The 54061-nt window shown below is 65.2% G+C and carries 58 protein-coding genes and 3 tRNA genes (2 of these 61 cut by a window edge); 26 read left to right on the top strand and 35 right to left on the bottom strand.

Annotated elements, in window-relative coordinates:
- Together E8F12_RS14020 and E8F12_RS14025 are read left to right on the top strand one after the other, a co-directional pair.
- On the top strand, positions 1–186 hold the end of the coding sequence (locus tag E8F12_RS14020; RefSeq protein ID WP_280325925.1) for a TMEM165/GDT1 family protein. 396 nt of this gene lie to the left of the window's left edge; the window shows 186 of its 582 coding nt (coding positions 397–582); its start codon lies beyond the left edge, outside the window; it ends in the stop codon at positions 184–186.
- A gap of 159 nt (positions 187–345) precedes the next feature.
- Positions 346–789, top strand: coding sequence for a ketosteroid isomerase-related protein (locus E8F12_RS14025; protein WP_280325864.1), 444 nt, complete (start codon positions 346–348; stop codon positions 787–789).
- Here E8F12_RS14025 and E8F12_RS14030 read toward each other — a convergent pair whose 3' ends face one another.
- Positions 790–1773 (bottom strand): NAD-dependent epimerase/dehydratase family protein, encoded by a 984-nt coding sequence (locus tag E8F12_RS14030; protein ID WP_280325865.1) that lies wholly within the window; start codon positions 1771–1773, stop codon positions 790–792.
- Positions 1774–1881: 108 nt separating this feature from the next.
- Entirely contained in the window at positions 1882–2700 is an 819-nt protein-coding gene (locus E8F12_RS14035; protein ID WP_280325866.1) for a M48 family metallopeptidase, read from the bottom strand.
- Between the two features lie 172 nt (positions 2701–2872).
- On the opposite strand from E8F12_RS14035, the gene E8F12_RS14040 reads away from it, so the two are divergent.
- Positions 2873–5011 (top strand): methyl-accepting chemotaxis protein, encoded by a 2139-nt coding sequence (locus E8F12_RS14040; protein ID WP_280325867.1) that lies wholly within the window; start codon positions 2873–2875, stop codon positions 5009–5011.
- Positions 5012–5157: 146 nt separating this feature from the next.
- Here the strand turns inward: E8F12_RS14040 and E8F12_RS14045 are convergent, their stop codons facing one another.
- Genes E8F12_RS14045 through E8F12_RS14055 form a run of 3 tightly spaced genes read right to left on the bottom strand, consistent with a single transcriptional unit; the run spans position 5158 to position 6239 of the window.
- Positions 5158–5772 (bottom strand): SOS response-associated peptidase, encoded by a 615-nt coding sequence (locus E8F12_RS14045; protein ID WP_280325868.1) that lies wholly within the window; start codon positions 5770–5772, stop codon positions 5158–5160.
- A gap of 24 nt (positions 5773–5796) precedes the next feature.
- Positions 5797–6057 (bottom strand): DUF2007 domain-containing protein, encoded by a 261-nt coding sequence (locus E8F12_RS14050; protein WP_280288445.1) that lies wholly within the window; start codon positions 6055–6057, stop codon positions 5797–5799.
- Positions 6057–6239: a CPXCG motif-containing cysteine-rich protein gene (locus E8F12_RS14055; protein WP_280325869.1), complete on the bottom strand. Its 183-nt coding sequence runs from the start codon at positions 6237–6239 to the stop codon at positions 6057–6059. The genes E8F12_RS14050 and E8F12_RS14055 overlap by 1 nt, the downstream gene beginning before the upstream one ends.
- A gap of 105 nt (positions 6240–6344) precedes the next feature.
- On the opposite strand from E8F12_RS14055, the gene E8F12_RS14060 reads away from it, so the two are divergent.
- Positions 6345–7508 carry a 1-acyl-sn-glycerol-3-phosphate acyltransferase gene (locus tag E8F12_RS14060; protein ID WP_280325870.1) on the top strand — a complete coding sequence of 388 codons (1164 nt, stop codon included), beginning with the start codon at positions 6345–6347 and terminating at the stop codon, positions 7506–7508.
- Between the two features lie 63 nt (positions 7509–7571).
- Here the strand turns inward: E8F12_RS14060 and E8F12_RS14065 are convergent, their stop codons facing one another.
- Both E8F12_RS14065 and E8F12_RS14070 read right to left on the bottom strand, forming a co-directional pair.
- Positions 7572–7850, bottom strand: coding sequence for a hypothetical protein (locus E8F12_RS14065; protein ID WP_280325871.1), 279 nt, complete (start codon positions 7848–7850; stop codon positions 7572–7574).
- Positions 7851–8082: 232 nt separating this feature from the next.
- Entirely contained in the window at positions 8083–8667 is a 585-nt protein-coding gene (locus E8F12_RS14070; protein ID WP_280286998.1) for a YajG family lipoprotein, read from the bottom strand.
- Between the two features lie 176 nt (positions 8668–8843).
- On the opposite strand from E8F12_RS14070, the gene E8F12_RS14075 reads away from it, so the two are divergent.
- Entirely contained in the window at positions 8844–9077 is a 234-nt protein-coding gene (locus E8F12_RS14075) for a hypothetical protein (RefSeq protein ID WP_280325872.1), read from the top strand.
- A 349-nt stretch (positions 9078–9426) separates the two neighbouring features.
- Positions 9427–10944 (top strand): malate dehydrogenase (quinone), encoded by a 1518-nt coding sequence (mqo, locus tag E8F12_RS14080; RefSeq protein WP_280325873.1) that lies wholly within the window; start codon positions 9427–9429, stop codon positions 10942–10944.
- 152 nt (positions 10945–11096) lie between these two features.
- On the opposite strand, the gene E8F12_RS14085 is transcribed toward mqo, so the two are convergent.
- Both E8F12_RS14085 and E8F12_RS14090 read right to left on the bottom strand, forming a co-directional pair.
- Positions 11097–11384 (bottom strand): PA4642 family protein, encoded by a 288-nt coding sequence (locus tag E8F12_RS14085; protein ID WP_280325874.1) that lies wholly within the window; start codon positions 11382–11384, stop codon positions 11097–11099.
- Between the two features lie 63 nt (positions 11385–11447).
- Positions 11448–11936, bottom strand: a complete 489-nt coding sequence (locus E8F12_RS14090; protein ID WP_280325876.1) for a hypothetical protein — start codon at positions 11934–11936, stop codon at positions 11448–11450.
- Between the two features lie 128 nt (positions 11937–12064).
- Here E8F12_RS14090 and dauA point away from each other — a divergent pair, with 128 nt between their 5' ends.
- Complete coding sequence (dauA, locus tag E8F12_RS14095; protein ID WP_280325877.1) at positions 12065–13819, top strand: C4-dicarboxylic acid transporter DauA; 1755 nt, start codon at positions 12065–12067, stop codon at positions 13817–13819.
- Here the strand turns inward: dauA and E8F12_RS14100 are convergent.
- The gene (locus E8F12_RS14100) at positions 13786–14259 is read right to left on the bottom strand and encodes a WbuC family cupin fold metalloprotein (protein WP_280325878.1); all 474 of its coding nucleotides are present in this window, start codon (positions 14257–14259) and stop codon (positions 13786–13788) included. The genes dauA and E8F12_RS14100 overlap by 34 nt on opposite strands.
- A 3-nt stretch (positions 14260–14262) precedes the next feature.
- The gene (locus tag E8F12_RS14105) at positions 14263–14820 is read right to left on the bottom strand and encodes a hypoxanthine-guanine phosphoribosyltransferase (protein WP_280325879.1); all 558 of its coding nucleotides are present in this window, start codon (positions 14818–14820) and stop codon (positions 14263–14265) included.
- Between the two features lie 275 nt (positions 14821–15095).
- On the opposite strand from E8F12_RS14105, the gene upp reads away from it, so the two are divergent.
- Complete coding sequence (gene upp / locus E8F12_RS14110) at positions 15096–15734, top strand: uracil phosphoribosyltransferase (protein WP_280325880.1); 639 nt, start codon at positions 15096–15098, stop codon at positions 15732–15734.
- 3 nt (positions 15735–15737) lie between these two features.
- Positions 15738–17015 carry a uracil-xanthine permease family protein gene (locus tag E8F12_RS14115; RefSeq protein ID WP_280325881.1) on the top strand — a complete coding sequence of 426 codons (1278 nt, stop codon included), beginning with the start codon at positions 15738–15740 and terminating at the stop codon, positions 17013–17015.
- Between the two features lie 167 nt (positions 17016–17182).
- Here E8F12_RS14115 and E8F12_RS14120 read toward each other — a convergent pair whose 3' ends face one another.
- The 3 genes from E8F12_RS14120 to E8F12_RS14130 form a co-directional block, all read right to left on the bottom strand.
- Complete coding sequence (locus E8F12_RS14120) at positions 17183–18547, bottom strand: MFS transporter (RefSeq protein WP_280325882.1); 1365 nt, start codon at positions 18545–18547, stop codon at positions 17183–17185.
- Positions 18548–18704: 157 nt separating this feature from the next.
- Positions 18705–19733: a ferrochelatase gene (gene hemH / locus E8F12_RS14125; protein ID WP_280325883.1), complete on the bottom strand. Its 1029-nt coding sequence runs from the start codon at positions 19731–19733 to the stop codon at positions 18705–18707.
- Complete coding sequence (locus E8F12_RS14130) at positions 19733–20641, bottom strand: TIGR01777 family oxidoreductase (RefSeq protein ID WP_280325884.1); 909 nt, start codon at positions 20639–20641, stop codon at positions 19733–19735. Before E8F12_RS14130 ends, hemH begins: the two co-directional genes overlap by 1 nt.
- A 197-nt stretch (positions 20642–20838) precedes the next feature.
- On the opposite strand from E8F12_RS14130, the gene E8F12_RS14135 reads away from it, so the two are divergent.
- The 4 genes from E8F12_RS14135 to phrB all read left to right on the top strand — a co-directional run bounded on the left by E8F12_RS14135 (position 20839) and on the right by phrB (position 25094).
- Positions 20839–21822, top strand: coding sequence for an NAD(P)/FAD-dependent oxidoreductase (locus tag E8F12_RS14135; RefSeq protein WP_280325885.1), 984 nt, complete (start codon positions 20839–20841; stop codon positions 21820–21822).
- Positions 21823–22024: 202 nt separating this feature from the next.
- The gene (locus E8F12_RS14140) at positions 22025–22687 is read left to right on the top strand and encodes a DUF1722 domain-containing protein (protein WP_280325886.1); all 663 of its coding nucleotides are present in this window, start codon (positions 22025–22027) and stop codon (positions 22685–22687) included.
- A 2-nt stretch (positions 22688–22689) separates the two neighbouring features.
- Entirely contained in the window at positions 22690–23619 is a 930-nt protein-coding gene (locus E8F12_RS14145; RefSeq protein WP_280325887.1) for a MerR family transcriptional regulator, read from the top strand.
- Between the two features lie 11 nt (positions 23620–23630).
- A complete protein-coding gene (phrB, locus tag E8F12_RS14150) occupies positions 23631–25094 on the top strand; it encodes a deoxyribodipyrimidine photo-lyase (RefSeq protein WP_280325888.1) in 1464 nt (487 codons plus the stop codon).
- Positions 25095–25180: 86 nt separating this feature from the next.
- Here the strand turns inward: phrB and E8F12_RS14155 are convergent, their stop codons facing one another.
- The 6 genes from E8F12_RS14155 to hemA all read right to left on the bottom strand — a co-directional run bounded on the left by E8F12_RS14155 (position 25181) and on the right by hemA (position 30522).
- A complete protein-coding gene (locus tag E8F12_RS14155) occupies positions 25181–25696 on the bottom strand; it encodes an acyloxyacyl hydrolase (protein ID WP_280325889.1) in 516 nt (171 codons plus the stop codon).
- A 103-nt stretch (positions 25697–25799) separates the two neighbouring features.
- The gene (gene murI, locus E8F12_RS14160; RefSeq protein ID WP_280325890.1) at positions 25800–26594 is read right to left on the bottom strand and encodes a glutamate racemase; all 795 of its coding nucleotides are present in this window, start codon (positions 26592–26594) and stop codon (positions 25800–25802) included.
- Entirely contained in the window at positions 26587–27342 is a 756-nt protein-coding gene (locus E8F12_RS14165; protein ID WP_280325891.1) for a molybdopterin-synthase adenylyltransferase MoeB, read from the bottom strand. The genes murI and E8F12_RS14165 overlap by 8 nt, the downstream gene beginning before the upstream one ends.
- The gene (gene prmC / locus E8F12_RS14170; RefSeq protein ID WP_280325892.1) at positions 27336–28166 is read right to left on the bottom strand and encodes a peptide chain release factor N(5)-glutamine methyltransferase; all 831 of its coding nucleotides are present in this window, start codon (positions 28164–28166) and stop codon (positions 27336–27338) included. The genes E8F12_RS14165 and prmC overlap by 7 nt, the downstream gene beginning before the upstream one ends.
- Positions 28167–28168: 2 nt before the next feature.
- Positions 28169–29251, bottom strand: coding sequence for a peptide chain release factor 1 (gene prfA, locus E8F12_RS14175; RefSeq protein WP_280325893.1), 1083 nt, complete (start codon positions 29249–29251; stop codon positions 28169–28171).
- Positions 29248–30522 (bottom strand): glutamyl-tRNA reductase, encoded by a 1275-nt coding sequence (gene hemA / locus E8F12_RS14180; RefSeq protein ID WP_280286977.1) that lies wholly within the window; start codon positions 30520–30522, stop codon positions 29248–29250. The genes prfA and hemA overlap by 4 nt, the downstream gene beginning before the upstream one ends.
- Before the next feature lie 185 nt (positions 30523–30707).
- Here hemA and E8F12_RS14185 point away from each other — a divergent pair, with 185 nt between their 5' ends.
- The 10 genes from E8F12_RS14185 to E8F12_RS14230 all read left to right on the top strand — a co-directional run bounded on the left by E8F12_RS14185 (position 30708) and on the right by E8F12_RS14230 (position 38103).
- Complete coding sequence (locus E8F12_RS14185) at positions 30708–32438, top strand: tetratricopeptide repeat protein (protein WP_280325894.1); 1731 nt, start codon at positions 30708–30710, stop codon at positions 32436–32438.
- 3 nt (positions 32439–32441) lie between these two features.
- Positions 32442–33059, top strand: coding sequence for a lipoprotein insertase outer membrane protein LolB (lolB, locus tag E8F12_RS14190; protein WP_280325895.1), 618 nt, complete (start codon positions 32442–32444; stop codon positions 33057–33059).
- On the top strand, positions 33059–33910 hold the full coding sequence (gene ispE, locus E8F12_RS14195; RefSeq protein ID WP_280325896.1) for a 4-(cytidine 5'-diphospho)-2-C-methyl-D-erythritol kinase: 852 nt from the start codon (positions 33059–33061) through the stop codon (positions 33908–33910). Before lolB ends, ispE begins: the two co-directional genes overlap by 1 nt.
- 32 nt (positions 33911–33942) lie before the next feature.
- Positions 33943–34017: transfer RNA gene (locus E8F12_RS14200), tRNA-Gln, on the top strand.
- A gap of 60 nt (positions 34018–34077) precedes the next feature.
- Positions 34078–34152, top strand: a tRNA-Gln gene (locus tag E8F12_RS14205).
- 86 nt (positions 34153–34238) lie between these two features.
- The gene (locus tag E8F12_RS14210) at positions 34239–35180 is read left to right on the top strand and encodes a ribose-phosphate pyrophosphokinase (RefSeq protein WP_028629917.1); all 942 of its coding nucleotides are present in this window, start codon (positions 34239–34241) and stop codon (positions 35178–35180) included.
- 108 nt (positions 35181–35288) lie between these two features.
- Positions 35289–35897 carry a 50S ribosomal protein L25/general stress protein Ctc gene (locus E8F12_RS14215; protein WP_280325897.1) on the top strand — a complete coding sequence of 203 codons (609 nt, stop codon included), beginning with the start codon at positions 35289–35291 and terminating at the stop codon, positions 35895–35897.
- A 37-nt stretch (positions 35898–35934) separates the two neighbouring features.
- The gene (pth, locus tag E8F12_RS14220; RefSeq protein WP_280286972.1) at positions 35935–36519 is read left to right on the top strand and encodes an aminoacyl-tRNA hydrolase; all 585 of its coding nucleotides are present in this window, start codon (positions 35935–35937) and stop codon (positions 36517–36519) included.
- Positions 36520–36545: 26 nt separating this feature from the next.
- Positions 36546–37646 carry a redox-regulated ATPase YchF gene (gene ychF, locus E8F12_RS14225; protein WP_280325898.1) on the top strand — a complete coding sequence of 367 codons (1101 nt, stop codon included), beginning with the start codon at positions 36546–36548 and terminating at the stop codon, positions 37644–37646.
- A 380-nt stretch (positions 37647–38026) separates the two neighbouring features.
- Positions 38027–38103: transfer RNA gene (locus tag E8F12_RS14230), tRNA-Met, on the top strand.
- A 75-nt stretch (positions 38104–38178) separates the two neighbouring features.
- Here the strand turns inward: E8F12_RS14230 and E8F12_RS14235 are convergent.
- From E8F12_RS14235 to E8F12_RS14250, 4 genes are all read right to left on the bottom strand, one after another.
- On the bottom strand, positions 38179–38565 hold the full coding sequence (locus E8F12_RS14235) for a hypothetical protein (protein ID WP_280325899.1): 387 nt from the start codon (positions 38563–38565) through the stop codon (positions 38179–38181).
- A gap of 23 nt (positions 38566–38588) precedes the next feature.
- A complete protein-coding gene (locus E8F12_RS14240; RefSeq protein ID WP_280325900.1) occupies positions 38589–38894 on the bottom strand; it encodes a HigA family addiction module antitoxin in 306 nt (101 codons plus the stop codon).
- A gap of 12 nt (positions 38895–38906) precedes the next feature.
- Entirely contained in the window at positions 38907–39185 is a 279-nt protein-coding gene (locus E8F12_RS14245) for a type II toxin-antitoxin system RelE/ParE family toxin (RefSeq protein WP_280325901.1), read from the bottom strand.
- Between the two features lie 241 nt (positions 39186–39426).
- A complete protein-coding gene (locus E8F12_RS14250) occupies positions 39427–40038 on the bottom strand; it encodes an amino acid permease (RefSeq protein WP_280325902.1) in 612 nt (203 codons plus the stop codon).
- 110 nt (positions 40039–40148) lie between these two features.
- Here E8F12_RS14250 and E8F12_RS14255 point away from each other — a divergent pair, with 110 nt between their 5' ends.
- Complete coding sequence (locus E8F12_RS14255; RefSeq protein WP_280325903.1) at positions 40149–40382, top strand: hypothetical protein; 234 nt, start codon at positions 40149–40151, stop codon at positions 40380–40382.
- 164 nt (positions 40383–40546) lie between these two features.
- Here the strand turns inward: E8F12_RS14255 and E8F12_RS14260 are convergent, their stop codons facing one another.
- From E8F12_RS14260 to E8F12_RS14310, 11 genes are all read right to left on the bottom strand, one after another.
- Positions 40547–41545: an isocitrate/isopropylmalate family dehydrogenase gene (locus E8F12_RS14260; protein ID WP_280325904.1), complete on the bottom strand. Its 999-nt coding sequence runs from the start codon at positions 41543–41545 to the stop codon at positions 40547–40549.
- A gap of 4 nt (positions 41546–41549) precedes the next feature.
- Positions 41550–42461, bottom strand: coding sequence for a DMT family transporter (locus E8F12_RS14265; protein ID WP_280325905.1), 912 nt, complete (start codon positions 42459–42461; stop codon positions 41550–41552).
- Between the two features lie 3 nt (positions 42462–42464).
- Entirely contained in the window at positions 42465–43109 is a 645-nt protein-coding gene (can, locus tag E8F12_RS14270) for a carbonate dehydratase (protein ID WP_280325906.1), read from the bottom strand.
- A 70-nt stretch (positions 43110–43179) separates the two neighbouring features.
- Positions 43180–43632, bottom strand: coding sequence for a ribosomal protein S18-alanine N-acetyltransferase (gene rimI / locus E8F12_RS14275; RefSeq protein WP_280286963.1), 453 nt, complete (start codon positions 43630–43632; stop codon positions 43180–43182).
- The gene (locus tag E8F12_RS14280) at positions 43629–44420 is read right to left on the bottom strand and encodes an energy transducer TonB (protein ID WP_280325907.1); all 792 of its coding nucleotides are present in this window, start codon (positions 44418–44420) and stop codon (positions 43629–43631) included. The genes rimI and E8F12_RS14280 overlap by 4 nt, the downstream gene beginning before the upstream one ends.
- On the bottom strand, positions 44417–45967 hold the full coding sequence (locus E8F12_RS14285) for a 2-isopropylmalate synthase (RefSeq protein WP_280325908.1): 1551 nt from the start codon (positions 45965–45967) through the stop codon (positions 44417–44419). Before E8F12_RS14285 ends, E8F12_RS14280 begins: the two co-directional genes overlap by 4 nt.
- A gap of 282 nt (positions 45968–46249) precedes the next feature.
- The gene (locus tag E8F12_RS14290; RefSeq protein WP_280325909.1) at positions 46250–48574 is read right to left on the bottom strand and encodes a DUF6160 family protein; all 2325 of its coding nucleotides are present in this window, start codon (positions 48572–48574) and stop codon (positions 46250–46252) included.
- A gap of 10 nt (positions 48575–48584) precedes the next feature.
- Positions 48585–49193 (bottom strand): DUF6160 family protein, encoded by a 609-nt coding sequence (locus E8F12_RS14295; protein WP_280325910.1) that lies wholly within the window; start codon positions 49191–49193, stop codon positions 48585–48587.
- A complete protein-coding gene (locus E8F12_RS14300) occupies positions 49183–50214 on the bottom strand; it encodes a hypothetical protein (protein ID WP_280325911.1) in 1032 nt (343 codons plus the stop codon). The genes E8F12_RS14295 and E8F12_RS14300 overlap by 11 nt, the downstream gene beginning before the upstream one ends.
- Before the next feature lie 2 nt (positions 50215–50216).
- Entirely contained in the window at positions 50217–51260 is a 1044-nt protein-coding gene (locus tag E8F12_RS14305) for a DUF6160 family protein (protein ID WP_280325912.1), read from the bottom strand.
- Positions 51261–51434: 174 nt separating this feature from the next.
- The gene (locus E8F12_RS14310) at positions 51435–52043 is read right to left on the bottom strand and encodes a hypothetical protein (protein WP_280325913.1); all 609 of its coding nucleotides are present in this window, start codon (positions 52041–52043) and stop codon (positions 51435–51437) included.
- 235 nt (positions 52044–52278) lie between these two features.
- On the opposite strand from E8F12_RS14310, the gene mksB reads away from it, so the two are divergent.
- Both mksB and mksE read left to right on the top strand, forming a co-directional pair.
- The gene (gene mksB / locus E8F12_RS14315) at positions 52279–53538 is read left to right on the top strand and encodes an Mks condensin complex protein MksB (protein ID WP_280325914.1); all 1260 of its coding nucleotides are present in this window, start codon (positions 52279–52281) and stop codon (positions 53536–53538) included.
- Positions 53538–54061, top strand: partial view of an Mks condensin complex protein MksE gene (gene mksE / locus E8F12_RS14320; RefSeq protein WP_280325915.1) — the 5' portion only. The gene runs 178 nt beyond the window's last position; the window shows 524 of its 702 coding nt (coding positions 1–524); its start codon is at positions 53538–53540; its stop codon lies beyond the right edge, outside the window. Before mksB ends, mksE begins: the two co-directional genes overlap by 1 nt.

The raw sequence follows: 54061 nt of genomic DNA on the forward strand, positions 1-54061 counted from the left end.
TTCGTGCTGGTGGTGATGGGCACCACCCTCGGCATGCTGATCGCCAACGTGCCCGTGGTGCTGGCCGGCAACTTCGCCGCCGACCGCCTGCCGCTGACGCTCATCCGTCGCCTGGCCGCTGCAGCCTTCGCCGCCCTGGCCGCCTATGCCGTGTACCAGGCGCTGCAACTCAGCAGCCTGCTCTGAACCGTAGGATGGGGCGGGCGGCGTTCCGCTGGAGCGCCGCACGCCTCATCCACACGCTCGGCCTGGCAGCAATTCCCCGGCCAACGGCGCTTCGGCCAATGGCTGGAACGTTCGTACTGCTAAAGTGGCACGCCAGATCAAGGCGCACGGGAGCGCATCATGTCACTGGACGATATGAAACGGCTGGTTCGCCAGCACATAGACCTGTCGTGGAACAAGGGCCGGCTGGCCCTGGCGGAACAACTGCAGAGCAAGGATTTCCTCTACAAGAGTTCGTTCATCAGCCGCCCCTTCAACAGCGCGACCTACTGCCAGATGGTGCAGAACATCCGCGAAGCCATGCCCGACCTGGAAGTGGTGGTGGAGGAATGCATCGCCGAAGGCAACAAGGTGGTGACCTGGTGCACCCTGATCGGCAGCATCCAGAAGCCCGCCCTGGGCTATCCGCCCAGCGACAAGATCCTCAGCATCTCGGCCATGGCCTTCTGGACCTTCAACAGCCTGGGCGAAGTGCAGGAGATCTGCACCATGTTCGACATGGAGACCTTCCGCGCCCAGCTGGGCCTTTCGACCCAGCACCTGGCCGAGAAGGCGCTGCCCTGATCAGAGATACCCGTTGGCCCTGAACCAGCCGATGGTGCGCGCCAAGGTGACCTCCAGCGGCGTCTCCACAACGAAACCCAGTTCGCGGCGCGCCTTGCTGCCGTCGAGGAACTGACCACCGGCCATCACCGCGATGGCCGTATCGTCCAGCTTCGGCATCTCGCCAGACAGGCGGTAACGCAGCCGCCCCAGGGCCGCCATGCCCTTGGCCATTGCCAACGGAATGGGCTGCGGCGGCGGCATGCCGAGCAGCCCGGCGATACGCTCGGTCAGCTCGGCCATCTCGATGTTATGCCCGGTCAGCAGGTAGCGCTCCCCCACCCGCCCCTTCTCCAGCGCCAGCAACAGCCCGCGCCCGGCATCGGCCGCGTCCAGCAGGTTGCGCTGCCCGGGTACGTAGTGGGTCATCCAGCCGCCGGCGATGGCGGTGACCAGGCGCCCGGTGCTGGGCACGGCATCGAATTCGCCCAGGCACATGCCGGGAATCCCGATGACCACCGGCAGACCACTTCGGGCCTGCTCGCGGGCTTGCTCATCCAGTGCCCACTTGCTCAGCAGGTAGGCATTCTTCCAGCGCGGCATGCCTTCGTAGAACAGCCCCTCGTGGCCGGGCAGGCCTTCGGGATGGCGCGGCAGGGCGATGGCGGCACCGACGTAGAGGATGCGCGGCACATGGGCGGCCAGGCAGGCGGCATAGAAATGGTTGGTCTGGTCGAGGGCGCTGGACACTTCCTCCTGCCAGCGGCGCGGCCGCTTCGGGTAGCCGGCGGCGCAGAAGATCACGCCATCCAGGCCGTCGAGGGCGCGGGTGAGACCAGCATGGTCGAGCAGTTCGACGGGCCGGCTCTCGGCCTCCAGGTAAGCCAGTCGTTCGATCCGTGACGACGGCCGGTGGATCAGCACCAGCTGGTGCCCCGCGGCCTTCACCGCTCGAGCCGTGTGATGGCCGAGCAGGCCGGTTGCTCCTAGTACGGCGATTTTCACTGCAACTCCTCATCCGTTGGAGAAACGCCACCCCGGAAAGCGCGGGGCGGCGGCGAGCAGTCTAGAACGCGGGTTGCCGGGATGCCAGGAATGACAACCACAGAGGGCCTATCGCTGCCCTTTGGCCTGCTCGTACAGCGGCATCACCTTCGGAATGGCCGCCTTCAGCGCCGACATGCGCGTGCTGGACGAGGGGTGAGTGCTCATGAACTCCGGCGGTGCGCCGCCGCCGGCCTGGGCCATCTTCTGCCAGAGCGTGATGGCGGCGTTCGGGTCGTAGCCGGCGCGGGCCGCCAGCTCCAGGCCGATCAGATCGGCTTCGTTCTCGTTGGAACGGCTGTTGGGCAGGGTCATCAGGTACTCGACACCGGTATTGGCCACGCCCAGGCCCAACTGGCCGACGCCGAGAGCCGAGCCGATCTGGCTGGCCATCTGCACCCCATAGGCCTTGGACATGGCTTCACGGCTGTGCTCGCGCAGGGCGTGGGCGATCTCGTGACCCATGACCGCCGCCAGTTCGTCGTCGGTGAGCTTGAGCTTATCGATCAGGCCGCTGTAAACGATGATCTTGCCGCCCGGGCCGCAGTTGGCGTTGAGCTCGTCGCTGTCGATCACGTTGGCTTCCCAGGCCCACTGCGCGGCATCCGGACGGAATGCCGAAGTCTGGGCGATCAGGCGTCGGGCGATGGCGTCGACGCGACGCGCATCGGCGCTGCTCTTGTCCAGCACGCCCTTCTGCGACGCCTCGCTCAGCGTCTGCTGGTAGGACTGGGCGTACATCTGGTTGAGTTCGGAGGTCGACAGCATGCTGAACATGTACTGTTTGCGCTCGACGCCCACTGCCCCGCCGCTGGTGGTATCGACGGCCTGGCATCCTGCCAGGAGCAGGGCCGCAGTCAGCCCGGACAGGTAAAACAGCTTGGCCATGTTGGCTCTCCATCTTTGCAAGGTCGGTAATGCTACGGCTGGCCCGAAACCCGGGCAACCACGTCGCATGTAGACCAGTGCGCGACGCTTTTATCTGCACTCTCGACTCAGGAAATTTCACTTCGCTGCCGATACAGGAGCCAGGCGTAATCCTCTTTTTTCCGGAGCCCACATGAAGTTCAGGTCCATCCAATTCTCCATCGCAGCGTTGGCAGGCGCCAGCGTACTGGCGGTGGTCGCAGCCCTGGTGCTCTATGCACTGTTCTCCGGTGCGCGCACCCAGGAACTGGTGCAGCAACGCACCCAGGCGCTGCTCGAACAGGTGATCAATCAGCGCCTGGTGGCCCTGGCAGGTTCCCAGGTCAGCCAGATCCAGCGCGAGCTGGAGCTGCCGCTGGGCATCGCCAGGAACATGGCCAACCTCAACGGGCTGCTGGGCGAAACGGATGAGAGCGGCAGCCCCAGGCTGACCATCAGCCGCGAGCAGCTGAACAACCTGGTGCGCCAGACCACCGAGCGCAACCCCAAGCTCAACGGCAGCTACATCGGCTGGGAGCCCAACGCCATCGACGGCCTGGATGCCAGCCATGCCGGTCAGAAGGGCAATGGCTACGACGGCAGCGGACGCTTCCTGCCCTGGTGGTTCCACAACGCCGACGGCAGCCTGGGCCAGGACGCTATCGGCTTCATGGAAAGCGAGAAGATGCTCAACACCGGCGTTCGCGAAGGCGAGTACTACCTCTGCCCGAAGGAACGCAAGAAACCCTGCGCCATCGACCCCGCGCCTTATGACGTGGGCGGCAAGATCATGATCCTCTCCTCCTTCACCGCGCCCATCCTGGTCAAGGGCGAGTTCCGCGGCATCAGCGGCGCCGACTTCTCCCTGAACTTCATCCAGGACCTGCTCACCAAGGCTGACCAGCAGCTCTATGAAGGCGCCGGCGACCTGGCCCTGATCGCCACCAACAATCGCCTGGTGGCCTATTCCCGGGACAGCTCCAAGCTCGGCGAAGAAGCTGCCAAGGTGTTCGACACCAGCACCCTCGAGCGTCTGCGCGATCTGCGCGGCGACCAGCCGAGCTACCGCATCGACCGGGCCAGCCAGCGCATCGAGCTGATGGTGCCCTTCGGCATCGGCGACACGGACGCCCGCTGGACGCTGCTGATCCAGCTGCCGATGCAGGCGGTGATGAAGGAGTTGACCCAGCTGCAAAGCGACCTGCACGCCCAGCGCGACGCCGACATCTTCGGCATGTCCCTGGTGGGCCTGCTGATCGCCGGCCTCGGCCTGCTGGTGATCTGGTTCGTCGGCTACGGCATCGCCCGTCCGCTGCGCCAGATGGTCGGCATGCTCGACGACATCGCCAAGGGTGACGGCGACCTGACCCAGCGCCTGCACAACAACCGCGCCGACGAGATGGGCGCCATCGCCGGCGGCTTCAATACCTTCCTCGGCAAGCTGCAATCGATGATCAGCCAGGTGGTGGCCTCGGTGCAGAAGGTCAGCGATTCTTCCGAGCACACCGCCGATATCGCGATCCGCACCAACCAGGGCGTGCAGAAGCAGCTGGCGGAGATCGAACTGGTGGCCACCGCGGTACACGAGATGACCGCCACCGCCCAGGACGTGGCGCGCAACGCCACCCACGCGGCGGAAGCCGCCAGCCACGCCGACCAGGCGGCCAATCACGGCAAACGCATCGTCCACAGCACGGCCGAGGCCATCAGCGCCCTGGCCAGCGAAATCGGTCGCGCCGTGGGCGTGGTGCAGGCCTTGGCCAAGGATAGCGAGAACATCAACGCGATCCTGGTCGCCATCCGCGGCATCGCCGAGCAGACCAATCTGCTGGCGCTGAACGCCGCCATCGAGGCCGCGCGGGCCGGCGAACAGGGCCGCGGATTCGCCGTGGTGGCGGACGAGGTGCGCAACCTGGCGCAGAAGACCCAGAAGGCCACCGAAGAAATTCAGACCATGATCCAGCAGCTGCAGCACGGCACCCGTGAAGTGGTCAAGGTGATGCAGGACAGCCAGGAGAAGACCGACACCAGCGTGCAGCACGCCAACGAGGCCGCCCACGCGCTGGAATCCATCACCCAGGCGGTGTCGGTGATCAACGACATGAACACCCAGATCGCCAGCGCCGCCGAGGAGCAAAGCGCGGTGGCCGAGGACATCAACCGCAACGTGATCAACATCGGCCAGGTGGCCAGCGAAGTCGCCGGCGGCGCCGACGAAGCCTCCCAGGCCAGCGCCGAGCTGACCAAACTGGCCGAGCAACAGCGGCGGCTGATCAATCAGTTCAAGGTGTAAAGCAAAAGCCCCTCCCTGGAGGGGCTTCTTGTTTGTAGGGGCGATTTCAATCGCCAAGGACAGCGCAGCTGTCCCCACGAGACTTGCAAGGCAGCCCTTCGGCCGGCTTGGCGAATGAATTCGCCCCTACAGGCGGAGAGCGGCCCTCACGCCGGCGTCAGGCACTCCGGCCCATCCAGCTTCGGGTCGTTCACCAGGGTCGCCAGGGCGCGCTCGCGCAGCTGCGGGCTTGGCCCGGCCAGCAGCTCCAGCAGTTGCAGCGGAGTCGATTCGGCATCCAGCCAGATGCGCTGACCTTCCTCATCCAGCACCAGGGGCCGGCGCATGTCGGCGGCGGCCTGGGTAATCATGGCCAGGCTGAGGTATTCCACATCGCCGGCCGGGTAGGACTCCCAGAGCGCGGCGAAATGCATGATCCCGCCCTCGGCGCTGATCCAGTAGGGCCGCTTGCGCACTCCGCGCCACTCGTAGAAGCCGTTGGCCAGCATCAGGCAGCGGCGGGCGCGGAAGGCCTCGCGGAACATCGGCTGGTCGGCCAGGGTTTCGACCCGGGCGTGGGCCGGAGTCTTGGACAGGTCGGTGAGCCAGGCCGGGGTCAGGCCCCAGCGGGCCATGTCGGCGCGGCGCTGGCCGCCGAGCTCGCGCAGCATCAACACGCGCCCGCCAGGGGCCAGGTTCCAGTGCGGTTGCAGGTCGGCAGGAAAACCGGGAAGAGCCGCCAGCGTGGGCGACCAGCGGAACAGGGCGAAACGTCCAGACATGGGGCGGCCAGTTCGAGGCGGGGCTCAGCAGAGCAGGATGCCGGGGTAGCTAACGGGCTCATCGCCCGGCAAGGGTTGCGCGGTATTGTACGCGGCGATCAGTCGGCTTGCCCGTTCGGCGTCCTCGTCCTCCACCAGCAGGCCGAGCAACCCGCACGCCGGCAGTTCGCCGATGGCGCCGAGCAGATGGCCGCCGGCCAGGTGGGCCTCCACGCCTTCGCTGGCCAGCATGCCCACCAGCAGTTCCGCCTCGATCAGGTCCTGGGGCTCGTAGATGCGCTGCATCATTCGTCCTCCCGGCGAACCTCCAGGCGGAAGTCTTGCCCGTCCGTCCAGAGCAGGAACAGGATGGGCCGGCAACAGACCGGGCAGTCCTCGATGTACTGCTGATCACCGCCCGAGAGATCGAGCACGGCCGAGACCGGTTCGCCGCAGTAGGGGCATTGATAGTCCTCTGTCTCCAGCATCACCGTTTCCCCTGTGACTTGCCTGTATAATCGCCGGTCTACTTCAGGCCCCGTATTGCAGGGCCTCCAATTACTACCCAGCCGATTCCAGAACAAGAGTGACCAATGGGCGAATTCGAAGCCATCCGACCCTATGACGATGCCGAAGTGCCGGCAGTGCTGGCGCGCCTGTTCGCCGACGACGCCTTCCTCGGCACCCTCACCCGCTATCGATTCCCGAAGCTGGCGGGGCCACTGGGCTGGCTCCTCAAGCCTGTTATAGCTCATCGGCTGCGCGGCGAGTTCGCCAGCATCGCCTCGGTGGCCGCGCTGCAGGACAAGATCGAGCCCTACGTCGACAACACCATCGAGCGCGCCACCGACGGCGTGACCTATTCGGGAGTGGAGCGCCTCAAGCCGGGCACCGCCTACCTGTTCCTGGCCAACCACCGCGACATCGTGATGGACCCGGCCTTCGTCAACTACGCCGTCTATCACGCCGGCCTGCCAACGCCGCGCATCGCCATTGGCGACAACCTGCTGCAGAAGCCCTTCGTCAGCGACCTGATGCGCCTGAACAAGAGCTTCATCGTGCACCGCAACCTGGCCGGCCGCCGCGAGAAGTTGGCGGCCTTCCAGCTGCTGTCGGCCTACATCAACCATTCGATCCAGGTGGACGGCCAGTCGATCTGGATCGCCCAGGCCGAGGGCCGCGCCAAGGACGGTGACGACCGCACCGATTCGGCGATCCTCAAGATGTTCCACATGAGCCGCAAGGACGAGCCCTTCGCCGATGTGATTCGCGATCTGCACCTGATCCCGGTGTCCATCAGCTACGAATACGACCCCTGCGACCAGGCCAAGGCCCGCGAGCTGCAGATTCGCGCCAGCACCGGCAGCTACGCCAAGGCACCGGGGGAGGACGATGCCAGCATCGCCTTGGGCATCACCGGCTACAAGGGCCGGGTGCACATCAATTTCGGCAGTGAGATCGGTAGCGCCAGCGAAGACGCCAAGCAGCTGGCCCAGGAGATCGACAAGCAGATACTCGGCGGCTACCGCCTGTTCCCGGTGCACTACCTGGCCTACGCCCTGTGGAGCGAGCGCGACCCCGAGCTGACGGTACCGACCGCGGCTGAAATCTTCGGCGCCGACGAACTGGCCCGCGCCAAGGCGGAGTGGCAGAAGCGCCTCGACGCCTGCGCGGCAGAACAACGCCCCTACCTGATCCAGCAGTACGCGACCCCAGTGCGCAATCAGTACCGGATCAAGGCCGGCCTGCCGCTCTGATCGGCCCCTGGAATGCAAAACGGCGACCCTGAGGTCGCCGTTTTTCATGTTGGACTGTTCGGATCAGAGCCGGGTACTGGCCCAGGACACGCCAAAGGCCACGGTCAGGCTGAAGTAGCCGAAGGCGTAGAAGAAGCGATTCAGGCGCTGGGCCGATTCGTCCTGCACCGAGGCGGGTTCGTCCAGCTCGCTCTCGGCCGCCAGGCGGGCGACGGAACGCTGCTCGCGCAGCCGGGTGGCCAGCAGCACCCAGGCGCCAGCAAAAGCAAAGAAAAGGGCCAGGCCATTCACGACCTGTGCGGGGTGGGCGAGAAAAAGGCCCCAAAGCGCCTGCAGCGACATCTCAAACTCCGCTTCAGGCGGCGCGACCGTGCACTCAACCTGCAAGACAAGGATCTATCCGCCCGGGTCTGGACGGTGGTTCGAAGGTGCAGAGTCTACCGAAAGGGGGTGTGACCGGGCGGTCGTTCCGACGAATGCCGCTGCACGATCGTCCCCAGTTGGCGAATGAATTCACTCTCGCAGGAATGAAAAAGCCCAGCACGAGGCCGGGCTTCTGCACACATCAGAGGACTCACTGGGCCAGCAGCTGGCCGATGGTCGGGTCCTTGAAGGCGCGGGTCAGGGCGTCGCTCAGTACATCGGTCACCAGCTTGGTGTTGGTCTGCTGGTTGGGCGCCGTACCGAAACGCTGGTTCAGCGACGCGCCGTACTTGCCACTGTAGCGGCGGGTGCTGTTCTGCACGTCGACACGGAAGCTGGCGCTAATAGTGGCCTCGGTCACATAGACGCCTTCCTTCGGCGACTGGTACTTGAGGTCGGCCAGGGTCAGGGTCAGCTGAGGCGCGTTGTAGGCGTTGGGCGACGGGGTGAAGCCCAGCAGGCGCACAGCCGCTTCGGCCTCGGCCTGCAGGCGCGGCAGGAGGTCCTGGCTCTGCACGCTGATGGCGCTGGTTTCCGCGTAGATGCCACCGCGGGTGCCGAGTACGGGCGAAGGACGGCCGTCGGCGACACGCACAACAACGGGCTGGCCCTGGCCGACCGGAGTCAGCGGGCCGGTGAGTTTGGGTTGCGGGCTGAGTTGTTGCGGGCTGAGGGCACAGCCGACGAGGGTCAGGCTGAGGGCGGCCAGCAGGCCGAGCAACGGGCGTTTCAGCATGCTTGATCTCTCCAGGAATGAAGGAAAAACGGCCGGCAGTATAACCATCCGGCATGGGTACTGACAGAGCGCCAGTACCCATGCAAAGTCAGACATCCGCGCAAGAACGCGGTTCCTGTCATGCCCCTGTCACGCCCCTGTGGGATAAAGGCGCTGCACTTAACGGAGCAATCCCGATGATCTACCTCTGGTCGCTGTTCGCCCGCCGCCCGCAACGCCGCTGCTTCGCCCTGCTGGATGCCGCCGGCATCTGCCGTGGCCTGCACCAAGCAGCCGAATGCCCGGCCAGCGGCCACTGGGTGGAAGTGCATGAAACCCGCCTGGCCTGGATCGACCAACCCCTCCCCGCCAGCGCCCGGGTCATGCCGGTCGTCGGACAGCCTGCGCGCCGCCGCGCGTTGGCAGCCTGACCGGCGGAAGAAGAAAAGTCACACCAACCGCCCTATTCCCCCCATTTCATCGTTATAATCGCCCCCCGATTATAAGGTCGTCTCCTGATCGGGCCTCGCAACACCGCTCCTCGCACCCGCTTGGGCATCCGCACAGCCCCACAGAGAGCCGTCCACTTTTCGCGCTGCCACTCGTTGGCTCGCCGCATCCTTTCGCCCGAATTGCAAACGCTTTTGCAGGGACGCATGCGTAAACGCGCGCGCAGACGGAAGCGGCCTGCCCGGGGGTAGGCGATCCTTTTGAGGTTCACGTCTCCAAAAGAGCGTGAGAAGACGGTTTTTCACTACTTCACGAGAGAGTGGCGAGCAAATGGCGCAAGACGATTACCAAGCAGTGGACGTGTTGCTGGTCGGGGCCGGCATCATGAGCGCTACGCTGGCGGTACTGCTTAAAGAGCTCGATCCAGGCATCAAGCTGGAGATCGCGGAACTTCGCGAATCCGGGGCCATCGAGAGCTCCAACCCCTGGAACAACGCGGGTACCGGCCACGCAGGCCTCTGCGAGCTGAACTACACGCCCCAGGCGGCTGATGGCTCCATCGACATCAAGAAGGCCGTGAACATCAATGCCCAGTTCGAGGTCTCCAAGCAGTTCTGGGCCTACATGAGCGGCAAGAGCGCCTTCGGCTCGCCCAGGAGCTTCATCAATCCGGTCCCGCACCTCTCCTTCGTGCGCGGCGAGAAGGACATCGCCTTCCTCAAGAAGCGCCATGAGCTGCTCCGCCAGCACCATGCCTTCAGCGGGATGGAATACACCGAAGACCGCGCCACCATGGCCAAATGGACGCCGCTGATGATGAAGGGCCGCGATCCGGCCGAGAAAATCGCCGCGACCCGCGCCATGAACGGCACCGACGTCAATTTCGGCGCGGTCACCAACCAGCTGCTGCAGTACCTCGCCAGCCTCTCGGATACCCGCGTCAGCTACTTCCAGAAGGTCACCGACCTCAGCCGCAGCGACAAGGGCTGGAAGGTCAGCATCAAGAACACCGAGACCGGCGCCAACCGCGAGGTCTCCGCGCGCTTCGTGTTCCTCGGCGCGGGCGGGGGCGCGCTGCCGCTGCTGCAACTCTCCGGCATCGAGGAAAGCAAGGGCTTCGGCGGCTTCCCGGTGAGCGGCCAGTGGCTGCGCTGCGACAATCCCGAAGTGGTCAAGCAGCACCAGGCCAAGGTCTACAGCCAGGCCGAAGTCGGCGCCCCGCCGATGTCCGTGCCGCACCTGGATACCCGCGTGGTCGACGGCAAGAAGTCCCTGCTGTTCGGGCCCTACGCCGGTTTCACCACCAAGTTCCTCAAGCACGGCTCCTTCATGGACTTGCCGCTCTCGGTGCGCCCGAGCAACCTGCTGCCGATGCTTTCCGTGGCCCGCGACAACATGGACCTGACCCGCTACCTGATCAAGGAAGTGATGCAGTCCCAGGACCAGCGCCTGGATGCCCTGCGCAAGTTCTACCCGGACCTGAACCCGGCCGACTGGCGCCTGGAAGTGGCCGGTCAGCGCGTGCAGATCATCAAGAAGGACAACAAGAAGGGCGGCATCCTGCAGTTCGGCACCGAGCTGGTCTCCTCCGCCGACGGCAGCATCGCCGCCCTGCTGGGCGCCTCCCCGGGTGCTTCGGTGACTGTTTCCATCATGCTCAACCTGATCGAGCGCTGCTTCGCCGAGCAGGCCCGCTCCGAGCAGTGGACGGCCAAGCTGAAGGAAATCTTCCCGGCGCGCGAAAAGGCCCTGGAAAGCGATGCGGCGCTGTATCGCGAAGTCAGCTCCCGCTCCGACGAGCGCCTGGGCCTGGCCAGCGCCGACACCGCGACCCAGAGCATCGCCTGAGCCGCCGTCGTGAGTTGAACGAGAAACCGCCCTTCGGGGCGGTTTTTTTATGCCTGCCTGGCCTGCAATCGATCACGAACCCCGAGGGTGCACTTTCTACACCCCACAAAAAAGCCCGCACTGTGGCGGGCTCTTTCTCATCAGCGACGGGATCAGCCGCGGGCGGCCTTGATCACTTCGATATAGGGCTCGGCCTGGCGCTGGTCCTGGATCAGGGCGATGAAGTCGTTGCCCTGCTCGTCCTTGGCATCGAGGTCGTAACCGGCCTCGACGAAGAAGCCGACGAAGCGTTCGAAGTCGTCGATGCGAAGGCCGCGGTAGGCCTTGATCAGCTTGTGCAGCGACGGCGGCGTGGAATCGGCCGGCTCTACCGCGAGGAACAGCTTGATCGAGTCATCGGTGATCTCTTCGCCAATCACCTGCTTCTTGTCTTTACGCATCGCTCACATCTCTCAGGCCGGGTATCACGGGGCTGGCAGTTTACCCCCGGCCGGCCTTCGGGCTCAACGCAGGCGCACCGCGCCGCTGTGCAGGTCGGCCCAGACATGTCCGTTGGGATAACTGAGGAACCGGCAATAGACCGGCCCGTTGCGCAGCAAGTCGAGCACCGCGGCGTACTGCGCCAGCGGGTAGTTCAGCTGAAGGATGCGTTTTTCGGTGTCGTAGCTCGGCTTCTTCAGGCTCTTGCCCTCGGCGTCGAACTGGATCACCACCTGGCGCACGTCAGCGCCCTTGCTCAGCGGCTTGCCCTTCAGGCGCAGCACGGTGGACGAGGTGATGGGGATCGGCTGCTGGTTGGACTGGCGCTGGCTGCCGAGCACCACCGAGTACTCGCTGATCTGGATCAGTTGCTGCTGTTCGGGCGTTTCCTGGCGCAGGGAGAGGTCGTCCGGCGGCAGGAACTGGGCGTGCATCGGCGCCAGCTCGGCAGCCCCCAGGGGCAGGCTCAACGACAGGGCCAGGCAGGCCCCGAGACGCAGGAAAACGGGCATCGGCAACTCCGGAGTCAGACAGGCGCACCACTCTAGCACGGGCTTTTCGGACAGGGGCATTCGACTCAGGTCGGCATCTCGCCGCGCCGCCAGCCCCTATACTCGGGGCTTCTGCCAATGGAGTGACCATGTCCGGATACCTGCCTCCCCTCTTCGCGGCCATGCGCCATACCTGGCGCGAGGGCTACACCTTGGCCGCGCTGCGTGGCGACCTGGCGGCCGGGCTGACGATCGGCATCATCGCCATCCCCCTGGCGATGGCGCTGGCCATTGCGGTAGGCGTGGCGCCGCAGCACGGCCTGTACACGGTGCTGGTGGCGGCGCCGCTGATCGCCCTCACCGGCGGCTCACGCTTCAACGTCTCAGGTCCCACGGCTGCCTTCGTGGTGATACTGCTGCCCATCACCCAGCAGTTCGGCCTGGGCGGATTGCTGCTCTGCACCCTGATGGCCGGGCTGATCCTGATCGTCATGGGCCTGGCGCGCCTCGGCCGGCTGATCCAGTTCATCCCCTATCCGGTCACCCTGGGCTTCACCGCCGGCATCGGCATCGTCATCGCCACCCTGCAGGTCAAGGATCTGCTCGGCCTGCAACTGGCCGCAGCGCCGCAGAACTATGTGGAGCAACTGCGCCTGCTGGCCGGGGCGTTGCCCACGGTGCACCTGGGTGATGCCCTGGTCGCCGCCACCTGCCTGGCGGCGCTGCTGGTCTGGCCGCGCCTGGCGCCCAAGGTGCCGGGGCATCTGGTGGCCCTCGCCCTGGGCGCCCTGCTCGGCCTGCTGCTGGAAGCGCTGCAGATTCCCGTGGCCACCCTGGGCGAGCGCTTCAGCTATGTGGTGGACGGCGTCAGCCACCCCGGCATCCCGCCCTTCCTGCCGAGCTTCGCCTGGCCCTGGCAACTGCCCGGCCCGGATGGCCAGCCCCTGGGGCTGACCTTCGAGCTGGTCCGCCAGCTGCTGGCGCCGGCCTTCGCCATCGCCATGCTCGGCGCCATCGAGTCGCTGCTGTGCGCCGTGGTGGCCGACGGCATGGCCGGTACCCGCCATGATCCCAATGCCGAGCTGCTCGGACAGGGCCTGGGTAACCTGCTGGCGCCGCTGTTCGGCGGCATCACCGCGACCGCCGCCATCGCCCGCAGTGCCGCCAACGTGCGCGCAGGCGCGCGCTCCCCGGTCGCCGCCATGGTCCATGCCGGCGTCGTGCTGCTGGCCATGCTGCTCCTGGCGCCGTTGTTCAGCTACTTGCCGATGGCCGCCCTGGCGGCCCTGTTGCTGATGGTGGCCTGGAATATGAGCGAAGCGCGGCATGTGGCACACACCCTGCGCATTGCGCCGCGCAACGATGTCGTGGTGCTGCTGGTGTGCCTGGTGCTGACCGTGCTCTTCGACATGGTGCTGGCGGTGGGCGTCGGCCTGCTGCTGGCCGCCGGTCTCTTCATCAAGCGCATGAGCGACCTCACCGACACCGAACCGCTGCCCCGGCACTTCCACGAAGCCCTGCACGAGCTGCCCGAGCAAGTGCTGGTCTACGCCATTCGCGGCCCGCTGTTCTTCGGCGCGGCGGAAAAGGCCCTCAGCGTGCTGCGCCGCTTCAACCCGGAAGTGAAGGTGGTGATTGTGGAGATGAGCGCCGTCCCGCTGCTGGACATGACGGCGCTGGCGGCCCTGGAGAATCTGCTGCACGACTACAGCCGCCAGGGCATCGGCCTAGTGCTGGTGGGCACTTCACCACGCGTGCGACTGAAACTGCGCCGCGCCGGCGTGCACCGAGAAACGGGCCGGCTGGCTTACGTGAAGACCCTGGATCAGGCGCGCGCCAAGGCCTTGCGCTGGCTGGAGCCGGATGCGCCTCAGTTGAACAGCGACGTCATCCAGGCCAGGTAAGCGGCAACGCCCTCTTCCCCTTCGCGGGGCGCCCAGGCGGGATGCTCGCCCTCGCCCAGCGGACGATAGGGACCGGCCTTGCATTCGAACAGGATGCTGTCCGGCTCCAGCACCACCAGGGCGTGGAACACGCCCGGCGGCAGGTCTACACCGACGCAATCGCCGCCGGCGACCAGCTCGCGCTTGTCGGTGACCTCGCCATTCTCGTCAAAGATCAACAGGCCCAGGCGGCCCTTGAGCACCAGCAGCCCCTCCGCCTTGTCGGCGGACAGGTGACGATGCGGCGGGATGTAGGTCTCGGGCTGCAGCCCCACCGCCAGGCGGTGGCAGGGCTCTTCCATCTCATGGAAATTGTGGTGCTGGCGCTTGCGCGGGCTCGCCGCGGCCTGGCCGGCCAGTTCAGCGAACAGGGCCTGATCGAGGAAACGCGGCGTGCGCATGGTTCAGAGCCCCTTGACCGCGAAGATGCCGGCGGCGTTGCGCCAGTAGCCCTTGTAGTCCATGCCGTAGCCGAAGATGTAGCGGTCTTCGCAGTCCAGGCCCACATAGTTGGCCTTCAGATCAGGACGCGCCTTGCGGTCGTGGGTCTTGTCGATCAGCACGGCGGTGTGCACGTGGGCGGCGCCGGCGTGCTTGCAGAAGTCGATGATGGCCGCCAGGGTGTGCCCCTCGTCGAGGATGTCGTCGATGATCAGCACGTCGCGGTCGATGAAGGAAATCTCCGGCTTGGCCTTCCAGAACAGCTCGCCACCGCTGGTTTCGTTGCGGTAACGGGTGGCGTGCAGGTAGGACAGCTCCAACGGGAAGCCCAGCTTGGGCAGCAGCTTGCCGGCGAAGATCAGGCCGCCGTTCATCACGCAGAAGACCACCGGGTTGCGCTCGGCCAGTTCGCCGTTGATGGCGTCGGCGACCTGGGCGATGGCCGTCTCGACCTGGGCTTCGGTGTACAGGCAGTCGGCTTCGGCCATCACCTGGCGGATGTGTGCGAGATCGGCGGACATGGCAATTCCTCTGGGTTCGACGGGAGCCGCACAGGGCTCCCGCAGGGAAACTTGAACGGGGCGTCAAGATAAAAGTCGGCAAAGGTACTCATCCGACTGCCTCGGAGCAAGTCCCGACGGATGAGCGTCGACCATACTGCAGAGGCGCCGCTGTCGGACAGTTCCTTTCCTCCCCGCGACATCTCGCGGGAGACCGGCCAGTCAGTGCAGCGCAGCCTGTAGCCAATGGATTAAGCTAACGCAATTTTTTTGCCAGCCCGCCGGAGAACCCTCCCATGCCCATCCGTGAGATCCGCCATCCGCTGATCCGCCACAAGCTCGGCCTGATGCGCCGCGCCGACATCAGCACCAAGAACTTTCGCGAACTGGCACAGGAAGTCGGCGCCCTGCTGACTTACGAAGCGACCAACGACCTGCCCCTGGAAAGCTACGAGATCCAGGGCTGGGCCGGCACCGTGCAGGTTGAGAAGATCGCCGGCAAGAAGATCACCGTGGTGCCGATCCTGCGCGCCGGCATCGGCATGCTCGATGGCGTGCTCAGCCTGATTCCGGGCGCCAAGGTCAGCGCCGTGGGTGTTGCACGCAACGAGGAAACCCTCGAAGCCCACACCTACCTGGAGAAGCTGGCTCCGGAGATCGACGAACGCCTGGCGCTGATCATCGATCCGATGCTGGCCACCGGCGGCTCCATGGTCGCCACCATCGACCTGCTCAAGCGCGCCGGCTGCAAGGAAATCCGCGCCATGGTGCTGGTGGCCGCGCCCGAGGGCATCAAGGTGGTCAACGACACCCATCCAGACGTGATGATCTTCACCGCGTCCATCGACCAGAAGCTCAACGAACACGGCTACATCATTCCGGGCCTTGGCGATGCCGGCGACAAGATCTTCGGCACCAAGCAGAAGGAAAACTGATCGATGAGCGACGAATTCAGGGACCCGCTCTGGCGCCAGGTGATATCCGGCGCCCAGATGCTCTTCGTGGCCTTCGGCGCCCTGGTGCTGATGCCGTTGATCACCGGGTTGGACCCCAACGTGGCGCTCTTCACCGCAGGCATGGGCACCCTCCTCTTCCAACTGGTCACCGGCCGCCAGGTGCCGGTGTTCCTGGCCTCCAGCTTCGCCTTCATCACCCCGATCATCCTCGCCAAGGGCCAGTTCGGCCTGGCCGCGACCATGGGCGGCGTGGTGGCGGCCGGTTTCGTCTACACCTTCCTGGGCCTGGCTGTGAAGATCAAGGGCACCGGCTTCATCGACCGCCTGCTGCCGCCGGTGGTGATCGGCCCGGTGATCATCTCCATCGGCCTGGCCATGGCCCCCATCGCCGCCAACATGGCCATGGGCAAGGCCGGTGACGGCACCGAGCTGATCCCTTACGCCACCGCCATGTGGATCTCCATGCCGGCGCTGCTGACCACCCTGATAGTCGCGGTATTCGGCAAGGGCATCTTCCGCCTGGTGCCAATCATCTCCGGCGTGCTGGTGGGCTTCGCCCTGTCCTTCTGGTTCGGCGTGGTGGACACCGCGAAGATCGCCGCCGCCCCCTGGCTCGAGCTGCCCAACTTCGTCGCCCCCGAATTCAACTGGCAGGCCATCCTGTTCATCGTGCCCGTGGCGCTGGCGCCGGCCATCGAGCACATCGGCGGGGTGATCGCGGTTGGCAGCGTGACCGGTCGTGACTACCTGAAAAAGCCCGGTCTGCACCGCACCCTGCTGGGCGACGGCCTGGCCACCTCGGCTGCCGGCCTGTTCGGCGGCCCGCCGAACACTACCTACGCCGAAGTGACCGGCGCAGTGATGCTGACCAAGAACTACAACCCGAAGATCATGACCTGGGCGGCGGTCTTCGCCATCGGCCTGGCCTTCATCGGCAAGTTCGGCGCCATCCTGCAGAGCATCCCGGTGCCGGTCATGGGCGGCATCCTCTGCCTGCTGTTCGGCTCGATCGCCGCGGTGGGCATGAACACCATGATCCGCCACAAGATCGACCTGGCCGAAGCACGCAACCTGGTGATCGTCTCGGTGACCCTGGTATTCGGCATCGGTGGGATGCTGGTGGGCAGCGGCACCGGCCAGGACGACTTCGGCCTGAAGGGCATCGCCCTCTGCGCCATAGTCGCCATCGCCCTCAACCTGCTGCTGCCGGGCCATGAAACCTGGAAGCACAGCCGCCAGGACGACGCGCCGCATATCTGAACCGGCTCCAATGAAAAGCCCCGCATCCGCGGGGCTTTTTCATGGCTAATGGTCGATGGGTATCGCTTCGCTCAACCCTACGAAGCTTCCGTAGGTTGGGCTGAGTTCGACGAAGCCCAACAGCGGAGTTCCTGGAATCGTTGGGCTTCGCTTTGCTCAGCCACAACCTACGAAGGCTGTGCATCGCGGAGCGTGGCGTCGTCCTGTACCTCCACGCTCCACTGCTGCAGTCGCTTCAGGCTTTCCCGATAGGGCTTGAGCCCCATCCACAGCAGCACCACCGAACTGGTCACCGCGAGGGAGGTGACGATCAGCAGGGAGTAGCGCAGCGCGGCGTCGTCGCCGAATACGTAGTCCGTGAACAGCGCGACCGCCGTCGGCCCGAGGCCCAGGCCGATCAGGGTGATGACGAAGAGGTAGATGGCCGAGGCCTGGCCGCGCATGGAGTTGGGCATGATCTCCTGGATGGCCGCCGGCGCGACGCCGAAGGGCATGCTCAGGCAGAACACCGTGGGCGCCATCAGCACCGTGACCCAGAAGGCATCATCCAGCAGCGGGAAGAGCACCACCAGCGGCAGCGCGCCGAGGGCGGCGAAGAGGCCGACGCGCATGTTGGCATCGCTGCGTCCGTGCTTGGCCATCCAGTCCGCCAGGCGTCCGCCGAAGACGATGCCCAGGCAGCCGAATACTGCCACCACGCTGCCGTAGACCACGCCCACCTGGCCGGCGTCCCAGCCATAGGTGCGGATGTAGAAAGTGGGAATCCAGGCGGCGCTGCCATAACCGGCGAAGGCCAGGCCGGCAAAGCCGAAGTTGTGGCAGATCACCGTGCGCCTGTTGCTGCGCAGGTAGCGCCCGACTTCGGCCAGGGGCACCACGACCCCGGCACCGACACCGCGCCGCTGCGGTTCGCGCACCGCCAACATGAGCAGGGTGAAGAGCACCCCGGCCGCGCCCAGGGCGAGGAAGATCAGTTGCCAGGGCCGCACCTCGCCCAGCAGCGGCAGGGTAACTTCGCCCTGGGCCGAAGCGAACTTGATCACCAGGCCGCCGAGGAGGAAGGCCAGCCCGGAGCCGAGGTAGACGCCCATGGAATAGACGCTGATGGCGGTGGCGCGGCGCTCCTTGGGAAAGCTGTCGGCGATCAGCGAGAAGGCCGCCGGCGACAGCGCCGCCTCGCCCACGCCGACACCGATGCGGCAGAGCAGGAACTGCCAGTACAGCCTGGCCAGGCCACAGGCCGCGGTGGCAGCGCTCCAGAACAGCACACCGACTGCGATCAGGCCGCGCCGGCTACGACTGTCGGCCAGGCGCCCGAGGGGAATGCCGCAGACGGTGTAGAAGAGCGCGAAGGACAGGCCCATCAACAGGCTCATCTGCGTATCGTTGATGGCAAGGTCGCGGCGGATGGGCTCCACCAGCAGGTTGAGGATTTGCCTGTCGATGAAGGACAACACATAGGCCACCATCAGGATGGCGACTGTGGTCCAGGCATACAGACTCGAGGGGTAGCCGTTGTTCTTGTTCTGCACTGGGCTCTCCTCGGCGCCGCGGTGCGGCGCACGACGGTGGTAGGAGATTCCAGCTTAGGTGGCCATGGACAGCCTGAATACCGGAGAGCGCGCCATATAGGCGACATGAATGCGCGGCGTGTCCTGCAACTGATGGTCCGACTAGAGGTGATCGACATCAGAGCGGGCGCACCGCCGTCTCGCACAACCGCGCGAGGCTCGCGACCCATTGCGGGTGGCTGTTCAGGCAGGGCACCAGCACCAGCTCCTGGCCACCGGCCCCCTGGAACTGCTCGCTGCCACGCTGGCCGATTTCCTCGAGCGTCTCGATGCAGTCGGCGACGAAGGCCGGGCACATCACCAGCAGCTTCTTCACACCCTGGCGGGCCAGTTCCTCGAGACGGGTTTCGGTATAGGGTTCGATCCATTTGTCCCGGCCCAGGCGCGACTGGAAGGACACCGACCATTGCCCGGGCTGCAGCCCGGCGCGCTCGGCGAAGGCCTCGGCGGTGCGCTGGCACTGGCTGCGGTAACAGACCGCCAACACCTCGTCGCTGACACCGCTGCTGTCCCTGGCGCGCAGGTCATGCTGCGGGTCGATTCCCTTGACCAACTTGCGAATATGCCGCTCGGGCAGGCCGTGGAAGCTCAGCAGCAGGTGGTCGAAGTCCTGCTCCAGATAGGGCTTCGCGCTGGCCACCAGGGCGTCCAGGTAATCGGGTTCGGCGAAGAACGGCTCGAGCACCGAAACCTGCAGTTGCAGGCCCAGCTCGCGGACCACCCGGCGGGCTTCTTCGATGGCGGTGGTAGTGGTGCTCTCGGCGAACTGTGGATAAAGCGGGGCAAGGGTCACGCGCTTGACACCCTGTCCGGCGAGCTTGCGCAGGGCGCCCTCGATCGAGGGCTCGCCGTATCGCATCGCCAGTTCCACCGGCCCGTGGGGCCAGTGCGGAGCCATGGCCTCCTGGAGCTGGCGGCTGAGGACGATCAGCGGCGAGCCGTCCGGCCACCAGATGGACGAATAGGCATGGGCCGACTGCGCCGGCCGCTTGATCAGGATCAGCGAAACCAGCAGGCGCCGCAGCGGCCAGGGCAGGTCGACCACGTAAGGGTCCATGAGGAACTGGTCGAGGTAGCTCCGCACATCCTCCACGTTGGTGGAAGCCGGGGATCCCAGGTTGACCAGCAGCAGCGCGTGATCAGTCATCAAACATCCTTAGGCTTCAGCAAGTCGCCGAGCGCCGTGTCCAGATCGGTGAATGCAAAGGTGAATCCCGCCGCCCGCAGGCGCGCCGGCATCGCTCGCTGGCCACCCAGCAGCAGGCCGGCCAGCTCGCCCAACATAAGGCGCAGGACGAAGGCTGGCGCCGGCATGAAGGCCGGCCGCCCCAGGGCGCGCCCGAGGCTACCGGCGAAATCGCGATTGCGCACCGGCTGCGGCGAGCACGCATTATAGGGACCGCGCGCATCTTCTCGCCGCAAGAGAAAATCCATCAGGGAGATTTGATCGTCCAGGTGCACCCAGGACATCCATTGCCGGCCATTGCCGAGCGCCCCGCCGAGCCCTAGCTTGAATGGCGGGACCAGGCGCTTGAGGAAACCGCCGTCCCGCGCCAGCACCAATCCGGTGCGTACCAGCACCACACGGATGCCGAATTTCTCCGCACGCTGCGCGGTTTCCTCCCAGGCCACGCAGAGCTGGCTGGCGAAGTCGTCGGTCACCGGCGGCGAGTCCTCGGTCAGCTCGCGTTCGCCGCCATCGCCGTACCAGCCCACGGCCGAGCCGTTGAGCAGCACCCGCGGCTTCTGTTCGCGCTTCTCCAGCCACTCCAGCAGTTGCTCGGTAAGGGTGATGCGGCTGCCCCAAAGCTGCGCCTTGCGCTTGTTGCTCCAAGGCCGATCGGCGATGGGCTCGCCGGCCAGGTTGACGATGGCGTCCAGGGGCTCGTCGCCATAGTCGGAAAAACCGCCGATTCCACGCACCGTGCGACCGCACAGGCTGGCGACACTCTGCGGCCGGCGGCTGAGCACGGTGAGCTGGTGACCGTCGTCCAACCAGCGCTGGCAGAGCGCGCGACCTATCAGACCAGTACCGCCGGTCAGCAATATGTGCATGGCATCCTCCTCGCATGGCGCTAAGTACGGATATCGCCCTAGTCTGGATTATGACGTTCAGACGTGCCCTGGATTGAGCCACGCACCGTCAGAATTGCAGAAGACCGCGATTGGAACCGATCAACCTGTACAGAGTTTGAATGTTGTACAGGTCTTGTCTAAAGCGTAGCCTGTAGCCATAGGTAACGAGGTAGACCATGAGTGCACCTATCGCCATCATCGGAACCGGCATAGCCGGCCTTTCCGCCGCCCAGGCGCTACATGCGGCTGGGCAGAACGTGGAGCTCTTCGACAAGAGCCGCGGCAGTGGCGGGCGCATGGCCAGCAAGCGCAGCGATGCCGGCTCGCTGGACCTTGGCGCGCAATACTTCACCGCCCGCGATCGCCGCTTCGCCGAAGTGGTGCAGCAATGGCGCGACCGGGGCTGGGTCGCGGAGTGGTCGCCCAGCCTCTACAACTTCAGCGACGGCCGACTGCACCCCTCGCCGGATGAGCAGATCCGCTGGGTCGGCACGCCGCGCATGAGTGCGATTACCCGCGCCATGCTTGGCGCCCTGCCGGTGAATTTCGCCTGCCGAATCACCGAAGTCTTCCGCGGCGAACGCCACTGGGGCCTGCAGGATGCCGAGGGTCTCAGCCACGGCCCATTCAGTCATGTCATAGTCGCGACCCCTGCCCCACAGGCCACGGCTTTGCTCGCCTCGGCACCCAAGCTCGCCGGTGCTGCCGCCAGCGTCGCCATGGAGCCCACCTGGGCGGTGGCGCTGGGCTTCGCCACGCCGCTGGATACGCGTGTCGAGGGCTGCTTCGTGCAGGGCAATCCGCTGGACTGGGTAGCGCGCAACCGCTCCAAGCCCGGTCGCGAGGCCGGCCTGGACACTTGGGTCCTGCATGCCAGCAGCGCCTGGAGCAGGCAGCACCTGGACATGCCCAAGGAAGCGGTGATCGAGCATCTCCACGGCGCCTTCGCGGAAATGATCGGCTGCGCCGTACCGGCACCGAACTTCAGCCTCGCCCACCGCTGGCTCTACGCCCGGCCGAGCCAGGCGCACCAGTGGGGTACCCTGGCCGATGCCGATCTGGGCCTCTACGCCTGTGGCGACTGGTGCCTGTCCGGCCGAGTGGAGGGTGCCTGGCTAAGCGGCCAGGAAGCTGCCCGCCGCCTGCTCGAGCACCTGTGACCGCACCGCCGCCCGTGCGACAAGTTGCTGCTATCAAGATGGACGGCCGGGCGGCCGTCCAACGCTGAACCCACCTACCTCAGCCGCTCGCCTCCCGTCCAATCCTGTACAAGTCGTTTGACCCGTACAACTTTTTGCCTATGATTACAAAAAAACTGTACATGCAAATTACCCTGTACAACTCATGTCCAGGTAGCGCCCCATGCCCACGCCCTTCGATCTGCCACAGCGCCCCAAACTAGGTATCAGCGCCTGCCTGCTCGGCGAACCCGTGCGCTACAACGCAGGGCACAAAGAGTCACGCTTGGGCAGCCATAGTCTGTCGCACTACTTCCCCGACCTGCCGGTAGAAGAAGCGGGCCGCCTCAACGACCCGGCGCTACGGGAAAACTTCCTCACCCGCGTCTACGCCTATGCGCAATGGCAGGAGCTCTGCCGCCAGGGCCTCAGCCCCAGGGCGATCATCGACTTCCATTCCCGCTACAAGTACCAGCTGATGGCCAACGACCCACGGCAGTACAAGGCCTTGGGCCGCCTGCTCGGCAGCATCGGCCAGCATCCGCTGCAAGACATCGCCCCGCGCTACTTCTCGATGCTGATGGCGGCGCTGAAGAGGTGCGCCACCCGCCGCACCCACAGCAACGTGCTGCAGCACCTCTGCGGTTACCTCAAACGCCATCTGGACCGCGACGAGAAGGCCGAGATCCAGCGCCTGATTGTGCAGTACCGCTCCGGCATAGTCCCGCTGGTAGTCCCTCTCACCTTGCTCAAGCACCACTTCAACGACCACCCGGATAGCTACATCGCCCAGCAGGTCTACCTGCAGCCGCATCCGGAAGAACTCGGCCTGCGCAACGCCCTCTAGCCATGGACAACACTTCCGATAGCCCACGGGAGAGCGACTACCAGGCCGCCCTGGCCAAGGGTCTGCTGCCGATTCGCGAAGTTGCGCGGCAGACTGGCGTCAACCCGGTGACGCTGCGCGCCTGGGAACGCCGCTACGGCCTGATTGTGCCGCTGCGTACTGGCTCGGGGCACCGCCTCTACAGCACAGAGGATGTGGCGCGCATCCGCCTGATCCTCACCTGGATGGAACGCGGCATTGCGGTAGGCCAGGTCAAGGGCTTGCTCAACACCCCGCAGGCACCAACTGCAGCGGACACCTCGCCGGCTTCACTCTGGGAAGAGCAGCGCCGCTACCTGATGCAGGCCATCGCCAACCTGGCCGAGCGCCAGTTGGACGAGCGCTTCAATGCCGCCATGGCGCTCTACCCGCCCCTGGCCGTCTACCGCCAGCTACTGCAGCCCCTGCTGGATGAGCTGGAGCAACGCTGGCGCGGCCAGTTCGGCGGTCAGGTCGAGCGCGTATTTCTCCACTCCTGGCTGCGCACCAAGCTGGGCGCGCGCATCTACCACAACAACCGCCAATGCGGCGGAGCCCCGCTGCTGCTGGTAAACGGCTCCGACCTGCCAATGGAGCCGGGCCTCTGGCTCACCGCCTGGCTCGTCAGCAGCGCCGATTGCTCCGTGGAAGTGCTCGACTGGCCGGTGCCCGCGGTCGAGCTGAGCCTGGCGGTGGCGCGCATCCAGCCTCGCGCCCTGCTGCTCTACTCCAGCCAGCCGCTGCGCCCGGACCAATTGCTCAGGCTGCTCAACGGCCACCCATGCCCCTGCCTGCTGGGTGGCCCTGCAGCGGCCATCCACCAGACCGGAGTCGAGCCCGGCACCACGCTGGTCGAATCCCCGCTGGACGCACTCCAGGCCCTGCTCGACCTCGGCCTGCTGCATGACCGATAAAGGAAAGACTCATGCGCCAACTCATGTGGTTCCGCACCGACCTGCGGGTGCTGGACAACAGCGCCCTGCTCGCTGCTCTTCAGGCCGGCCCCACGCTCGCCATGTACATCATCAGCCCCAGCCAGTGGCGAGCCCACGAAGACGCCCCGGCCAAGGTGGACTTCTGGCTGCGCAACCTCGCCGAGCTGGCCAAGTCCCTGCGCCAGCTGAATGTGCCGCTGCTGGTCCGCCACACCGACACCTGGGCAGAGGCACCGCAGCTGGTCCGGGAACTGTGCCACGAGCTCGACCTGGGCACGGTGCGGGTCAACGAGGAATACGGCGTCAACGAAAGTCGACGCGACCAACAGGTGGCCGCCACACTGGCCGCGGACGGCATCCACCTGGAAAGCCACCTTGACCAGCTGTTCTTCCGCCCCGGCAGCCTGCTTACCCGGTCGGGCGGCTATTTCCAGGTCTACAGCCAGTTCCGCAAGCTTTGCTACCAGCGCCTGCACAGCGCCCTGCCGAGTTGCCTTCCCGCCCCGCGTCCCCAGGCCGACCTGGGGATCGTCAGCGACGTCCCGCCCACCAGGGTGGAGGGGTTTCCTACCCCGCCGGACAGCCTGCGCCAGCTCTGGCCGGCGGGCGAGGATGTGGCCCGCGACCGGCTGGACACCTTCGCCCTGGAAGAGCTCTGGTGCTATGAAGAGCGCCGCGACTTCCCCGCCCAGCCCGGCACCAGCCAGCTCTCCCCCTACCTCGCGGCCGGCGTGCTCTCACCCCGCCAGTGCCTGCACGCGGCCCTGCAGGGAAATCAGGGTGAATTCGACAGCGGCAACCCCGGTGCCGTCTGCTGGATCAACGAACTGCTCTGGCGCGAGTTCTACAAGCACATCCTGGTGGGCTACCCGCGGGTCTCCCGCCACCGCGCTTTCCGCCAGGAAACCGAGAACCTGGCCTGGCGCCACGCCCCGGACGAACTGGCGGCGTGGCAGCAGGGCCGCACTGGCATCCCGATAATCGACGCCGCCATGCGCCAATTGCTGGCCACCGGCTGGATGCACAACCGCCTGCGCATGGTGGTAGCCATGTTCCTCACCAAGAACCTGCTGATCGACTGGCGCGAGGGCGAACGCTGGTTCATGCGCCACCTGATCGACGGCGACTTGGCGGCGAACAATGGCGGCTGGCAGTGGAGCGCCTCCACCGGTACCGACGCCGTGCCCTATTTCCGCATCTTCAACCCTATCAGCCAGTCCCGACGCTTCGATCCGGACGGCCGCTTCCTGCGCCGCTGGCTGCCGGAGCTGGAGCACCTGGACGAGCGAGATATCCACAACCCCGCAGGCCTCGGCGGGCTCTTCGGTGTGGATGGCTATCCCGCGCCGCTGGTGGACCTTTCCCTCAGCCGCGAACGAGCCCTGGCGGCCTTCAGGAACCTGGCGGAGCGCTCTGAGCAGGTTGCTGCTGCTCCGCCTGTTGGGCTTCGCTGAACTCAGCCCAACCTACGACCGGCGCCCAGTCGGCTGCCAATAAAAAACCGGGCGTCAGGCCCGGTTTATGGTCTTGCAGCTATACCTCAGAAGGACAGGCGATAGTGCAGGTTGTAGGTCTCGATGCCATCGTTCGGCTGCTTGATGCCGGCGTTGGAGTAGTGCATGGCGCGAATGCCGACTTCCTGATTGGCGAAGCGCAGGCCCAGGCCCAGGCGATCTTCGAACTGGAAGGAGGAACTCAGGTCGTTGTCTTCCAGCTCGGTGCTGTCGAACACGGCGACGCCGATACCGGCTTCGACATAGGGCTTTACGGTCTCGCCAGCGAATTCGTAGACGAATACGGGGGAGAAGGACAGGCTGTGGTTACTGGCGGTCTCGTCGCCATCCCAGTAGGTGTAGGCAGCATCCCAGTAACCGGTCAGGCGTCCTACGTCGCTTTGGAACCAGCTGCTGGAGAAGTCGAACTGAGTGCCCAGCCGGTAGGTCATGGTGGATTCACCGGTCTGGCCGATGTCCAGGGAGACGCCTGCTGCCTGGGCGGAGACGGCCTGACCGAGAGAAATGGCTGCAACTGCGGCCCAGCAGAAAAACTTCTTCATTCAAAACAGTCCTTTTTCTGAAGCGCTGACAGAAAGTGTTAATACCTGTCAGCGATTATAGATAGCTTTTTAATCGGGGAAAGCAATCTAGGCCACTTTCGCCTCAGTCTGGGAACTTGTCCACTCGGGCAGAGTCGCCCCAGAGAATCGGCAGTACTTCCTGCATCGCCGCCGGGGCGCCGCTGGACCAGAAGCGGCAGCGCTCGGCCTGTCCCGCCGCCAGCAGACCACGCGCATCCAGCAGGCGCTGCAGTTGTCGGGCCACCGCGGCACCGGTGTCGATCAGGCTGACCGAGTCCGGCACCAGCTGGTGCAGCAGCGGGCGCAGGAAGGGGTAATGGGTGCAGCCGAGGATCAGCGTGTCGCAGCCTTCGGCCAGCAGGGGCTTGACGTAGCCGGCCAGCAACTGGCGGGTATCCGGCCCCATCAGGTCACCGGCCTCGATGCGTTCCACCAGTCCCGGGCAGGGCTGGGTGATCACCCGCACATCACCGGCGAAACGGTCCAGCAGCGCGGCAAACTTGGCGCTCTTCAAGGTGCCGGTGGTCGCCAGTACGCCCACCACACCGCTGCGGGTGGCGGCGGCTGCGGGTTTTACCGCCGGTTCCATGCCCACGATCGGCAGCTGTGGATAACGCTCGCGCAGGTCGGCCACAGCCGCGACCGTGGCGGTGTTGCAGGCCAGCACCAGCGCCTTGGCGCCCTGGCCGAGAAGGAACTCGGCGATCCGATGGCTGCGTTCGCGGATGAAGTCGGCGCTCTTCTCGCCATAGGGCACATGGCCGCTGTCAGCGACATAGAGCAATGATTCACGGGGTAGCAGTGCGCGGATTTCCCGCAATACCGAAAGGCCGCCAACGCCCGAGTCGAAGACCCCGACCGTGGCCACCTCAGGCATGCCGAACCCCGCAGACTTCGCAGGCCGGATCGCGCTTGACCCGCAGTTCGCGGAAACGGCTGCCGAGGGCATCCACCAGCAGCAGGCGCCCCACCATGGGTTCGCCGAAGCCGGCCAGCAGCTTGAGCGCTTCCAGCGCCTGCAGGCAGCCCACCAGCCCCACCAGCGGGCCGACTACGCCGGCTTCGCTGCAGGTCAGCTCGGCTTCGCTGCCATGGCCGTAGAGGCAGTGGTAGCAGGGGCTTTCCGGGCGGCGTGGATCGAACACCGAAAGCTGGCCTTCGAGGCGGATGGCGGCGCCGGACACCAGCGGCTTGCCGGCAGCCACGCAGGCGGCATTGACCGCTTCGCGGGTGCCGAAATTGTCGGTGCAGTCCAGCACCAGGTCCACGGCGGCCACGGCGGCGGCCAGGGAATCCTCATCCAGTGCACGGGAATGGGGTACCAGGCGCACTTCCGGGTTCAGCGCGGCGAGACGGGCCATGGCCGAGTCGACCTTGCTGCGCCCGACGCTCTGGCTGTCGTGGACGATCTGCCGCTGCAGGTTGGTCATGTCGACCGTGTCGAAATCCGCCAGGTGCAGCTCGCCGACGCCGGCAGCGGCCAGGTAGAGGGAAACCGGAGAACCCAAGCCGCCGAGCCCGACGATCAGAGCGCGGGCCTGTTTCAGCCGCAGCTGGCCGTCGATGTCGATCTGCGGCAAGAGGATCTGCCGGCTGTAGCGGAGGAGTTCCTGGTCGCTCAGCATGGCCATTGTCCAAGGGAGATGCGTTCATGGCCGCCGAGGTCGCAGCGGCTTTCGACCCGCTTGAAGCCCTGGCGGGTCAACAGTTCGCGCACTGCGGCGGCCTGGTCGAAACCGTGTTCCAGCAGCAGCCAGCCACCGGGCAGCAGGTGCCGGGGCGCGTCCTGGATGATCTGGCGGATGTCGTCCAGGCCGTCGGCACCGGCCACCAGGGCACTGACGGGCTCGAAGCGCACATCGCCTTCGGCCAGGTGCGGGTCCTGGGCGGCGATATAGGGCGGGTTGCTGACGATCAGGGCGAAACGCTGCTCGCCCAGGGCAGAGAACCAGTGGCTCTCGACGAAGCGGGCATTGTCCAGCTTGATCCGGGCGCGGTTGCGTTCGGCGAGCTGCACGGCAGCGGATACCCGGTCCACGCCCGTGACCTTCCAGCCGAGGCGTTCGCAGGCCAGTGCCAGGGCGATGGCGCCGGTACCGGTGCCGAGGTCGAGCACCTCGGCAGAGCTCGCCGGCAGCAGGGCCAGGGCGGTTTCCACCAGCAATTCGGTGTCGGGGCGCGGGATCAGGGTATCCGGCGCCACTTCCAGGTCCAGGCTCCAGAAGCCCTGGTGACCGAGGATGTAAGCCACCGGCTCACCGCTGCGGCGGCGCTCCAGGAATGCGGAGTAACGGTCGGCCACTTCAGTGGAAACCACCCGCTCCGGCCAGGTGTGCAGGAAGCTGCGCGGCTTGCCCAGGGCAGCGGCGAGCAGCAGTTCGGCGTCGAGGCGCGGAGTGGGCGAATCCGGTAGGTTGGCCTGGCTGAGGAGGCTGGCGATGATGGTCACGCTCAGTCTCCCAGGGCCGCCAGCTGGTCGGCCTGGTATTCGGCGAGCAGCGGCTCGATCACCGCGTCCACGCCGCCGGCCATGATGTCGTCCAGCGCGTAGAGCGTGAGGTTGATGCGGTGGTCGGTGACCCGGCCCTGCGGGAAGTTGTAGGTGCGGATGCGCTCGGAGCGGTCGCCGGAGCCCACCAGCAGGCGGCGGGTATCGGACATTTCCTTGTGCGCGGCGGCTTCCTGCTGGTCGTTCAGCTTGGCCGCGAGCCAGGCCATGGCCTTGGCGCGGTTCTTGTGCTGGGAACGCTCTTCCTGGCACTCGACCACGATGCCCGAGGGAATGTGGGTGATGCGCACGGCCGAGTCGGTCTTGTTCACGTGCTGGCCACCGGCGCCGGAAGCGCGGTAGGTGTCCACCCGCAGGTCGGCGGGGTTGATCTCGATGGCGGCCTGCTCGTCCGGCTCCGGCAGCACCGCCACGGTGCAGGCGGAGGTATGGATACGGCCCTGGGATTCGGTTTCCGGCACCCGCTGCACGCGGTGCGCGCCAGACTCGAACTTGAGCTTGGAATAGACGTTGTCACCCTCGACCCGGGCGATCACTTCTTTATATCCGCCGTGCTCGCCCTCGTTCTCGGAGAGGATCTCGACACGCCAGCCCTGGCGCTCGGCGTAGCGCGAGTACATGCGGAACAGGTCGCCGGAGAAGATCGCCGCCTCGTCGCCGCCGGTGCCGGCACGAACTTCGAGGAAGACGTTGCGCCCGTCATTCGGGTCCTTGGGCAGCAGCATGCGCTGCAGGCGGTCTTCCAGCTCCACCAGCCGCTCGCGGGCATCGGCCACTTCCTCCTCGGCCATCTCGCGCAGGTCCGGGTCGCTGTCCTTGAGCAGGGCCTGGGCACCTTCGAGGTCGCCCTGCACCTTGCGGAACTCACGGAAGGCCAGGATCACCGGTTCGACCTCGGCGAACTCCTTGGAATAGGCGCGGAACTTGCCTTGGTCACTGATGACTTCGGCATCGCCGAGCAGGGCGGTGAGTTCCTCGTAGCGATCCTGGAGGAGGTCAAGCTTGTTCAGCAGGGAAGCTTTCATTGCGAACGTTTATCCGAGCCCTCGTCGAGGGCGAAGAGTTCCTGGGCCACGGCCAGCGCATCGAAGCGCCCGTCGGCGGAGAGTTTCTTCAGTTGCACGCTGGGAGCATGCAGCAGCTTGTTGGTGAGGCCACGGGCGAGCTGGGCCAGCGCTTCCTCGGCGGACGTGCCGTTCTGTAACAGGCGCAGGGCCCGGGCCAGCTCGTCGTCGCGCTGGCGCTCGGCCTGCTGGCGGTAGGCGCGCAGCACGTCCACCGCGGCCAGCTCGCGCAGGCGCTGCATGAAGTCCTCGACCCCGGCGCCGACCAGCTCCTCCGCGGCCTGGGCGGCACCCTGGCGACTCTTGAGGTTTTCCGCGACCACCTCATGCAGGTCATCCACGGTATAGAGGTAGACATCATCCAACTCGCCCACTTCGGGTTCGATGTCGCGCGGCACGGCGATGTCGACCATGAAGATCGGCTTGTGCCGGCGCTGCTTCAGCGCGCGCTCCACGGCGCCCTTGCCGAGGATCGGCAGCTGGCTGGCGGTGGAGCTGATGACGATGTCGCTGTTGACCAGTTCCTGGGGCATGTCGGCCAGCAGCACGGCGTGGGCGCCGAACTCCTCGGCCAGGATGCTGGCGCGCTCCAGGGTGCGGTTGGCGACCACGATGCGCTTCACGCCCTGCTCGTGCAGGTGACGGGCGACCAGGGTGATGGTCTCGCCGGCGCCGATCAGCAGCGCCTGGCTGCGGTGCAGGTCGGAGAATATCTGCTTGGCCAGGCTGACGGCGGCGAACGCCACGGAAACCGGGTTCTCGCCGATGGCGGTATCGGTGCGCACCGTCTTGGCGGTGCTGAAGGTAGCCTGGAACAGGCGGCCGAGCAGCGGGCCGACGGTGCCGGCCTCGCGCGCCACGGCGTAGGCGGACTTCATCTGGCCGAGGATCTGCGGCTCGCCAAGGACCATGGAGTCCAGCCCGGAGGCGACGCGCATCATGTGGCGGACCGCGTCGTCGTCGGTGTGCACATAGGCACAGGCGCGCAGTTCTTCCAGGCTAAGGTTGTGGTAGCCGGCCAGCCAGGCGAGCACTTCATCGGCGCTGGGGTGGTCCTGCTCCAGGTAGAGCTCGCTGCGGTTGCAGGTGGAGAGGATGGCCGCCTCGCGGCTGGGCGTGATGCGACACAGCTGCTGCAGGGCCTCCACCAACTGCTCGGGGGTGAAGGCCACGCGTTCGCGGACATCTACCGAGGCGGTCTTGTGGTTGATACCTAGAGCAATGAAGGCCATGCAGGGTCGCTAACTGAATCAGGAGGGCGCGCAATTGTCCTACTTCACCCGTACGACGACAACCACCGCCGATAATTGTCTCACCGAACAGGTTTTTGCCCGCTGCCGGTCGGGCCGAGCCCCATGTGCTTGCCGGAAGGCTTGTGTCATGATGAGCCACCGCTGGTTAGTCGCCCTCCGTCTCTATGAATAGATCCCTCGCGTTGCTGACCGCCCTGCTGTTCCTCGGCGGCTGTCAGAGCTTGACCCACAAGTCCCCGGACGGCGCCCCGTCGGTCGAGGAAGGCAGCAAGGCCTCCGCGCCCGCCAAGCCCGAGGTCTATGGCTCGTTCAGCCGCGAAACCCTCTATGCCCTGCTCGCCGCCGAACTGGCCGGGCAACGCAATCGCTTCGATATCGCCCTGGGCAACTACGTACAGCAGGCCAATGCAACCCAGGACCCGGCAGTCGCCGAGCGCGCCTTCCGCATAGCCGAGTACCTCGGCGCCGACCAGGCTGCACTGGATACCGCCCTGATCTGGGCCAAGAACGCACCCGACAACCTCGACGCCCAGCGCGCCGCCGCCGTGCAGCTGGCCCGCGCCGGCCGCTACGACGAAGCCATGGCCTATATGGAGAAAGTGCTCCAGGGCCAGGGCGACACCCATTTCGATTTCCTCGCCCTCTCCGCCGTGGAAACCGACGCCGATACCCGTGCCGGCCTGCTGCAGAGCTTCGACCGCCTGCTGGCCAAGCACCCGCATAACAGCCAACTGGTGTTCGGCAAGGCCGTGCTGCTGCAACAGGACGGCCGCACCGAAGAAGCCCTGACCCTGCTCGAAGGCGTGCCGTCCGACGACAAGGAAATCGCCCCTATTCTGCTCCGCGCCCGCCTGCTGCAGAGCCTGGAGCGTGGCGACGAGGCCCTGCCGCTGCTGCAGAAGGCCATCAAGCAGCACCCGAATGACAAACGCCTGCGCCTCACCTACGCCCGTATGCTGGTGGAGCAGGACCGCCTGGACGAGGCCAAGTCCGAGTTCGCCGGACTGGTCCAGCAGTTCCCCGATGACGACGACCTGCGCTACTCCCTGGCCCTGGTGTGCCTGGAAGGCGAGGCCTGGGACGAAGCCCAGGTCTACCTGGAAGAGCTGGTGGACCGCGGCAGCCACGTCGACTCGGCCCACTACAACCTCGGCCAGGTCTATGAAAAGCGCGGCGACAAGGACAGCGCGCTGATCGAGTACGCCCTGGTCGGGCCCGGCAACGACTACCTGCCGGCGCAGATCCGCCAGGCGGAAATCCTCCTGGATAGTGGCCGAGCCGATGAAGCCGAGGCGCGCCTGGCCAAGGCCCGGGACACCCAGCCCGACTATGCCATCCAGCTTTACCTGATCGAGGCCGAGAGCCTGGCCAAGCGCCAGCAGCCGCAGCGCGCCTGGAAGGTCATCCACCAAGGCCTGCAGCAGTTCCCCGACGACCTGAACCTGCTCTACACCCGCGCCATGCTGGCCGAGAAGCGCAACGACCTGGCCCAGCTGGAGAAAGACCTGCGCTTCATCATCGAGCGCGAGCCGGAAAACGCCATGGCGCTGAACGCCCTGGGCTACACCCTGGCCGACCGCACCACGCGCTACGACGAAGCCAAGAAGCTGGTGGAACAAGCCCACAAGCTCAACCCTGAGGACCCGGCCATCCTCGACAGCCTCGGCTGGGTGAACTACCGCATGGGCAACCTGGACGAGGCCGAACGGTTCCTGCGCCAGGCCCTCCAGGAGTTCCCCGACCATGAAGTGGCCGCCCATCTGGGCGAAGTGCTCTGGGCCCGCGGCAAGCAGGCCGAAGCCCGCAAGGTCTGGGCCGAAGCCCTGCAGAAGCAGCCCGATAGCGCCATTCTCCGTGACACCATGCAACGCCTGACCGGCGCCGGAACCCTCTGATCCATGCGTTTACCTAAGCTCCTGGCCGCCGCTGCGCTGGTCCTGCTCAGCGGCTGTGCCGCCCTCGCTCCCCACGAAACCCTGGAAGGCCAGGGTGACCAGGCCACCTGGAAAGCCCACAAGGCCCAGATCAGTGCCCTCGATGGCTGGCAGATCAGTGGCAAGGTGGGCATTCGCGCGCCCAAGGACTCCGGCAGCGGCACCCTGTTCTGGCTGCAGCGCCAGGACTACTACGACATCCGCCTCTCGGGCCCGCTGGGCCGCGGCGCCGCGCGCCTGACCGGGCGCCCCGGCGAAATCGTCCTGGAAGTGGCCAACCAGGGCCGCTACCAGGCCGAATCCCCCGAGGCCCTGCTGGAAGAACAACTCGGCTGGCGCCTGCCGGTTTCCCACCTGCTCTGGTGGGTGCGCGGCCTGCCCGCCCCGGAAACCCGCAGCCACCTGACGCTCGACGGCGCCAGCCACCTGTCCCGCCTGGAGCAGGACGGCTGGCAGGTGCAGTACCTCAGCTACGTCCAGCAGAACGGCTACTCCCTGCCCGAACGCATCAAGCTGCAGGGCGAGGACCTCGACATCACCCTGGTGATCAAGGACTGGCAGCCGCGCCAGCTCGGCCAGTGATGCAGGACGCGCAACTCATCCTGCCGGCCCCGGCCAAGCTCAACCTGATGCTGCACATCCTCGGCCGCCGCGCCGACGGCTATCACGAGCTGCAGACCCTCTTCCAGTTCCTCGACCATGGCGACGAACTGGGCTTCTCCCTGCGCCAGGATGGTGAAATCCACCTGCGCACCGAGGTGCCCGGCGTTCCCCACGACAGCAACCTGATCGTCCGCGCCGCGCGCAAGCTGCAGGCCGAATCCGGCTGCCGGCTCGGCGCTGACATCTGGCTGGACAAGCGCCTGCCCATGGGCGGCGGCATCGGCGGCGGCAGCTCCGACGCCGCCACCACCCTGCTCGGCCTGGACCACCTGTGGAACCTGGGCTGGAGCGAGGACCGCCTGGCCGAACTGGGCCTTTCCCTGGGCGCCGACGTGCCGGTTTTCGTGCGCGGCCGCGCGGCCTTTGCCGAGGGAGTCGGCGAGCAGCTGACGCCGGTGGAGCTGCCGGAACCCTGGTTTCTCGTCGCCGTACCGCAAGTCTTTGTCAGCACAGCAGAAGTTTTCTCCGATCCCGAGTTGACACGAAATACGCCGCCCATTAAAGTTCGCAGCCTTCTTGAGGGGGGCGGTCGAAACGACTGCCAGCCGGTGGTCGAAAAGCGTTACCCGGATGTACGTAACGCGCTGATCTTGTTGAGTAAATTTACTTCAGCTAGATTGACCGGCACTGGAGCTTGTGTGTTTGGGAGCTTCCCAAACAAGGGCGATGCTGATAAAGTTCGCCGCCAACTTCCGGCCACTCTGCCGAGCTTTGTCGCTCAGGGGCGTAACATCTCGATGTTGCACCGCAAGCTGCAAAGGCTGGCTTGAGAAGGAATGCAAGGCATTCGGTTGTACGATACAGGGGCGTCGCCAAGCGGTAAGGCAGCAGGTTTTGATCCTGCCATGCGTTGGTTCGAATCCAGCCGCCCCTGCCATTAACCCACCAGGTTATGCGCACAACGAAACGAAAGTCCTGCAGAGCAAGTTATACACATAGGGGCGTCGCCAAGCGGTAAGGCAGCAGGTTTTGATCCTGCCATGCGTTGGTTCGAATCCAGCCGCCCCTGCCATACACTTGAAAAGCTGTTCAAAAGCCCACGGCCTTTGAACGGCTTTTTGATTCATCAGGTCTACCCTCAGCCGGCAGGTACTGCGCGTGTCCAAGATGATGGTCTTCACGGGGAATGCCAACCCCGATCTGGCGCGTCGCGTCGTTCGTCAACTGCATATCCCCCTCGGCGATGCCTCCGTAGGCAAGTTCTCCGACGGCGAAATCAGTGCTGAAATCAACGAGAACGTCCGCGGCAAGGACGTCTTCCTGATCCAGCCGACTTGCGCACCGACCAACGATAACCTGATGGAACTGGTGGTGATGGCCGACGCCTTCCGCCGTTCCTCGGCGTCCCGCATCACTGCAGTCATCCCCTACTTCGGCTATGCCCGCCAGGACCGCCGTCCGCGCTCCGCCCGCGTGGCAATCAGCGCCAAGGTAGTGGCCGACATGCTGACCGTGGTCGGTATCGACCGCGTGCTCACCGTCGACCTGCACGCCGACCAGATCCAGGGCTTCTTCGATATCCCCGTGGACAACATCTACGGCTCCCCGGTCCTGGTCGATGACATCGAAGACCAGCGCTTCGAAAACCTGATGATCGTCTCTCCGGACATCGGCGGCGTGGTTCGCGCCCGTGCCGTGGCCAAGTCCCTGGGCGTCGACCTTGCCATCATCGACAAGCGTCGTCCCAAGGCCAACCAGTCCGAAGTCATGCACATCATCGGCGATGTCGAAGGCCGCACCTGCGTGCTGGTCGACGACATGGTCGACACCGCTGGCACCCTCGGCCACGCCGCCAAGGCCCTGAAGGACCACGGCGCCGCCAAGGTGTACGCCTACTGCACCCACCCGGTGCTGTCCGGCCGTGCCATCGAGAACATCGAAAATTCCGTGCTGGACGAGTTGGTGGTGACCAACACCATCCCCCTGTCCGCCGCGGCGCAAGCCTGTTCGCGTATCCGCCAGCTGGATATCGCACCGGTTGTGGCTGAAGCGGTTCGCCGCATCAGCAATGAGGAATCGATCAGCGCGATGTTCCGCTAAGCGGGCATCCCTGACGATACGCGCCCCGCTACGGCGGGGCTTTTTGCCCAACCGCCCGGATGCTGGTCGCAAGCATTACGGGCGTTTTGGTTATTTTGGAGAAATGCAATGTCCGAGTTTGCCCTGAATGCCGAAGCGCGTTCTGACCTGGGGAAAGGTGCGAGCCGCCGCCTGCGTCGTAACGCCAACCTGGTTCCCGCTGTTGTATACGGCGGCGAGAAAGCCCCGCAATCCGTAAGCCTGCTGGCCAAAGACCTGGCCAAGCTGCTGGAAAACGAAGCTGCCTTCAGCCACGTGATCGCCCTGAACGTTTCCGGCGCTACCGAAACCGTTCTGATCAAGGCCCTGCAGCGTCATCCGGCCAAAGGCTTCGTACTGCATGCTGACTTCCAGCGCGTAGTTGCCGGCCAGAAACTGACCGCCCACGTACCCCTGCACTTCATCAACGAAGCTACCTCCGTTGGCGTGAAGCAAGGCGGCGGCGAAGTTTCCCACACCATCTCCGAAGTCGAAGTCTCCTGCCTGCCGAAAGACCTGCCGGAGTTCATCGAAGTCGACCTGGCCAAGGTCGAAGTCGGTCAGACCATTCACCTGTCCGACATCAAGGCACCGAAAGGCGTTGAGCTGGTGGCCCTGGCCCACGGCAACGACCTGGCAGTTGCCAACATCCACGCTTCCCGCGTGGTGAAGGAAGACGAGGAAGGCGCCGCCGAGTAATTTCTTACTCTGCATAGCCTGATAAAGGGCCCCTGTAGTGACTGCCATCCAACTGATCGTCGGCCTGGGTAACCCCGGCCCTGAATACGACCAGACCCGGCATAACGCGGGGGCCCTTTTCGTTGAGCGCCTGGCGGACCGCGAACGCGCCAACCTGAGCCTCGACAAGAAGTATTTCGGCCTGGTCGGGAAATTCTCCCATCAAGGCCGCGACGTTCGTCTGTTGATCCCCACCACCTACATGAACCGCAGCGGCCAGTCCGTAGCGGCCCTGGCTGGGTTCTTCCGCATTCCCCCCGAGGCCATCCTGGTGGCCCACGACGAACTCGACATGCCCCCCGGCGTCGCCAAGCTCAAGACCGGCGGCGGCCACGGCGGCCACAACGGGTTGCGCGACATCATCGCCCAGCTCGGCAACCAGAATTCGTTCCATCGCCTGCGGCTTGGCATCGGCCATCCGGGGCACAGCAGCCTGGTTTCCGGTTTCGTACTCAGCCGCGCTCCGCGCAGCGAGCAGGAACTCCTGGACACCAGCATCGACTTCGCCCTCGGCGTGCTGCCGGAAATGCTCGCCGGTGATTGGACCAAAGCGATGCAGAAGCTGCACAGCCAGAAGGCTTGACCCCACTCCGCGCAGAGGCACATACCATGGGATTCAATTGCGGCATCGTAGGCCTGCCCAACGTCGGCAAGTCCACCCTGTTCAACGCCCTGACCAAGTCCGGCATCGCTGCGGAGAACTTCCCCTTCTGCACCATCGAGCCGAACAGCGGCATCGTGCCGATGCCCGACCAGCGCCTCAACGCCCTGGCCGAGATCGTCAAGCCCGAGCGTGTGATCCCCACCACCATGGAATTCGTCGACATCGCCGGCCTGGTGGCGGGCGCCTCCAAAGGCGAAGGCCTGGGCAACAAGTTCCTCGCCAACATCCGCGAGACCGACGCCATCGCCCACGTGGTGCGCTGCTTCGAAGACGACAACGTCATCCACGTTTCCAACAGCGTCGACCCCAAGCGCGACATCGAGATCATCGAGCTCGAACTGATCTTCGCCGACCTCGATAGCTGCGAGAAGCAATTGCAGAAGGTCGCCCGCAACGCCAAGGGTGGCGACAAGGACGCCCTGGCGCAGAAAGCCCTGCTGGAAAAACTCATCCCCCACTTCAGCGAAGGCAAGCCGGCGCGCTCTCTGCTGAAGAACCTGGGTGACGAGGAGAAGCGCCTCGTTCGCGGCTTCCATCTGCTTACCAGCAAGCCGGTGATGTACATCGCCAACGTCGCCGAGGACGGCTTCGACAACAACCCGCACCTGGACGTGGTGAGAGCCATCGCCGAAGAAGAAGGCGCAATCGTGGTACCGGTCTGCAACAAGATCGAAGCCGAGATCGCCGAACTCGACGACGGCGAAGAGAAGGACATGTTCCTCGAAGCCCTCGGCCTCGAAGAGCCGGGCCTGAACCGCGTGATCCGTGCCGGCTACGACCTGCTCAACCTGCAGACCTACTTCACCGCCGGCGTGAAGGAAGTACGCGCCTGGACCGTCCGTGTTGGCGCCACCGCCCCGCAAGCCGCCGCAGTTATCCACACCGACTTCGAGAAAGGCTTCATCCGCGCTGAAGTGGTCGCCTATGACGACTTCATCCAGTACAAGGGTGAAAACGGTGCCAAGGAAGCCGGCAAATGGCGCCTGGAAGGCAAGGACTACATCGTCAAGGACGGCGACGTGATGCACTTCCGCTTCAACGTCTGATCCACGAAATAGCCCCGGACCTCCGGGGCTTTTCTTTGCAGCGCAACCCGTAGGTTGCGGCTGAGCTCCGCAAAGCCAACAAACCCAACGACTCCGCTGCCGGGCTTGACCAACTCAGCCCAACCCGCAACCCCGCGCCCGACATCTGCCCCAACCGGCATCCCAAGAATGGGTCGGGCGGCGATCCGCGAGCGAAGCGATACCCATCGCCCCATCCCAGACATGTCCCCGTCCTTCCCCCCTCTCCCGCCAAACGAGCACGCCAACCCGTCGCGCGCCCCTGAAGACGAACCCGCCGCCTAAACGATTGAAAGATCACAAAATTATCTAAGCGAAGGGGTTGACATCGCCCTGAGAGATACGGAAAATGCGCGCCACTCGGCTACATAGCTCAGTCGGTTAGAGCGCAGCATTCATAATGCTGATGTCCCAGGTTCAAGTCCCGGTGTAGCCACCATACAAAACAAAGGGTTAGCGAAAGCTAACCCTTTGTGTTTTCTGGGGTAGTGACTACAAAGTGACTACACCCTGTCTACGACGAAACATCCTCCGCCTTTAACTGCCTCACCAGACGATCACTCTTGAGCGACCAGATCTTGGGAGCGGCATAGCCAACAACGAACGAAAGCGCCCAGATACGTGCAAACGTAGCTGGAGATTCGTTAAGCATGCCGATGAAATAAAGGCCAAAAACGAAGCCAAGAACCCCGCCCACAAACAGCCGCATGCTTATCCAGAGACCTCTAGTGACCTGGAGATCAGGCGGGGCAATCTTCAGCTCATCGCGGTTTTTTGGCGGGCCATCGTGGTCAATCGTGGCGAGAATAGCCTGAACTATGCTCCCGAAGACTGCGCCAAAGGTACAGGCGATAAGAAGCCCTATGTCAAAAGCCTTGAAGCCTAAAAGGCTGAATTCCATTTCAGTTTCCTAGGTGAGGGTAACTATCCGACCGCTCGCAGCGGCTCTATCTCATGCTCAATCTCTTCGCCTGCCTCAGCGTAGGTGGTCGCCAAAGCATACTCAGTCTGCAGGTTCATCCAGAACTGGGCGGACGTGTCGAAGTAGCGGCCCAGGCGAAGGGCCATATCAGCCGTGATCCCACGACGCTCACGCACAATATCGTTCACGGTCGGTGCGGACACATGTAGCGCACGAGCGAGTGCGGCCGGAGCGATGCCCAGGGGCTCCAGGAACTCCTCCCGCAGAATCTCTCCAGGGTGAATGGGGCGCATGCCATTGATTGCCATGATGCCTCCTCCTCAGTGGTAATCGACTATCTCAACGTTTTCAGGGCCCGCCCCAGTCCACTCAAAGCAGATTCGCCACTGATCGTTGATCCTGATGCTGTATTGCCCAGCCCTGTTCCCAGCCAACTGCTCCAACCGATTGCCCGGTGGAGATCGCAAATCTCGGAGCTCGGTGGCTGCATTTAGCATCGCCAGCTTGCGGGTGACGACATTCAGAATGTTCCGCCAGCGCCGCGAATCGCCCGTTTCAAACAGAGCTTGGGTTTCCTGACATCGAAAGCTCAGAATCACGCTTTAATCCTTAACGTTAAGCGTTAAACAATACTAACCCACGCTACCGCACAGTGCCACCACCGAATGACGACTCTGCGCGAGAGGTGACAACCTCAGCGCCGACTCCAAATGATCCGGCGAGGCGAGATGTTCTTTTGGGCCGTTGGGCTTCGCTGCGCTCAGCGCCAGCATACGGAACCAGCCTTGCCCCAAACAAAAACACCCCGACGAGTCGGGGTGTTTTGCTTTACAGCGCGGATCAGGAGGCGGCGTTGCCGACTACTGCGCCGCGGGTTTCTTCACGGGTGCCGAGGTTCAGCACCTTGAACTGCACGGTGAGCAGCACTAGGAAGGCCGGGCCGATATAGAGGGCGATGCGGGTGTCTTCGAAGAAGGCCATGAGCACCACCACCAGCACCAGGAACGCCAGAGCCAGGTAGGAACTCACCGGGAACAGCCACATCCTGAATTGCAGCTTGTCCCGCTCGGTCTGGCTCAGGCCGCTGCGGAATTTCAGCTGCGCGAGCAGGATCAGTGCCCAGATCCAGCGCGGCACCTCGGGGAACCAGACGCCCATGTAGATGGCCACGGCGGTGATTTCCGCCACGCAGGTCACCAGCCAGAGGAACCAGTAGTTCCAGCCGGTGAGGAAACCGGCCAGCGGGCCGAGGTAGCCCTGGGCGTAGCGGCTGAAGGAGCCGGCCACGGGGTTGTGCACGGCCATCTCGCCGAGGGCGCGCATGATCACCAGGATGGCGAGGCCGCCGATGATGTAGGAGAGCATGATAGCCGGACCGGCCATCTGGATCGCCTTGACCGAACCGAGGAAAAGGCCGACGCCGATGCCGGTCGGCAATCGGGCCGCTTCCACTCCCCCTATCCCGTCAACAATTAGGAAAATTCTGAAAGCTTCTTCATCGCATAGACCCGGACTCACGCTTCGTGATGACGTTGCGCAGTCATCCATGCGAGGCAATCCACATGCAGATTCATGTTGGCGAGCGCAGGGAAGGTGACGTTCTGACATTGAGGGTTCTGGAAGGAGTCAGCGAATCAGTGTTGATGGAGATGCTGAAGGCGGAAGGCATCGAGATCCTGGTCGGGCCGATAGCCAATGGCACGGCGCGGATCGAGTTGCGGGCGCCAAAGCGGATGCTGGTATTGGAGGAGCGTGCCCTGCCGATGCCGGAGTCCCTGGCACTCGACTCCAGTTGACTCCGTGGACCCCGCTTCGGCGGGGTTTTCTTTTGGGGGGCGAGGCCCCCTGCGATGTCCAACTTCCCTCACCCTGGCCCTCTCCCGGAGTGAGAGGGAGCTGTCCGTGCCAGGCGAGTAGGAGCTGAGAGGGAATCTATTGGAATTCGCCTGGAGCTGGCCGGCTACAACGCGGCGAGGATGCCCTGGCCCACCACTCGGGTGGTTTCGAAGCCGAAGTCAGCCTTGCCTTCTTCCAGCAGGAAGTTTTCCACAGCCTTCTCCAGGCGCTTGGCCAGGGCGGGTTTCTGCCAGTGGTAGCGCAGCAACAAGGCGGTGCTGAGGATCGCGGCCAGGGGGTTGGCGCGGCCGCTGCCGGCGATGTCGGGGGCGCTGCCGTGGATGGGTTCGGCCAGGGCTATGTCCTGGCCCCAGTTGAGGGAAGGCGCGAGGCCAAGACCGCCGCTCCAGTGGCAGGCGAGGTCGGAGAGGATGTCGCCGAAGAGGTTGCTGGTAACGATCAGGTCGAAGGCTTCGGGCTGCTCCACCAGTTGCAGGGCAGCGAGATCCACCAGGCGTTCGTCGAGTTCGGCGGCCCAGCCTTCGCCTTCCAGCACTTCGCGGCAGGTGTCGCGGAACAGGCCGCAGGTGACGGGCAGGACATTGGCCTTGTGGACCAGGGTGATGCGTCGGGCCTTGCGTGCCTTGGCCACTTCCAGCGCGCGCAGGGCCAGGGCCTGGGTGGCGTCGCGGCTGATGACCCATTCGGCGATGGCCACGCCTTCGGATTCCCAGTGTTCGCGGCCGCAGTAGAGGCCTTCGCTGTTCTCGCAGAGGAGGATGAGGTCGACCCCCGGCCTGGGGGAAATGCTGGGCCAGCTGCGCACCGGGCGCAGGTTGGTGTTGAGCTTGAGCTGTTGGCGCAATTGCAGGATGGCACTGCGGTAGCCGACGACCCGTTGACCGGTGAGAGACGAGACGGCGCCGAACAGGCCGGCCCCGCACTCGAGCAGGGCCTGGAAGGTAGCATCCGGCACGGCGCTGCCGTGGCGCTGGAAGCAGTCCCAGCCTGCTTCGGCTTCCACCGTCTGCAGGTCGGGCAGGAGTTTCTCCAGCACTTGCACGGCCACCGGCACCACCTCGCGGCCAATGCCGTCCCCGGGAATCACGACAAGCTTGTACATGGGCTCACCTCAGGGAGGGTCGCGTCGCCAACAACAGGCCGGCAAAGATCAGCGCCCCACCGAACCAATGGTAAGCCTGCAGTCCCTCGCCCAACAGCAGGTAGCCGAGCAAGGCGGTGAAAACTGGCATCAGGTAATTGGTGAGCACGGCCTTGGCCACGCCCAGCACGCGGATGCCCTGGTTCCACAGCAGGTAGGCCAGCAGCGAGGCGCAGATGCCGGTGTAGACAATGGCGGCGAGGTTATCCACAGAGCGTTCGAAGGTCTGCCCGCTGGCCAGTTCCAGCAGGTAGAAGGGCAACAGCAGGGGCACGCCGCAGAGCACCAGCGCCCCCAGCAACACCAGCGGCGGAAACTGGAAGTAGTGGCTCCAGCGGCGCAACAACAGGGTGTAGAGGGCCCAGTCGAGCACCGCAACGAGCATGATCAGGTCGCCGGGGTTGAACGACAGCGCGGCCAGTTGCGCCAACCGCCCCTGGGCGATCAGCACCAGCAGGCCGACGGTCGCCACCACAAGGCCGAGCCAGGCGCGCCTGGGTGGCCATTCGTTGAGCAGCACCCCGGCGCCGATGAAGGTAGCCAGCGGCAGGCAGGTGTTGAGCAGGGTCAGGTTGATGGCCACCGTGGTGCGCGCGGCGAAGTAGAGCAGCACGCTGAAGGTGCTGATCCCAAGGGCAGCCACCAGCAGCAGGCGCCAGCCGGCACGGCGCAGCTGGCTGCGGTGTTCCCACATGGGTCGTGCAACGAAGGGCAGGAGGATGGCGAGGGCCAGGCTCCAGCGCCAGAAGGCCAGGGTGAAGGGCGGGATGGCGTCGTGGAAGGCGCGGGCCACCAGGGCGTTGCCTGCCCAGAAGAGGCTGGCCACGAGCAGGCCGAGCCAAGCCAGGCCGACGGCCCGGCTGCTTTGTTGTGGCATGGTTCAGTTCTGTCCGAGTGGGCGCAGGCGGTACTGCGGCGGCAGTTGCTCCATGCCGCTGACGGTAACGTTGAGGTTCTTCCAGATGCCGTCCTTGATGCCGTAGATGCAGCCGTGGACGGAAAGCTCCTGGCCACGGTGCCAGGCATTCTGGACGATGGTGGTGTGGCTGACGTTGGCCACCTGCTGGATGACGTTCAGCTCGCAGAGGCGGTCCACCCGCTCTTCCTCGGTGGCAAACGTCGCCAGGTGGTCGCGCTGCTCGTAGTAGAGGTCGCGGATGGTGCGCAGCCAGCCGTCGATCAGGCCGTACTGGGTGTCGCGCATGGCGGCGCGGACGCCACCGCAGCCGTAGTGGCCGGTCACCAGTATGTGTTTCACCTTGAGCACGTCCACGGCGTACTGGATGACCGACAGGCAGTTGAGGTCGGTGTGCAGCACCACGTTGGCCACATTGCGGTGGACGAAGAGGTCGCCGGGCAGCATGCCGACGATCTCGTTGGCCGGCACGCGGGCGTCGGAGCAGCCAATCCAGAGGAATTCCGGCACCTGCTGCTTGGCGAGCTTGGAGAAGAAGTCCGGGTCGCGCTGCTTGATGTTTTCGGCCCAGCGCGCGTTGTTGTCGATCAGCTGTTGCAGGTCGCTCATGCTTCTTCTCCTTTTCTGGCTGGCGCACCTTACGGAGCGCCGGGAGCTTTGGCAATGGCCGGCGTCGGGCTCAGTCGATCAGGGTGCAGGCCATCACCAAGGCGTCTTCACGCCCGCCCACGGCCGGGTAGTAGTCGCGCCGGCGGCCGATCTCGTTGAAGCCGTAACGCTCATACAGCCGGTAGGCGGACTGGTTGCTCGCGCGCACTTCGAGGAAGCATTCCCCGGCCTGGAGTTCGCGGGCGCGCTCCATCAGGTGCTCCAGCAGGCGCAGGCCGAGGCCGCGGCCCTGGCTTTCCGGCTTGACGGTGATGTTCAGCAAATGGGCTTCGCCGACTATCACGTTGATCACGCCGTGGCCGACCTGCTGGCCACCTTCGAACATCAGCCAGCAGTCGTAGGACTTGAGGCTGTCGTTAAAGATGCCGCGGGTCCAGGGGTGGCTGAAAGCGGCAAATTCGATTTTCAGTACGGCATCGAGGTCCGCCTCGGTCATCGGGCGGAAGGAAACAGCATCGGTCATTCGGTGTTCTTCCAGCGGCGCATCACACGGCGCATGGCTTGCCAGAGTTCGGCCTTGCGCTGAGGCTCGTCCATCAACAGTTCGAGGCCCGGCAGTGCCCAGGCGGCGCCCAGGCCTTCGACCTGCAGTTCGCGGTTGAAGGCCTCGCTATCGGCTTCGCCGGCAAAGCGCACCGCCGGCAATCCCACCAGCCAGAGGCAGGCGCACTCGCCCTGCTCTTCCAGGCGTACACCGACGAAGCCCTGGACGAAGTCGCGGGCCGCGTCGGGGCCCTGGTCCATGCTGCCGCGGCTGAGCAGCGGCCAGCGTACCGGCTCGCCGATCAGTTGCGGGCTGTCGGGCAGGCCGGCGGCGCGCAGCAGGTCTTTCAGCAGCAGGTAGGCCGGGTCGCGGCTCTGGAAGGGCTCACCGGTGGGCAACTCCACCAGCAGCATGCAGTTGCCGGCGCGCAGCAATTGCATGGAGAAGCGCGGCGGAGGCAGCACTTCGACCTTGGCCGGCGTGGCCTCGGGCTCGGCGCTGGCCTCGAGCTGCACGGCCTGGCGCGGCGTGCTGCCGGGCCGGGGGATCTCGATCTTCGGCCGGGTGGAGGCCGGGCGCGCTTCGGCGACCGGGCTGGCCGGAGTGGTCTCGGCGACCGGCTTTGGTGCGTCCTCGAGGGGGACTTCCGGAGCCGGGGCGAGCAGTTCGGGGCGGGAGGGCGCGGCAAAGGGCAATGCCACGCGCGGCAGCCAGGTGGCTACCTGCATGGCATTGAGATACGCGCGACGACGGAGTTCAGCTATCAAACGTCAGCAACCTGTGGATGAGCCCTGCGCACACCTGCCTGCATCAGGTTCAGCGCATTGAGGTAGGCCTTGGCGGAGGCCACCACTATATCGGTATCGGCGCCATTGCCGTTGACGATTCGTCCGGCTTTTTCCAGGCGCACAGTCACTTCGCCCTGGGAATCGGTGCCCTCGGTGATGGCATTGACCGAGTAGAGCTGCAGGCTGGCCTCGGAGGAAGCCAGGCTTTCGATGGCCTTGAAGGTGGCGTCCACCGGGCCGGAACCCTCGGCGCTGGAGCCCTGCTCGACGCCGTCGATGGCCAGCACCAGCTTGGCGTGCGGTACCTCGCCCGTCTTGGACGCCACTTCCAGGTAGACCAGCTTGAAGTGTTCCGGGGCTTCGTCGCCCAGGGTGTCGGAGACCAGTGCCTGCAGGTCCTCGTCGAAGATCTCGTGCTTCTTGTCCGCCAGCTCCTTGAAGCGGGTGAAGGCGGCGTTCAGCTCGGCCTCGCTGGCAAGCGCAATGCCCAGCTCGTCGAGGCGGGTGCGGAAGGCATTACGCCCGGAGAGCTTGCCCAGCACCATCTTGTTGGTGTTCCAGCCGACGGACTGGGCGGACATGATCTCGTAGGTCTCGCGGTGCTTGAGCACGCCGTCCTGGTGGATGCCAGATTCGTGGGCGAAGGCGTTGGCGCCGACGATGGCCTTGTTCGGCTGCACCGGGAAACCGGTGATACCGGAGACCAGGCGCGAGGTGCTGAGGATGTGCGGGGTGTCGATGTTGGTGTAGACGCCAAGGACGTCCTGGCGAGTCTTGATGGCCATGACGATTTCTTCCAGCGCGGCGTTGCCAGCGCGCTCGCCCAGGCCGTTGATGGTGCATTCCACCTGGCGGGCGCCGACGGCCACCGCAGCCAGGGAGTTGGCCACGGCCAGACCCAGGTCGTTGTGGCAGTGCACCGAGAAGATCGCCTTGTCGGCATTGGGGATGCGCTGCAGCAGCTGGCGGATGGTTTCCGCGTACTGGTGGGGGATGGCGTAGCCGACCGTATCGGGAATGTTGATGGTGCGGGCGCCGGCATCAATGGCGGCCTCGATTATGCGGCAGAGGAAGTCGATCTCGGAGCGGCCGGCGTCCTCGCAGGAGAACTCCACGTCCTCGCAGAGGTTGCGCGCGCGCTTGACCGCGCGGACCGCCTGTTCCACCACCTGGTCCGGCTGCATGCGCAGCTTGTACTGCATGTGGATGGGGCTGGTGGCGATGAAGGTGTGGATGCGCGCGGAGTTGGCACCGACCAGGGCCTCGGCGGCGCGGTCGATATCGGCGTCCACCGCCCGCGACAGGCTGCACACGGTGCTGTCCCTGATGCTGCCGGCGATGGCCTTGACCGCCTCGAAGTCGCCGGGGCTGGCGATGGCGAAGCCGGCCTCGATCACGTCCACCCGCATGCGTTCCAGGGCCTTGGCAATGCGCAGCTTCTCTTCCTTGGTCATGGAGGCACCAGGGCTCTGCTCGCCGTCCCGCAAGGTGGTATCGAAGATGATGACGCGATCGTTGCTGCTCATGTCTTGCTCCTCACGGCCCCACCGTGCGTGCGGCCGGGGCTCAGGCTGATGGCGCCGGACTGCTTGTGGCGACGGCTCCAGATCAGGGAATTGTGGCGTGAAAAGCGGTGGGCGGAAAGGTCGGTGGGCGGGTGGCGGCGAGGGGGAAACCTTTGGCGGAGCTTTTACTGTGGAGGCGAATTCATTCGCTAAGGGCTGCGCAGCAGCCCCGGTGCCCCCCTGGCCGAACCTACGGTCCGGTTAGCGAATAAATTCGCCCCCACGAAAAGCGAACAGCCGACCTCAGTTGATCGGCGTAGCCGTGAGGTTGGTGCCGATATCGGCGTTCTGCACCTTGATGCCGTACATGGAAGTGACAGCGCCGCCGGTGGGATGGACGTGTTGCAGGCGCTCGACGTTGACTTCCTTGAAGTGGATACGGCCGTTCACCGCGAAGCCCAGGGGATCGGGGGTAACCGTCGTGCAGCTGCCACCACTGTTCGTGCAGACCTTGGTTGGCGCCACGTCAAGGTTGATATCGGCATTGAAGCCATAGCTGTTGGCGTTGGGGTCACTGGGGTTGCCGTCCGAGGTGTAGAAATTATCCACAACCAGTTGGCTGCCGCTGCCGGCCGCGCCGTTGACGCGGTTGGTTTCCCAGACGATCTGGTTGCGCTTCTCGTCGGTAGCCACGCCATTGCTGCTGCTTTCCACGGCCGTGTCGCGGACGAAGACGTTCTTCAGCTTCACCGACACCCCTTCGTTGCCCCGGTCTTCCCAGCGCCCGCCGCCGGCCGAGCAGGCGCCGGCATTGGCGCCGCTGCCGCCGACGCAAAGGGCGCCAGCACCGCCGGAGCTTAGCGCCAGGGTGGAGCCCTGTTCAAAGCGCTTGAGCACCAACCGGCCGAGGCTGGTGCCAGTGCTGCGGTCGCCCCAGCGCAGGTCGGCGACGTCCAGCTTGGACCAGTAGGAGCCTTTGCTCAGCTCCACGCCGTTGTTGCTCACGTCCACCGAGCCATCGCGAAAGTGCATGTCGTAATTGGTGCCGGCCAGCCACAGGCCCTTGCCGTTTTCGTCCACCGTGATCGCGGCGCGGGCGTCGGTGAAGTAGAAGTCGGCGCTGTAGCGCAGGCCGTCGCCGCTCTTGCCACCCGGCAGCAGGGTGATCTGGCCGTTCAGGGTGAAGTCGTAGGCCGGGAAGATTTCCATCAGCACCAGCAGTTCGGTACCGCCCTGCAGCGGTGCGGTGGACGAGCCCACCCGCAGGCCGTCGAAACTGTAGCCGCCCTTGATGTTGGCAAGGCCCAGGCGCAGGCCGTCGAAATGGCCGTTGTAGTTGCCCTTACTCATGTCGCTCTGGGTACCGGCATAGCAGCCGGTGCTCGCCCCGCCCGCGCAGCTCTTGGTCAGGTCCAGGGTGAGCTGGCCGGTGCCGTGGGTGCGCAGGCCGCTGAACCACATGCTGTTGCCGTTATCGGTGAGGGAAACCGAGCTGTTGGCCATGTTCCAGCTGATATCGGCGGTCAGCCCCTTGGCCCCAGAGTTGGGATCGCCGCCCGGCCGCAGCTTGAGCCAGTTCTGCCTGGCGCCGTCGTCGGCGAAGTTGAGGTCGATGGCCAAGCTGCCGAGCTTCTGATTGGTCGGGTTGCCGATGATCAGCCCACCCAGTGTGGCGTTCAGCTTGAGGTCCTGGAACGCCACCTGTGCATAACTGCCGCCCACGTCCTGGGCCAGGTCGAGCGTCAGGCCGCCGAGGCTGCGCAGGGTGCCGGAGAAGTTCTCGGCGCGCAGGATACCTTCATCCTGGTACTGGAACAGGCTGCTGCCGATATTCAGGTCGGGGCGGATGCGGATGCCGTCGCCACTGGCGCCCCCGCTGGCGATGCTGAGGCTGCCGCCCAGGCGCAAGTCCATGCTCAGCCTGCCGAAGCTGCGGCTGGCGCCGGCGTCGCGCAGGTCCGGCGCATTCGGGGTCACGGGCGAGGCGGCGGGGTCGCCATGGGCGAGGTCGAGGCCGATGCCGCCCACTGTGCCGATGAAGCGCGCATCCCCCAGGTTCAGCTTGACCTCCTGGCCGCTGCCACCATTGACAATGTCCAGGTAGGCGTTGTCCAGGTAGGTGTCGAAGGACAGGCCTTTGACGATCAGGTCGAAGCCGTTGTCTCGGTAGTAGAAGGTCACATCGGTGAGGGACAGCCGGCTGTCGTCGATGGAAACGCCGCTGACGCCACTGGCCCCGCCGCCCTTGAGGTGCAGGGTCGCGCCAAGCGTATAGAAGGCGCGGAAGGCGCCGAAGCTCTTGCTGCTACCGTCCATTTCGATGTTGTTCACCGCCAGTACCTGGGGGCTTGCGGCGTGCTCGATCTGCAGTTGGCCGTCCTCCACGTCGAGGGTGGAACTGGACGTGCTGGCCCCGCCGTTGGCAGCGCGGTTGCTCACGTCCCGCAGGTTCAGGCTGCGGCCGTCCTCGCTGTAGCTGACGCTGTCGGCCGACCAGCCCTGGCTGGAGGTTTCCAGGCTGATACCGCCCTGGCCGCTGACCGAGGACATGGCGGAGTCGTCCAGCGCTTCCATGGCCTGGGCCTGGGAGGCGAGGAGCATACCGAGCAGCAAGGGGGCTGGGCGCATGGTCGGTTCCTCAGTTCTTCGGAAAGATCAGCACGCTGCCCTGCATGCGGATGGTGCCGTCGATCTTCGCCGAGAAGATGTTGGTCTGCTGGTAACCGGGATTGCCGCCGTTGGCGAGGGTACCGGCCTTGTTCTGCCAGCCGCCCTGGTTGGCCACGCCGAAGGCGAAGCTGCCGTCCTTGAAACGCACCTCGTTAGGCAGTCCGAATGCCAGCACGTCCTGGTTGAAAGCCGCACCATCGCCGCCGAAGCCACTGGTGATGGTGCGGGTATTCAGGGTCAGGCCCTCGAAGCTGAAGATGCCCTTGAGGTTGTCCAGCACGTACCAGCCGCCGTTGGCCTCGGTACGGATGGCGATGCGCAGGCCGCAAGTTTCCGGAGTGGCGCTGCCGGCGGTGGCGCAGCTGCGCTGATTGACCGTCCAGGTGGCGGCGTCGTTGGAGGCCGGGGTGTTCCACAGCACGCCGCCGTTCTTGTTGATGCTGAACTCGCCGGAGAGGTAGACCCCGCCCTGCCCGCTCAGTTGGCTCAGGTCGGCGTCTTCCAGCGCCTGCAGCTCGGCCCGTGCCAGGCTCGGCAGCATCAGCAGCGCCGTCAGGTAGAGCACCTTAGAGGTCATGACTGGTCACCCTCAGGTAGTTGATGCCGAGGCCCTGGATGGCGTTGTAGCCGAAGTTGTAGCCGCCACTGCTGAAGCTGCCGCTGCCGGCCTGAAGGCTGTTGATGACGATGTTGGTACGCGGGGCATTGGCGTAGAAGTCGGCGGCCAGGGCGTCCTTCTGTGCCTGGGTGGTGCCGGAGGCAGTGGGGTTGGGCAGTTCGAGCACGAACTGGCCGTTGCTGCTCACGTCGAACAGCAACGGCTGGGTCTTGCCGTAGCCGAGGGAAATGTTGGCGTAGGCGTTGTTGAGGAAGATGGTGCGGTCGCGCTGCTCAGTGGCGGTGGTGCAGCCGCTGGTGTTGGCCGCGCAGCTCATGATCTGCAGGCTCTTGGTGAATAGGTTGATGCGTGCCTCGCCGACCATCTGGTTGCGGCTGCTGTCACCCCACAGGCGCAGGTAGGAGCCGTCCATCGCCAGCTCGGCGAAGTCCAGATTGAGGATATCGGTGCGCCCGGCGGCCACCTGGAAGTCGAAGCGTATCCCCAGGTCGACCTTCTCGCTGGCCCGGCTGGAGCAGTTGTTGCCTGCCGCGGCGAAACCGGTGATGCAGGGCTGGCCGGCGGCACCGGTGAGGCGCTCGGGGAACACGAATTCGAGGACGGTGACGTTGCTGGGGGTGGTCTGCACCCACTGCCCGTCGTCGCGCAGGGTAAGCATGGCTTCGCCCTTGGCCAGGTTGAGGGCGAAGGGTTGGCTGAGCCGGCCGATGGTCACCGGGCTGAGGTTTGCGCCTTTGTTGCTGCCGGCGGCGCCGAGGTAGAACTCCTTCACCGCGATAGGCACGTTCTGCCCGCTACCATTGGTGATGTCGTTGATGGTGATGGTGGCGTTGCCGGCATCCATCAGCACGCTGTCCAGCACGAAGCCGATCCCCGCCCCCTGCACGCCGGACAACTCCTGGTCGTCCAGGGCCTGGAGTTCGGCCCGCGCCAGGCTTGCGAGCAGGGCGAAGCCCAGCAAAGGCAGCGATCTCGGCATCTTCAGCACCCCGCCGTGGCCGTTCCGAGGCAGGTGTCCTGGCGCGGAATGCCATTGAATGCCTGGTCGAAGTTGATGTTGATCGGCGCCACCAGGTTGCCGTTGGCATCCTTGTACTTGGGCATGTTCATGAAGGCGCCCTTGAGGGCGGTGATGAAGGCGTTGCGGTCCATGTCCTTCCAGGCCAGGTCCTGGGTCTGGAAGGAGATGAAGAAGCCCCGGGCCGCACCTTCCATATTGCTCATGTTGCTGACGTTGCCCACCGGCAGGGACTGGAACTGCGACAGCGGGAAGCAGGTGGAGATGCCGAGGATGCTGCAGTTCTGCGAGGCGAAGGCGCCCAGCAGGGCATCGGTCCAGCCTCCGGCGCAGCCCGAAGTGCAGGTCATGCCATCGCCGTTCTTGATGCCGGACATGCCGGCGCGAATCGGGTCCGCCACACCCTGGGCGGTCACCAGTTCGGCGTCGGCCTCGACTATGCTGCTGCGGTACACGCCGGCCAGGAACAGGGCGCTCTGCTGAAGGAAGTTGGACTTGTCGTAGATGGCGTTGCCGGTGCCCTTGATATGCACCGGGATACTGCCGGTCAGGCTCTGGATGTCGCCTGAGAGTACACCCTTGGACTCGCCGAAGCCGATGCGCACGCCCACCACCTTGCTGCCGGAGTACGCCAGCTCGACGAAGGGATTGGCGATCTTGAAGGGGTTCACCGAGCCATCGGCGTTGACCGTGCCCAGGGCGAAGTTGTTGATCAGGATGTCGGACGAGCCGGCGGCCTCGCCGGTCCGGGTCAGCAGGTCGTCGTACTGGCCGAGCTGGAGCTTCTTGATATTGAGCTGGGTGTCGACATTTACGCCGAAGTTGACCCGAGTGTAGTTGATCCCGGCATTGGCGTCGGTGGTGAGGTTGATGAAGGCCTGGCCGGTGACTTCGGAGAGTTCGTCGTCCCCCATTTCCTCCATCCGCGCCTGGGCGACGGATGCGCAGAACAGCCCCGCAAAGCAAACAGCCATCAGCTGCCAGGCTGGAAGCAGTATCGAACCCATGGCGACTTCCCTGGTTGTTCTTGTATGGAGACGCGCTGCCGGCTCGCCCCCTTTCCGACCACTATAAGGAGCCCCGCCGCGAAGCGTCCCGACCCATAGTCGAGTCAATGGGCGATGGCTATTTGCCGGCCGATGGTCGGCTGTTACCCATCGCCACAGCGGGTAACGCCGGCTTCAGCCCTGGCGGAACAGGCCGATCAGGTGCTCGGCTATGGTGCCCTTGATGACCTCCACGTCCAGCCGGGAGATGCGTCCCAGGCGGCACGGGTCGATGCGGTGCAGGTGCAGCGAGGGCATGCGCGCCTCGTATTCGCGCAGATCGCCTTTCGCCAGCACCGGCAGGAACTGCTCGCCGCGCGCCTGGTAACGCCGGATCAGCAATTTGAGGCCAGCCTGGAAAGGCAGTTCGAGGGAGGGGCTCAGGCGATGCTCGCCGGGAATCTTCAGGTAGAGCCCGGTGCTGCCCAGTACCTCTCCGGGCAGGATATGGATGCCGGTGGGCAGCACAGCGTCGGCGGCGACCTCGTGGAAGATGTCGTGCCAGGCGCGCTCGTCGGGGAGGATGGTGATGCTGCCGTGCTCCTCCTCCGGCACCACGAAGCTGTAGCTGCTGTAGAGCTTCTCGACGTAGGGCGAGTAGACGCAGAGGCGGCTCTCGAAGCGCATCAGGAAGGCAATGGCCTCCTGCCGATTGGTGATGGCGTCGAGGTCCCAGTCCAGGTCGGTCTGGCATTCCAGCTCGGCCCAGCGGGCATCGGCGAATAGGGCGGGTTCGGGGCTCATGGTTCCTGCGATCGAACAGCGAATGGTTCGACAACGCAGAAAACATGCCAAGGAATTCAAGCACTTGAACGGGGCTTTTGGCCCTTTTCGCGGCATCTGATAGCACGATGCCAGTCGCAAACTGCCGAAAAACGTCAGTCTCGGGCGCGCGTCGCTCCTCTGATCGGTTGAAGCTGAATCGCCACCGGCAACCTGAAGTACAATCGCCTCTTTTTTCAGCGAACCCGGCCAATCGATGATCGATCCCAAGCGCGTACTGCGCGCCCTAGCCGAACACTGGACGTTGCTCGAACCGCTCTGCGAGCGTTTCGATACCGGCACCCTGAGTCTGGTCGAACTGCGCGTGCAGCTCGCCGCCCAGTTGCCGGAGGGCACGCCCACCGACGTGACCGCCCTGCTCGACCTCTGGGTGCGCCTGGACATCCTCGTTCCCGTGGCCAAGAGCCCGAACCGCTTCGAGCTGAACGCGCAGATCCACGACTTCCTCGCCTACCTGCGGCGCGAACACCGCCTCGGGCTGTGCCTGGAGATCGAAGCCTACTTGCGCCACCTGGAACGCCTCGCCGGCTATATCCAGGAAGCCTTCGAGATCCGCGACGGCAACGACCTGGCGCGCCAGCTGCGCCTGCTCGACATGCGCGTGCGCGACGTACTGAAGAAGCTCGACAACGACGAGCAGGCGCTGGTCGCCGTGGCCGACCGGGCCAAGACCAGTGACCGGCAGATTCCCCTGCGCCAGCGCTATGCCGAAGTGCTGGCCACCTGGGACGAGTACGTCGAGCCGATGATCCAGCTGGTGGCCGCCGACGGCGCCTTCGAACAGGGCGTGCGCCGCGTCGAGCAGGTGCTGCTGCGCCTGTTGGGCGAACAGCAGCGCCTCGGCCAACTGGTGGACGACGACCTGCTGCTGCGGACCCACGCGCGCATCCTGGAAATGCAGACCAGCGCCCAGCTGACCCTGCGCAAGGCCCGCGAGCTGCTGCTGCCGCTGCGCGAGGAAGCCCGACGGCACAACGCCGTGACCCGCGGCGCCGCCCTGGCGCTGTCGGTGATCCGCAAGAAGGGCCTGGACGCCGTGCCCCAGGCGGCCCTGCCGCTTTTCACCCGGCCGCAGAGCACCTTCCTCGGCAGCGGCTCCCAGGTGGAAGCCTATGTCTACGCCTTGGCGCGCTTCCAGCCCAAGCCGGCGCACTTCCCCAAATCCGGCAGCCAGCGCAAGGCCAGCGCCCCACGCTCGCCGAAGACCGCGCGGGAAATGCTCGACCGCTGCGAGCAGGCCCTGCCGCTGCCGGACCTGATGGTCTGGCTGCTGGAACAGGAACCCGAAGGCGCCACCGACGAGCTGCTCTACTGGTTCTCGCGCCTGTCCCGCGATGCGCGCTTTTCGCGCGATCGCCTGGAGCGCCGTGAATACCTGACCGCCGAGCACCAGGTCAGTCTGAGCTCCTACGCCCTGATCAAGAGCCAACCCGCCGCGGCCGAGAAGACTTCCTGATGAATATCGACCTGAAAGAAATGACCCAGCTGGCGCCCATCTTCCGCGAGCTGTTCAAGGGCTACCACCTCTCCCGCAGCGAGCCGGAGTGCTACGCCCAGCTGTCCACCATGCAGGACCAGTACCGCGCCCTATTCAAGGGCCTCGGTTTCGAGCTGGTCTGCGACCCGCGCGGTTTCTACTACTTCGTGCCGGAACAGATGGGCGCCCAGGTGAACAAGACCGCCCAGCGTCTGGCGCTGTTCACCTTCATCCTGGTCGAGCACCTGGCCGACCAGGGCCGCGACCCGCTCTCGGTGCTCGACGGCGGCAGCATCGGCCGCGACGAGCTGCCGGCCCTGCTGGAGAAGTACCGCGACCTGTTCCACCAGGCCGAGGTGACCACCCATGAAGAACTGGAAGAGAAGGTCATCCGCCGCCTTACCCAGCTCGGCTTCGCCGAGGACAGCAACGGCGTGTACCGCTTCCTGCCGCCCATGCACCGTTTCCTCGACGTGTGCCTGGCCGTGCAGCACGACCGCGA

This window comes from Pseudomonas sp. BN102, from assembly GCF_029871245.1.
Classification (GTDB): Bacteria; Pseudomonadota; Gammaproteobacteria; order Pseudomonadales; family Pseudomonadaceae; genus Metapseudomonas.

Excerpts from the sequence above, each read along its gene's own strand:
- E8F12_RS14045 (WP_280325868.1), bottom strand. The coding sequence starts at position 5,772 with ATGTCTGGACGTTTCGCCCTGTTCCGCTGGTCGCCCACGCTGGCGGCT.
- E8F12_RS14305 (WP_280325912.1), bottom strand. The coding sequence starts at position 51,260 with ATGGGTTCGATACTGCTTCCAGCCTGGCAGCTGATGGCTGTTTGCTTT.
- E8F12_RS14155 (WP_280325889.1), bottom strand. The coding sequence starts at position 25,696 with ATGAAGAAGTTTTTCTGCTGGGCCGCAGTTGCAGCCATTTCTCTCGGT.
- E8F12_RS14025 (WP_280325864.1), top strand. The coding sequence starts at position 346 with ATGTCACTGGACGATATGAAACGGCTGGTTCGCCAGCACATAGACCTG.
- E8F12_RS14145 (WP_280325887.1), top strand. The coding sequence starts at position 22,690 with ATGGACAACACTTCCGATAGCCCACGGGAGAGCGACTACCAGGCCGCC.
- ychF (WP_280325898.1), top strand. The coding sequence starts at position 36,546 with ATGGGATTCAATTGCGGCATCGTAGGCCTGCCCAACGTCGGCAAGTCC.
- can (WP_280325906.1), bottom strand. The coding sequence starts at position 43,109 with ATGAGCGACCTGCAACAGCTGATCGACAACAACGCGCGCTGGGCCGAA.
- prfA (WP_280325893.1), bottom strand. The coding sequence starts at position 29,251 with ATGAAAGCTTCCCTGCTGAACAAGCTTGACCTCCTCCAGGATCGCTAC.
- E8F12_RS14235 (WP_280325899.1), bottom strand. The coding sequence starts at position 38,565 with ATGGAATTCAGCCTTTTAGGCTTCAAGGCTTTTGACATAGGGCTTCTT.
- mksB (WP_280325914.1), top strand. The coding sequence starts at position 52,279 with ATGATCGATCCCAAGCGCGTACTGCGCGCCCTAGCCGAACACTGGACG.
- E8F12_RS14135 (WP_280325885.1), top strand. The coding sequence starts at position 20,839 with ATGAGTGCACCTATCGCCATCATCGGAACCGGCATAGCCGGCCTTTCC.
- E8F12_RS14100 (WP_280325878.1), bottom strand. The coding sequence starts at position 14,259 with ATGCGCACGCCGCGTTTCCTCGATCAGGCCCTGTTCGCTGAACTGGCC.
- E8F12_RS14060 (WP_280325870.1), top strand. The coding sequence starts at position 6,345 with ATGGGCGAATTCGAAGCCATCCGACCCTATGACGATGCCGAAGTGCCG.
- E8F12_RS14140 (WP_280325886.1), top strand. The coding sequence starts at position 22,025 with ATGCCCACGCCCTTCGATCTGCCACAGCGCCCCAAACTAGGTATCAGC.
- hemH (WP_280325883.1), bottom strand. The coding sequence starts at position 19,733 with ATGACTGATCACGCGCTGCTGCTGGTCAACCTGGGATCCCCGGCTTCC.
- E8F12_RS14260 (WP_280325904.1), bottom strand. The coding sequence starts at position 41,545 with ATGTACAAGCTTGTCGTGATTCCCGGGGACGGCATTGGCCGCGAGGTG.
- E8F12_RS14185 (WP_280325894.1), top strand. The coding sequence starts at position 30,708 with ATGAATAGATCCCTCGCGTTGCTGACCGCCCTGCTGTTCCTCGGCGGC.
- E8F12_RS14300 (WP_280325911.1), bottom strand. The coding sequence starts at position 50,214 with ATGCCGAGATCGCTGCCTTTGCTGGGCTTCGCCCTGCTCGCAAGCCTG.
- mqo (WP_280325873.1), top strand. The coding sequence starts at position 9,427 with ATGGCGCAAGACGATTACCAAGCAGTGGACGTGTTGCTGGTCGGGGCC.
- E8F12_RS14050 (WP_280288445.1), bottom strand. The coding sequence starts at position 6,057 with ATGCAGCGCATCTACGAGCCCCAGGACCTGATCGAGGCGGAACTGCTG.
- rimI (WP_280286963.1), bottom strand. The coding sequence starts at position 43,632 with ATGACCGATGCTGTTTCCTTCCGCCCGATGACCGAGGCGGACCTCGAT.
- E8F12_RS14070 (WP_280286998.1), bottom strand. The coding sequence starts at position 8,667 with ATGCTGAAACGCCCGTTGCTCGGCCTGCTGGCCGCCCTCAGCCTGACC.
- murI (WP_280325890.1), bottom strand. The coding sequence starts at position 26,594 with ATGCCTGAGGTGGCCACGGTCGGGGTCTTCGACTCGGGCGTTGGCGGC.
- E8F12_RS14055 (WP_280325869.1), bottom strand. The coding sequence starts at position 6,239 with ATGCTGGAGACAGAGGACTATCAATGCCCCTACTGCGGCGAACCGGTC.
- E8F12_RS14285 (WP_280325908.1), bottom strand. The coding sequence starts at position 45,967 with ATGAGCAGCAACGATCGCGTCATCATCTTCGATACCACCTTGCGGGAC.
- E8F12_RS14165 (WP_280325891.1), bottom strand. The coding sequence starts at position 27,342 with ATGCTGAGCGACCAGGAACTCCTCCGCTACAGCCGGCAGATCCTCTTG.
- E8F12_RS14255 (WP_280325903.1), top strand. The coding sequence starts at position 40,149 with ATGCAGATTCATGTTGGCGAGCGCAGGGAAGGTGACGTTCTGACATTG.
- E8F12_RS14075 (WP_280325872.1), top strand. The coding sequence starts at position 8,844 with ATGATCTACCTCTGGTCGCTGTTCGCCCGCCGCCCGCAACGCCGCTGC.
- E8F12_RS14065 (WP_280325871.1), bottom strand. The coding sequence starts at position 7,850 with ATGTCGCTGCAGGCGCTTTGGGGCCTTTTTCTCGCCCACCCCGCACAG.
- E8F12_RS14085 (WP_280325874.1), bottom strand. The coding sequence starts at position 11,384 with ATGCGTAAAGACAAGAAGCAGGTGATTGGCGAAGAGATCACCGATGAC.
- E8F12_RS14115 (WP_280325881.1), top strand. The coding sequence starts at position 15,738 with ATGAGCGACGAATTCAGGGACCCGCTCTGGCGCCAGGTGATATCCGGC.
- E8F12_RS14040 (WP_280325867.1), top strand. The coding sequence starts at position 2,873 with ATGAAGTTCAGGTCCATCCAATTCTCCATCGCAGCGTTGGCAGGCGCC.
- E8F12_RS14035 (WP_280325866.1), bottom strand. The coding sequence starts at position 2,700 with ATGGCCAAGCTGTTTTACCTGTCCGGGCTGACTGCGGCCCTGCTCCTG.
- phrB (WP_280325888.1), top strand. The coding sequence starts at position 23,631 with ATGCGCCAACTCATGTGGTTCCGCACCGACCTGCGGGTGCTGGACAAC.
- E8F12_RS14265 (WP_280325905.1), bottom strand. The coding sequence starts at position 42,461 with ATGCCACAACAAAGCAGCCGGGCCGTCGGCCTGGCTTGGCTCGGCCTG.
- E8F12_RS14310 (WP_280325913.1), bottom strand. The coding sequence starts at position 52,043 with ATGAGCCCCGAACCCGCCCTATTCGCCGATGCCCGCTGGGCCGAGCTG.
- lolB (WP_280325895.1), top strand. The coding sequence starts at position 32,442 with ATGCGTTTACCTAAGCTCCTGGCCGCCGCTGCGCTGGTCCTGCTCAGC.
- dauA (WP_280325877.1), top strand. The coding sequence starts at position 12,065 with ATGTCCGGATACCTGCCTCCCCTCTTCGCGGCCATGCGCCATACCTGG.
- E8F12_RS14130 (WP_280325884.1), bottom strand. The coding sequence starts at position 20,641 with ATGCACATATTGCTGACCGGCGGTACTGGTCTGATAGGTCGCGCGCTC.
- hemA (WP_280286977.1), bottom strand. The coding sequence starts at position 30,522 with ATGGCCTTCATTGCTCTAGGTATCAACCACAAGACCGCCTCGGTAGAT.
- E8F12_RS14215 (WP_280325897.1), top strand. The coding sequence starts at position 35,289 with ATGTCCGAGTTTGCCCTGAATGCCGAAGCGCGTTCTGACCTGGGGAAA.
- E8F12_RS14105 (WP_280325879.1), bottom strand. The coding sequence starts at position 14,820 with ATGTCCGCCGATCTCGCACACATCCGCCAGGTGATGGCCGAAGCCGAC.
- ispE (WP_280325896.1), top strand. The coding sequence starts at position 33,059 with ATGCAGGACGCGCAACTCATCCTGCCGGCCCCGGCCAAGCTCAACCTG.
- E8F12_RS14090 (WP_280325876.1), bottom strand. The coding sequence starts at position 11,936 with ATGCCCGTTTTCCTGCGTCTCGGGGCCTGCCTGGCCCTGTCGTTGAGC.
- E8F12_RS14240 (WP_280325900.1), bottom strand. The coding sequence starts at position 38,894 with ATGGCAATCAATGGCATGCGCCCCATTCACCCTGGAGAGATTCTGCGG.
- upp (WP_280325880.1), top strand. The coding sequence starts at position 15,096 with ATGCCCATCCGTGAGATCCGCCATCCGCTGATCCGCCACAAGCTCGGC.
- E8F12_RS14290 (WP_280325909.1), bottom strand. The coding sequence starts at position 48,574 with ATGCGCCCAGCCCCCTTGCTGCTCGGTATGCTCCTCGCCTCCCAGGCC.
- E8F12_RS14295 (WP_280325910.1), bottom strand. The coding sequence starts at position 49,193 with ATGACCTCTAAGGTGCTCTACCTGACGGCGCTGCTGATGCTGCCGAGC.